The sequence below is a fragment of the Ruegeria sp. CDSA021 genome, from assembly GCF_059612325.1.
This window is the reverse complement of sequence record NZ_JBXWQJ010000008.1, coordinates 1-56,676: the sequence shown is the minus strand read 5'-3', so window position 1 is coordinate 56,676 and position 56,676 is coordinate 1. Positions and strand designations below refer to the sequence as shown.

General features: G+C 57.5%; 56 protein-coding genes (1 of these 56 only partly in view). 22 read left to right on the top strand and 34 right to left on the bottom strand.

Annotated elements, in window-relative coordinates; all coding sequences use genetic code 11:
- On the bottom strand, positions 1-676 hold the start of the coding sequence (locus AC2FLD_RS12400) for a 4Fe-4S binding protein (RefSeq protein ID WP_496672642.1). The gene continues 1,277 nt to the left of window position 1, outside the view; only the first 676 of its 1,953 coding nucleotides appear in the window; the start codon lies at positions 674-676; the stop codon falls past the left edge of the window.
- A 256-nt stretch (positions 677-932) separates the two neighbouring features.
- Here AC2FLD_RS12400 and AC2FLD_RS12395 point away from each other — a divergent pair, with 256 nt between their 5' ends.
- From AC2FLD_RS12395 to AC2FLD_RS12350, 10 genes are all read left to right on the top strand, one after another.
- Positions 933-1,487: a DUF3305 domain-containing protein gene (locus tag AC2FLD_RS12395; RefSeq protein ID WP_496672645.1), complete on the top strand. Its 555-nt coding sequence runs from the start codon at positions 933-935 to the stop codon at positions 1,485-1,487.
- Positions 1,484-2,074 (top strand): DUF3306 domain-containing protein, encoded by a 591-nt coding sequence (locus tag AC2FLD_RS12390; RefSeq protein WP_496672647.1) that lies wholly within the window; start codon positions 1,484-1,486, stop codon positions 2,072-2,074. Before AC2FLD_RS12395 ends, AC2FLD_RS12390 begins: the two co-directional genes overlap by 4 nt.
- 3 nt (positions 2,075-2,077) lie before the next feature.
- The gene (locus tag AC2FLD_RS12385) at positions 2,078-2,689 is read left to right on the top strand and encodes a TorD/DmsD family molecular chaperone (protein ID WP_496672649.1); all 612 of its coding nucleotides are present in this window, start codon (positions 2,078-2,080) and stop codon (positions 2,687-2,689) included.
- Positions 2,690-2,750: 61 nt separating this feature from the next.
- Positions 2,751-2,939 (top strand): ubiquinol-cytochrome c reductase iron-sulfur subunit N-terminal domain-containing protein, encoded by a 189-nt coding sequence (locus AC2FLD_RS12380; RefSeq protein WP_050603611.1) that lies wholly within the window; start codon positions 2,751-2,753, stop codon positions 2,937-2,939.
- 105 nt (positions 2,940-3,044) lie between these two features.
- The gene (locus tag AC2FLD_RS12375; protein ID WP_496672652.1) at positions 3,045-5,939 is read left to right on the top strand and encodes a formate dehydrogenase subunit alpha; all 2,895 of its coding nucleotides are present in this window, start codon (positions 3,045-3,047) and stop codon (positions 5,937-5,939) included.
- 11 nt (positions 5,940-5,950) lie between these two features.
- Complete coding sequence (gene fdh3B / locus AC2FLD_RS12370; protein ID WP_010439472.1) at positions 5,951-6,544, top strand: formate dehydrogenase FDH3 subunit beta; 594 nt, start codon at positions 5,951-5,953, stop codon at positions 6,542-6,544.
- 75 nt (positions 6,545-6,619) lie between these two features.
- Positions 6,620-7,828 carry a formate dehydrogenase subunit gamma gene (locus AC2FLD_RS12365; RefSeq protein ID WP_496672654.1) on the top strand — a complete coding sequence of 403 codons (1,209 nt, stop codon included), beginning with the start codon at positions 6,620-6,622 and terminating at the stop codon, positions 7,826-7,828.
- A complete protein-coding gene (locus tag AC2FLD_RS12360) occupies positions 7,829-9,091 on the top strand; it encodes a c-type cytochrome (RefSeq protein ID WP_496672656.1) in 1,263 nt (420 codons plus the stop codon).
- A 13-nt stretch (positions 9,092-9,104) separates the two neighbouring features.
- Positions 9,105-9,230: a hypothetical protein gene (locus AC2FLD_RS12355; RefSeq protein ID WP_256364016.1), complete on the top strand. Its 126-nt coding sequence runs from the start codon at positions 9,105-9,107 to the stop codon at positions 9,228-9,230.
- A complete protein-coding gene (locus AC2FLD_RS12350) occupies positions 9,231-10,103 on the top strand; it encodes a substrate-binding domain-containing protein (RefSeq protein WP_496672659.1) in 873 nt (290 codons plus the stop codon).
- 61 nt (positions 10,104-10,164) lie between these two features.
- Here AC2FLD_RS12350 and AC2FLD_RS12345 read toward each other — a convergent pair whose 3' ends face one another.
- The 10 genes from AC2FLD_RS12345 to AC2FLD_RS12300 form a co-directional block, all read right to left on the bottom strand.
- On the bottom strand, positions 10,165-10,980 hold the full coding sequence (locus AC2FLD_RS12345; RefSeq protein WP_496672662.1) for an ABC transporter substrate-binding protein: 816 nt from the start codon (positions 10,978-10,980) through the stop codon (positions 10,165-10,167).
- A gap of 21 nt (positions 10,981-11,001) precedes the next feature.
- Positions 11,002-11,736 carry an ATP-binding cassette domain-containing protein gene (locus AC2FLD_RS12340; protein ID WP_496673607.1) on the bottom strand — a complete coding sequence of 245 codons (735 nt, stop codon included), beginning with the start codon at positions 11,734-11,736 and terminating at the stop codon, positions 11,002-11,004.
- Positions 11,729-12,442, bottom strand: coding sequence for an ABC transporter permease (locus AC2FLD_RS12335; RefSeq protein WP_496673610.1), 714 nt, complete (start codon positions 12,440-12,442; stop codon positions 11,729-11,731). The genes AC2FLD_RS12340 and AC2FLD_RS12335 overlap by 8 nt, the downstream gene beginning before the upstream one ends.
- A gap of 158 nt (positions 12,443-12,600) precedes the next feature.
- The gene (locus tag AC2FLD_RS12330) at positions 12,601-13,596 is read right to left on the bottom strand and encodes an ABC transporter substrate-binding protein (protein WP_496673613.1); all 996 of its coding nucleotides are present in this window, start codon (positions 13,594-13,596) and stop codon (positions 12,601-12,603) included.
- Between the two features lie 63 nt (positions 13,597-13,659).
- A complete protein-coding gene (locus AC2FLD_RS12325; protein WP_496673615.1) occupies positions 13,660-14,505 on the bottom strand; it encodes an ABC transporter permease in 846 nt (281 codons plus the stop codon).
- Positions 14,502-15,419, bottom strand: coding sequence for an ABC transporter permease (locus tag AC2FLD_RS12320; protein ID WP_496673618.1), 918 nt, complete (start codon positions 15,417-15,419; stop codon positions 14,502-14,504). Before AC2FLD_RS12320 ends, AC2FLD_RS12325 begins: the two co-directional genes overlap by 4 nt.
- Positions 15,416-15,859 (bottom strand): GNAT family N-acetyltransferase, encoded by a 444-nt coding sequence (locus AC2FLD_RS12315; protein WP_496673621.1) that lies wholly within the window; start codon positions 15,857-15,859, stop codon positions 15,416-15,418. Before AC2FLD_RS12315 ends, AC2FLD_RS12320 begins: the two co-directional genes overlap by 4 nt.
- A complete protein-coding gene (locus AC2FLD_RS12310) occupies positions 15,849-16,646 on the bottom strand; it encodes an ABC transporter ATP-binding protein (protein ID WP_496673623.1) in 798 nt (265 codons plus the stop codon). Before AC2FLD_RS12310 ends, AC2FLD_RS12315 begins: the two co-directional genes overlap by 11 nt.
- 55 nt (positions 16,647-16,701) lie before the next feature.
- Complete coding sequence (gene hydA / locus AC2FLD_RS12305) at positions 16,702-18,156, bottom strand: dihydropyrimidinase (protein ID WP_496673625.1); 1,455 nt, start codon at positions 18,154-18,156, stop codon at positions 16,702-16,704.
- A gap of 92 nt (positions 18,157-18,248) precedes the next feature.
- Positions 18,249-19,499, bottom strand: coding sequence for a Zn-dependent hydrolase (locus AC2FLD_RS12300; protein WP_496673628.1), 1,251 nt, complete (start codon positions 19,497-19,499; stop codon positions 18,249-18,251).
- A 171-nt stretch (positions 19,500-19,670) separates the two neighbouring features.
- On the opposite strand from AC2FLD_RS12300, the gene AC2FLD_RS12295 reads away from it, so the two are divergent.
- Complete coding sequence (locus AC2FLD_RS12295) at positions 19,671-20,279, top strand: TetR family transcriptional regulator C-terminal domain-containing protein (protein ID WP_496673631.1); 609 nt, start codon at positions 19,671-19,673, stop codon at positions 20,277-20,279.
- 47 nt (positions 20,280-20,326) lie between these two features.
- On the opposite strand, the gene preA is transcribed toward AC2FLD_RS12295, so the two are convergent.
- The 4 genes from preA to AC2FLD_RS12275 all read right to left on the bottom strand — a co-directional run bounded on the left by preA (position 20,327) and on the right by AC2FLD_RS12275 (position 24,659).
- The gene (gene preA / locus AC2FLD_RS12290) at positions 20,327-21,631 is read right to left on the bottom strand and encodes an NAD-dependent dihydropyrimidine dehydrogenase subunit PreA (protein ID WP_050603625.1); all 1,305 of its coding nucleotides are present in this window, start codon (positions 21,629-21,631) and stop codon (positions 20,327-20,329) included.
- 18 nt (positions 21,632-21,649) lie between these two features.
- The gene (locus AC2FLD_RS12285; protein WP_496673634.1) at positions 21,650-22,486 is read right to left on the bottom strand and encodes a methyltransferase domain-containing protein; all 837 of its coding nucleotides are present in this window, start codon (positions 22,484-22,486) and stop codon (positions 21,650-21,652) included.
- A 46-nt stretch (positions 22,487-22,532) separates the two neighbouring features.
- Positions 22,533-23,867, bottom strand: coding sequence for an NAD(P)-dependent oxidoreductase (locus tag AC2FLD_RS12280; RefSeq protein WP_496673637.1), 1,335 nt, complete (start codon positions 23,865-23,867; stop codon positions 22,533-22,535).
- 159 nt (positions 23,868-24,026) lie between these two features.
- The gene (locus tag AC2FLD_RS12275; protein ID WP_496673640.1) at positions 24,027-24,659 is read right to left on the bottom strand and encodes a cupin domain-containing protein; all 633 of its coding nucleotides are present in this window, start codon (positions 24,657-24,659) and stop codon (positions 24,027-24,029) included.
- Between the two features lie 141 nt (positions 24,660-24,800).
- Between AC2FLD_RS12275 and AC2FLD_RS12270 the strand changes: the two genes are divergently transcribed.
- The 3 genes from AC2FLD_RS12270 to AC2FLD_RS12260 all read left to right on the top strand — a co-directional run bounded on the left by AC2FLD_RS12270 (position 24,801) and on the right by AC2FLD_RS12260 (position 27,874).
- On the top strand, positions 24,801-25,796 hold the full coding sequence (locus tag AC2FLD_RS12270) for a GT-B fold glycosyltransferase domain-containing protein (protein WP_496673643.1): 996 nt from the start codon (positions 24,801-24,803) through the stop codon (positions 25,794-25,796).
- 72 nt (positions 25,797-25,868) lie between these two features.
- A complete protein-coding gene (locus tag AC2FLD_RS12265) occupies positions 25,869-27,161 on the top strand; it encodes an O-acetylhomoserine aminocarboxypropyltransferase/cysteine synthase family protein (protein ID WP_050603630.1) in 1,293 nt (430 codons plus the stop codon).
- A gap of 2 nt (positions 27,162-27,163) precedes the next feature.
- Positions 27,164-27,874, top strand: coding sequence for a GNAT family N-acetyltransferase (locus tag AC2FLD_RS12260; protein ID WP_496673646.1), 711 nt, complete (start codon positions 27,164-27,166; stop codon positions 27,872-27,874).
- 2 nt (positions 27,875-27,876) lie between these two features.
- Here AC2FLD_RS12260 and AC2FLD_RS12255 read toward each other — a convergent pair whose 3' ends face one another.
- Positions 27,877-28,581, bottom strand: a complete 705-nt coding sequence (locus tag AC2FLD_RS12255) for an SIMPL domain-containing protein (RefSeq protein WP_496673649.1) — start codon at positions 28,579-28,581, stop codon at positions 27,877-27,879.
- A gap of 155 nt (positions 28,582-28,736) precedes the next feature.
- On the opposite strand from AC2FLD_RS12255, the gene AC2FLD_RS12250 reads away from it, so the two are divergent.
- Positions 28,737-30,785 (top strand): hypothetical protein, encoded by a 2,049-nt coding sequence (locus AC2FLD_RS12250; RefSeq protein ID WP_496673652.1) that lies wholly within the window; start codon positions 28,737-28,739, stop codon positions 30,783-30,785.
- Positions 30,786-30,851: 66 nt separating this feature from the next.
- On the opposite strand, the gene hppD is transcribed toward AC2FLD_RS12250, so the two are convergent.
- Positions 30,852-31,949: a 4-hydroxyphenylpyruvate dioxygenase gene (gene hppD, locus AC2FLD_RS12245; RefSeq protein ID WP_496673654.1), complete on the bottom strand. Its 1,098-nt coding sequence runs from the start codon at positions 31,947-31,949 to the stop codon at positions 30,852-30,854.
- Positions 31,950-32,096: 147 nt separating this feature from the next.
- Here hppD and AC2FLD_RS12240 point away from each other — a divergent pair, with 147 nt between their 5' ends.
- Complete coding sequence (locus AC2FLD_RS12240; protein ID WP_050603634.1) at positions 32,097-32,552, top strand: Lrp/AsnC family transcriptional regulator; 456 nt, start codon at positions 32,097-32,099, stop codon at positions 32,550-32,552.
- Positions 32,553-32,572: 20 nt separating this feature from the next.
- Positions 32,573-34,453: a monovalent cation:proton antiporter-2 (CPA2) family protein gene (locus AC2FLD_RS12235; RefSeq protein ID WP_496673657.1), complete on the top strand. Its 1,881-nt coding sequence runs from the start codon at positions 32,573-32,575 to the stop codon at positions 34,451-34,453.
- Between the two features lie 30 nt (positions 34,454-34,483).
- Here AC2FLD_RS12235 and cobT read toward each other — a convergent pair whose 3' ends face one another.
- The gene (gene cobT, locus AC2FLD_RS12230) at positions 34,484-35,494 is read right to left on the bottom strand and encodes a nicotinate-nucleotide--dimethylbenzimidazole phosphoribosyltransferase (protein WP_496673660.1); all 1,011 of its coding nucleotides are present in this window, start codon (positions 35,492-35,494) and stop codon (positions 34,484-34,486) included.
- 78 nt (positions 35,495-35,572) lie between these two features.
- Between cobT and cobS the strand changes: the two genes are divergently transcribed.
- Positions 35,573-36,337, top strand: coding sequence for an adenosylcobinamide-GDP ribazoletransferase (gene cobS, locus AC2FLD_RS12225; RefSeq protein ID WP_496673663.1), 765 nt, complete (start codon positions 35,573-35,575; stop codon positions 36,335-36,337).
- Here cobS and AC2FLD_RS12220 read toward each other — a convergent pair.
- The 6 genes from AC2FLD_RS12220 to AC2FLD_RS12195 all read right to left on the bottom strand — a co-directional run bounded on the left by AC2FLD_RS12220 (position 36,334) and on the right by AC2FLD_RS12195 (position 42,246).
- Entirely contained in the window at positions 36,334-37,095 is a 762-nt protein-coding gene (locus AC2FLD_RS12220; RefSeq protein WP_496673666.1) for an ion channel, read from the bottom strand. The two genes, cobS and AC2FLD_RS12220, sit on opposite strands and share 4 nt — an antisense overlap.
- Positions 37,096-37,208: 113 nt before the next feature.
- On the bottom strand, positions 37,209-37,718 hold the full coding sequence (locus AC2FLD_RS12215) for a CarD family transcriptional regulator (RefSeq protein WP_050603638.1): 510 nt from the start codon (positions 37,716-37,718) through the stop codon (positions 37,209-37,211).
- 283 nt (positions 37,719-38,001) lie between these two features.
- Positions 38,002-38,340 (bottom strand): ferredoxin FdxA, encoded by a 339-nt coding sequence (gene fdxA / locus AC2FLD_RS12210; protein ID WP_170451366.1) that lies wholly within the window; start codon positions 38,338-38,340, stop codon positions 38,002-38,004.
- 66 nt (positions 38,341-38,406) lie between these two features.
- Positions 38,407-38,772 carry an RNA-binding S4 domain-containing protein gene (locus tag AC2FLD_RS12205; protein WP_496673669.1) on the bottom strand — a complete coding sequence of 122 codons (366 nt, stop codon included), beginning with the start codon at positions 38,770-38,772 and terminating at the stop codon, positions 38,407-38,409.
- A gap of 6 nt (positions 38,773-38,778) precedes the next feature.
- Complete coding sequence (locus tag AC2FLD_RS12200; RefSeq protein ID WP_496673672.1) at positions 38,779-41,619, bottom strand: helicase-related protein; 2,841 nt, start codon at positions 41,617-41,619, stop codon at positions 38,779-38,781.
- A gap of 18 nt (positions 41,620-41,637) precedes the next feature.
- A complete protein-coding gene (locus tag AC2FLD_RS12195) occupies positions 41,638-42,246 on the bottom strand; it encodes a tetratricopeptide repeat protein (RefSeq protein ID WP_496673675.1) in 609 nt (202 codons plus the stop codon).
- 30 nt (positions 42,247-42,276) lie between these two features.
- Here AC2FLD_RS12195 and AC2FLD_RS12190 point away from each other — a divergent pair, with 30 nt between their 5' ends.
- From AC2FLD_RS12190 to AC2FLD_RS12180, 3 genes are all read left to right on the top strand, one after another.
- A complete protein-coding gene (locus AC2FLD_RS12190) occupies positions 42,277-42,567 on the top strand; it encodes an SCP2 sterol-binding domain-containing protein (protein WP_050603643.1) in 291 nt (96 codons plus the stop codon).
- A complete protein-coding gene (locus AC2FLD_RS12185; protein WP_496673678.1) occupies positions 42,567-43,529 on the top strand; it encodes an alpha/beta hydrolase in 963 nt (320 codons plus the stop codon). The genes AC2FLD_RS12190 and AC2FLD_RS12185 overlap by 1 nt, the downstream gene beginning before the upstream one ends.
- Positions 43,530-43,626: 97 nt before the next feature.
- Positions 43,627-45,447 (top strand): M3 family oligoendopeptidase, encoded by a 1,821-nt coding sequence (locus AC2FLD_RS12180; protein WP_496673681.1) that lies wholly within the window; start codon positions 43,627-43,629, stop codon positions 45,445-45,447.
- Here AC2FLD_RS12180 and AC2FLD_RS12175 read toward each other — a convergent pair whose 3' ends face one another.
- The 5 genes from AC2FLD_RS12175 to AC2FLD_RS12155 form a co-directional block, all read right to left on the bottom strand.
- Positions 45,448-46,323 (bottom strand): DMT family transporter, encoded by an 876-nt coding sequence (locus AC2FLD_RS12175; RefSeq protein WP_496673684.1) that lies wholly within the window; start codon positions 46,321-46,323, stop codon positions 45,448-45,450. It lies immediately after the preceding gene.
- A 13-nt stretch (positions 46,324-46,336) separates the two neighbouring features.
- On the bottom strand, positions 46,337-46,606 hold the full coding sequence (locus AC2FLD_RS12170; RefSeq protein ID WP_496673687.1) for a DksA/TraR family C4-type zinc finger protein: 270 nt from the start codon (positions 46,604-46,606) through the stop codon (positions 46,337-46,339).
- A gap of 57 nt (positions 46,607-46,663) precedes the next feature.
- Positions 46,664-47,638 carry a Gfo/Idh/MocA family protein gene (locus AC2FLD_RS12165; protein ID WP_496673690.1) on the bottom strand — a complete coding sequence of 325 codons (975 nt, stop codon included), beginning with the start codon at positions 47,636-47,638 and terminating at the stop codon, positions 46,664-46,666.
- A 160-nt stretch (positions 47,639-47,798) separates the two neighbouring features.
- Positions 47,799-48,695 (bottom strand): RNA polymerase sigma factor RpoH, encoded by an 897-nt coding sequence (gene rpoH, locus AC2FLD_RS12160; protein WP_050603648.1) that lies wholly within the window; start codon positions 48,693-48,695, stop codon positions 47,799-47,801.
- Positions 48,696-48,840: 145 nt separating this feature from the next.
- Complete coding sequence (locus tag AC2FLD_RS12155; RefSeq protein ID WP_496673693.1) at positions 48,841-49,875, bottom strand: RluA family pseudouridine synthase; 1,035 nt, start codon at positions 49,873-49,875, stop codon at positions 48,841-48,843.
- Here AC2FLD_RS12155 and AC2FLD_RS12150 point away from each other — a divergent pair.
- A complete protein-coding gene (locus AC2FLD_RS12150; protein WP_496673696.1) occupies positions 49,874-50,176 on the top strand; it encodes a DUF6476 family protein in 303 nt (100 codons plus the stop codon). The genes AC2FLD_RS12155 and AC2FLD_RS12150 overlap by 2 nt on opposite strands.
- A 44-nt stretch (positions 50,177-50,220) precedes the next feature.
- Here the strand turns inward: AC2FLD_RS12150 and AC2FLD_RS12145 are convergent, their stop codons facing one another.
- From AC2FLD_RS12145 to AC2FLD_RS12125, 5 genes are all read right to left on the bottom strand, one after another.
- Positions 50,221-52,122 carry an ATP-grasp fold amidoligase family protein gene (locus AC2FLD_RS12145; protein WP_496673699.1) on the bottom strand — a complete coding sequence of 634 codons (1,902 nt, stop codon included), beginning with the start codon at positions 52,120-52,122 and terminating at the stop codon, positions 50,221-50,223.
- Positions 52,123-52,149: 27 nt separating this feature from the next.
- Entirely contained in the window at positions 52,150-53,202 is a 1,053-nt protein-coding gene (locus tag AC2FLD_RS12140; protein WP_496673702.1) for a glycosyltransferase family 2 protein, read from the bottom strand.
- A gap of 22 nt (positions 53,203-53,224) precedes the next feature.
- Complete coding sequence (locus tag AC2FLD_RS12135; protein WP_050603652.1) at positions 53,225-53,896, bottom strand: class I SAM-dependent methyltransferase; 672 nt, start codon at positions 53,894-53,896, stop codon at positions 53,225-53,227.
- Between the two features lie 94 nt (positions 53,897-53,990).
- On the bottom strand, positions 53,991-55,874 hold the full coding sequence (locus AC2FLD_RS12130) for a glycosyltransferase family 92 protein (protein ID WP_496673705.1): 1,884 nt from the start codon (positions 55,872-55,874) through the stop codon (positions 53,991-53,993).
- Between the two features lie 250 nt (positions 55,875-56,124).
- Positions 56,125-56,454 carry a hypothetical protein gene (locus tag AC2FLD_RS12125; RefSeq protein ID WP_496673708.1) on the bottom strand — a complete coding sequence of 110 codons (330 nt, stop codon included), beginning with the start codon at positions 56,452-56,454 and terminating at the stop codon, positions 56,125-56,127.
- Positions 56,455-56,676 lie beyond the last annotated feature (222 nt).

Genomic DNA, 56,676 nt, shown 5'->3' with positions numbered 1-56,676 from the left:
TGGCTGGGGCCTGTACAAAAGGCGTGCTCCCTGTCAGGTCGAGAATAATGTCACAGACGGAATGTGCACCATCCTTAGGGTCAGTCCAGGTGAAGGCGCCACGCCCACCCGGCACAACCTGCTGCAAAGCGTCTAGACGCAGGGAAAAACCGCCCAGCGCCCCGGACACGGACTTCACCCTTCCGCGCACCACATCGAAAGCGCGCGAGGTCGGCTCTGCCTGATCCGTGGCAAGAACAGTCACGGCCAAGGTTCCCGCCAATTTCTCAGCCAGATCAAATCCCACCGCACCGGGGCCGATGATGAAACAGGTTCCCTCGCTTATGACATCGACGCTGGGCGTGACCGGTTGCGGCAACAACGCCTCAGCCGCCAATGCCGCCATCTTGGGTGCCGCATCTGCGCCCTGTTCGGACCAACCCGCACGGTCGCGCAGGTCGAAAAAGCCGGGCGTGTCGATATTCAGTTCGTCGGCCAGAGACTGGAAAACCTCCTGTTCCTGCAGGCAGGCGATCACGGTTTCCCCATCTTGCATCAGGTCGGCGGCGGATTGCAGTTGGGTCGTGCAAAGGGACGTGTGAACCTTGGAACAGGTCATCCCGCAGGCGCTTTCGATCCTCTCCGGGTCCAGCGCCTGTGTTCCGGTGCAGTCGCATAACAGTATTTTGGTGCCCATGTCCCCTCCCGTGGGAAGCCATCCCGTGCAAAAAGCTGTATCCTCAGCCCGACAACTTCAACCCCCCTGAAGAGCGCCGGGTGCCAAGCTGCATTGGGGCGCAAAATGGCAGGAAACCAAAGTGTTTTGTGCCCCGCTCACGAAGATGCGACCAAGACGTACGACCAAAGTCTAAGAGCGCAGGCTTGGCACAAAGACAGATTGTGTACCATAGTGTTCATGGAAAGGCACGGGAGAGCCTTACAGGGAGGAACCAGTGGCCAAGGCCGCAAGCCAAATCGAAATGCCGGTTGGCGTCATCGTGCGCAAGACACCCGGGGTCACACGTTGGGCCCGTTGGAGTTGGCGCGCAGTGGCCGCCGTGCCCGGTGCAGGCCCTGCCGATTGGCAGGTTCTGCGTCGCGAAGGCGATGCGGTTGAATACCACGCAGCCACCCTGCCCCTGACCCTTTGGGCAGATGAGACCGAGGCTTACCTGGTTAATCTGTCGGACGGTCAGCCATCGCTTTATCTGGTGTTGCGGGATGAATTGCAGGGGGATGTTCCTCTGAACGCGGTACTTGTCACGGCCTCACCTTTTGAGGGGCAGGACTATGCCGATACCGGCGAAGAGATCGTCGAGAAAATCCCCATGACCGAAGGGCTGATTGCCTGGGTGAGGGACTTCACGCTCAAGCATCATGAGCACGAAGTGTTCATCAAGCGCCGCCGGGACAAGAAACGCACCGACTTGGTCGAGGATGGCAAGGGCGACGCTCGTATCCGTCAGGACTCGGACGTCTACCGCGCGCCCAGAAAGGTGCTGCAATGACCCAGTCCCGCGATTTCTGGTCCCGCCGAAAGGCTGCTGTTCAAGCTGAAGCTGAAGCCGAAGTGATTGCGGTCGAAGAACAAGCTGTCGCGGCGCGGCAGGCCGAATTGCAAGAGAAGAGTGATGCCGAGATACTGGCCGAGTTCGATCTGCCCGACCCGGATACGCTGCAACCAGGCGATGATGTGTCGGGCTTTATGGCAAAGGCCGTACCTGATCGCCTGCGTCGACATGCATTGCGGCAGTTGTGGCGCCTGAACCCGGTTCTGGCCAACGTGGATGGACTGGTTGACTACGGCGAAGACTATACCGACGCAGCCTGTGTGATCGAGAACCTCCAGACGGCGTATCAGGTTGGCAAGGGCATGCTGGCCCATGTCGAAGCGTTGGCGGCGGCGGAGGCCCCCCAAGAGGATGAGAGCGACTTCGAAGTTGAGCCCTCGCTTGAACTGGAGACGGAGCCAGAGCCTCAGATTGACTCACCCCCTGCCTCAGAGGTGCCTCTGGCAGAGGCAGAAATCGAGGTCGAAGACGAGATGGAAATGACCCCGGCGCCACGCCGCATGAAATTTGAATTTGAAGGATAACGGATGACCGCAAGCAACGCGCAAAATATGGACATCTCGGCCGAGGATCGGCTGCGCGCGGATTTCTATAATTTTCTGGGTTTGCTTTTGGCGGGCCCACCCGATCAGTTGCTTCTGGGACAGATCGCGGGGCTGAGCGGAGACGACACCGATCTGGGTCAGGCCATTCAGGCAATGGCGCGTGTGGCCAAGGTCACCAAGCCCGCCGCCGCCGAGCGTGAGTTCAACGCACTGTTCATTGGGCTGGGTCGTGGCGAGTTGCTGCCTTATGCCAGTTTTTATCTGACGGGGTTCCTGAACGAAAAACCTCTGGCGCAATTGCGCAATGACATGGCCGTCCGGGGGATCACCCGTGCGCAGAATGTGTTCGAGCCCGAAGACAACATCGCCTCGCTGATGGAAATGATGGCGGGCCTGATCGTCGGACGTTTTGGCGCCACTGCATCGCTCGAGGACCAAAAGGCGTTCTGGAACAAGCATATCGGCCCCTGGGCCGCGCATTTTTACTCTGATTTGGAAGCTGCCGAAACCTCGGTTCTTTATGCATCCGTCGGCACAGCCGGGCGCGTGTTCATGGAGATCGAGAGGGAAGCCTTCCGAATGACGACAGCGTGATGCGCTGTCATTCGCCAGCGCTCAAACGGGCGTTACACTGCAATTGGGAAAGGAGGTTCCCATGAGCAAGACCAAGGAACAAGGCGCCTCGCGCCGTGACTTCCTGAAACTGGCCGGAACCGCAGCGCCTGCTGCTGTTGCCGCCGCAAGCCTGACCGGGGAAGCCGAGGCAGCTGAGCTGCCGACCGACGAAACCCGCATTCAGGACACCGCGCATACACGCGCGTACATCGAAAGCACCCGGTTCTAGGATCGGACGCCTTCACATCCGACAGACGGTTGCGATTGGCCCTGACGTCGGCTTCAGCAGTACCAAGCCAGCCGTGGCGTACACGGCGCGCAAGGGAGGAAACAAATGCTTAGGAAAAAGACCAACGGGGTTGCGAGACGCTCCCAGCGGACAAGTATCCTGTCCCAGGTCGGCGAAAAAACCGTCGATCGCCGCGCATTCCTGCGTGGCTCGGGCCTGACGATCGGCGGTCTTGCCGCGATCAGCGCCACGGGTGGAACCGTGACGCCAGCCAGTGCCCAGACAGCGGCCAATCAGGCCGTCGAGAATATCAAATCCATCTGCACCCATTGCTCGGTCGGATGTACGGTTATCGCCGAAGTGCAGAACGGTGTCTGGATCGGGCAGGAACCCGGTTGGGACAGCCCCTTCAACCTGGGCGCACACTGCGCCAAGGGCGCTGCCGTTCGAGAGCACGCGCATGGTGAACGCCGCCTCAAGTACCCGATGAAAAAAGAAGGCGGCGAGTGGAAGCGCATCAGCTGGGAAGAAGCGATCAACGAGATCGGCGACGGCATGATGAGCATCCGCGAAGAATCCGGGCCGGACAGCGTATACTGGCTGGGTTCAGCCAAACATAACAACGAACAGGCCTACCTGTTCCGCAAGTTTGCTGCCTATTGGGGCACGAACAACGTGGACCATCAGGCCCGTATCTGCCACTCAACCACTGTTGCGGGGGTTGCGAATACATGGGGCTACGGCGCCATGACCAATTCGTATAACGACATCCACAACTCTCGGGCTATCTTCATTATCGGCGGTAACCCGGCCGAGGCGCACCCGGTCTCGCTGCTGCACGTTTTGCGCGCGAAAGAGCAGAACAACGCCCCGCTGATCGTCTGCGATCCGCGCTTTACGCGCACCGCGGCGCATGCGGATGAATATGTCCGCTTCCGCCCCGGTACCGACGTCGCTTTGGTCTGGGGTATTCTGTGGCACATCTTCGACAACGGATGGGAGGACAAAGAGTTCATCCGCACCCGTGTCTGGGGGATGGACCAGATCCGTGAAGAGGTCGCCAAGTGGAACCCGGATGAGGTCGAACGCGTCACCGGTACGCCGGGATCGCAGCTGAAGCGTGTTGCGCGCACCATGGCCAACAACCGTCCTGGAACGGTGATCTGGTGTATGGGTGGCACGCAGCATACCAACGGCAACAACAACACCCGCGCTTACTGCGTGCTACAGCTTGCGCTTGGCAACATGGGCACCTCGGGTGGTGGCACCAACATCTTCCGCGGCCATGACAACGTGCAGGGTGCGACGGACCTCGGTGTTCTGTCCCATACCCTGCCCGGCTACTATGGTCTGTCCAAGGGAGCATGGGGGCATTGGGCCCGTGTCTGGGGTGAAGAACCGGAATGGCTAGCTGGCCAGTTCGCCTCGATCAAAGACAAGGAAGGCAAGGACAAGCCGCTGCAGAACGAACGCGGCATACCTGTTTCCCGTTGGATCGATGGTGTTCTGGAAGACCCGGCAAACATGGATCAGGACAACAATGTCCGCGCTATGGTTCTGTGGGGCCACGCGCCCAACTCGCAGACCCGGATGACGGAAATGAAGACGGCGATGGAGAAGCTGGACATGCTGGTCGTGATCGACCCGTATCCCACCGTCTCGGCCGTTCTGCATGACCGTACCGATGGCGTTTACCTGTTGCCCGCCTGTACGCAGTTCGAAACTCGTGGCTCGGTCACGGCATCGAACCGGTCGCTGCAGTGGCGCGACAAGGTTGTGGAACCACTGTTCGAAAGTCTGCCGGACGAGGTCATCATGGCCAAGTTCGCAAACAAGTTCGGATGGGCAGACCGGCTCTTCCGCAATATCGAAATGGATGACCCGGAAACCCCGAATGTTGAAAGCATCACACGTGAGTTCAACTCGGGCCTCTGGACCATCGGTTACACCGGTCAATCGCCGGAACGGCTGAAAAGCCATATGGCCAACCAGCATACGTTCGACAGAACCACGCTGCAGGCAATCGGCGGACCAAACGACGGCGAGTACTATGGTCTGCCCTGGCCGTGCTGGGGAACCGCCGAGATGGGTCATACGGGGACACCAAACCTTTATGACATGTCCAAACCGGTGGCCGAAGGCGGCCTGACATTCCGCGCCCGTTTTGGCGTGGAACGTGATGGCGACAACCTGCTGGCCGAAGGGGTCTATAGCGCTGGCTCGGAAATTCAGGATGGTTATCCCGAATTCACGATGCAGATGCTGATGGACCTTGGCTGGGACGGTGATCTGACTGCCGAAGAACGCGCGGCGATCGATGCCGTAGCAGGTCCAGAGACCAACTGGAAAACCGACCTTTCCGGTGGTATCCAGCGGGTCGCGATTGAGCATGGCTGTGCGCCCTTCGGGAACGCCAAAGCCCGCGCGGTCGTCTGGACCTTCCCGGATCCGATTCCAATCCATCGCGAGCCGCTTTATACGCCACGTCGCGATCTGGTGGAAGACTATCCGACCTACGAGGACCGTCAGGCCTATCGCCTGCCTACCCTTTATGCTTCGATCCAAAAGAACGACTTTTCAAAGGATTACCCGATAATCCTGACGTCTGGTCGTCTGGTCGAATATGAAGGCGGCGGCGATGAGACACGGTCGAACCCGTGGCTGGCTGAGCTGCAGCAGGACATGTTCGTCGAGATCAATCCGCGCGATGCCAACAACCTTGGTATTCGCGACGGATCACAGGTCTGGGTCGAAGGTCCCGAGGGCGGCAAGGTCAAGGTGATGGCGATGCTGACCAATAGGGTCGGTGCCGGCGTGGCCTTCATGCCGTTCCACTTTGGCGGCCATTTCCAGGGCGAAGACCAGCGGCACAAGTACCCCGCCGGAGCAGACCCCTATGTGCTGGGTGAAAGTACCAACACCGCCCAGACCTATGGCTATGATTCAGTGACCCAGATGCAGGAGACCAAGTGTACTCTCTGCAAAATCTGGGCAGCGTAAGGAGGACGATAATGGCTAGAGCAAAGTTTCTCTGCGACGCTGAACGCTGCATCGAGTGCAACGCCTGCGTAACCGCGTGTAAGAACGAGCACGAAGTGCCGTGGGGCATCAACCGCCGCAGGGTGGTGACGATCAATGACGGCAACCCGGGTGAACGCTCGATCTCGGTCGCCTGCATGCATTGCTCGGATGCGCCCTGTATGGCGGTGTGCCCGGTCGACTGCTTCTATCAGAACGAAGAAGGGGTCGTCCTGCATTCCAAGGACCTGTGTATTGGTTGCGGCTATTGCTTCTACGCGTGCCCCTTTGGCGCACCGCAATATCCGCAGGCGGGCAACTTCGGATCGCGTGGCAAGATGGACAAATGTACCTTCTGTGCCGGCGGCCCCGAGGAAACGCACTCGACCGCAGAGTTCGCCAAATATGGTCGCAACCGGATCGCTGAGGGCAAACTGCCCATCTGCGCCGAGATGTGTTCCACCAAGGCCCTGCTTGCCGGTGACGGCGACGTAGTATCCGCAGTCTACCGCGAACGCGTCGTGGCGCGCGGGTTTGGCTCGGGCGCGTGGGGTTGGGGCACAGCCTACGACCAGAAAGACGGTTAAGACCGCTTTTTCGTGAACCAAACAGGCGACCCGCATCCGTGGGTCGCCTGATCAGGGATTTTGACCGAGGTTCAGATGTTCCGCTTACTCATCGCATTGCTGTTCACCTTCGGGTTGGCACAGGCCACCGTTGCACAAACCGCCGAGACCGAAACCCCGCCCGCCACGGATGAGCGCGTCAAGACCGGAGGCGCAACAACGCTTGAGGATATCCTCGCGCGACAGCGGGGCGAAAAAGTGGATAACACCTATCGCTCGGAAAACACCGGCCAGGGCAATGTCGAAGGTCTTCTGGGCCAGTTTGGACCCAGAGGTGTGTCTTCGGACAGCGATGTCTACCGCGCGCTGCGCTTTGGGTCGGCGGATGTCACAGTGTCATCGCATGGCCCCGCTGACAGCGTACTGATCCAGGATGGCGGCATGTGGTGGTGGGCCTTCCGCACCGGCCCCCTGCGCGAATACGGCACCTATATTATCGCCGGAATGCTGGGCATCATTGTTCTGTTCTTCCTAATCCGCGGCAAAATCCGCATCGACGGAGAGAAGACCGGCCGAACCGTCACCCGCTTTGACGGATTTGAACGCTTTGGCCACTGGCTGTTTGCAGGGTCGTTCCTGGTCCTTGGCATCACCGGTCTGCTGACGCTTTATGGCCGCGACTTCCTGATCCCGATCTTCGGAAAAGAAGGCTTTGCTAGCATCGCTCAAAGTTGCAAGTGGCTGCACAACAATCTGGCTTGGGCTTTCATGCTGGGGTTGATCATCGTGACCGTGAATTGGATCGCGCACAACATCCCCAACCGTACTGACCTGAAATGGCTGGCCGCCGGTGGGGGGCTGTTTACCAAAGGCAGCCATCCGCCCGCCAAGAAATTCAACGCTGGCCAAAAGGTGATCTTCTGGGCCTGTATCCTTCTGGGCGTTTCGATCAGCGTGTCCGGGCTGTCACTGCTGTTCCCGTTCGAGCTGCCGATGTTCGCCAAGACGTTCTCTGTTGCCAATGCCACCGGCATTCCACAGTTGCTGGGCCTGAACCTGCCCGTGCAGATGTCGCCGCAAGAAGAAATGCAATACGCGCAGATATGGCACGTCATGATCGCCTATGTCTTCATCGCCATCATCATTGCGCATATCTACCTCGGGTCCGTCGGGATGGAAGGCGCGTTTGATGCCATGGGTACTGGCGAGGTTGAAGAACAATGGGCCCGCGAGCATCACTCGCTGTGGTTGGAAGAGGTGCAGGAAGAAGAGGCTGGCAAGGCAGCGGCCTCACCTGCCGAATAGATGCGCTGGCTGATCTTTGCCTTTGCGGTGATCCCCCTGCCCGCGTGGTCAGAGTTCTTCACGCTCAAAGGCCATGGCGGGCCGATCATGGGGATCGCCACGGCACCAGACGGCCGGATCGCAACAGCCAGTTTCGACAACTCCGTCGGGCTATGGTCGAACCAGACGCCTGAATGGCTGGAAGGTCACGAAGCCGCCGTAAACGCGGTCGTCTTCAACGGCACAGCGATCTATTCCGCCGGAGATGATTTCACTTTGCGTCGCTGGCCGGGCGGAGAGATCGTTGGTCAGCACAAAGGCAAGATCGTTTCTGTGGCTGCTTCCAAAACTCATGTAGCAACGGCCAGTTGGGACGGCACCATCGGCTTATGGCCCGTCGATGGCGCCGCCCCCACCCTGTTCGGCCCCACGGGCAGTGGCGTGAACGCGGTTGTCTTTTCCCCGGATGGATCACAACTTTATTCCGCAGGTGTAGATGGATCGTTGCGCCTGTGGGATGTTGATACCGGTGCGGAAACAGATCGTCTGGTTGAACACGGCTTAGGCATCAACGAATTGATTTTGAACGCACAGGACAACTGGATCGCCTATGGCGCAGTGGACGGGGTGACGCGCATCCTCGATTTGACCACGGGTGAGGAACGCGACTTCACACTGGACCGCCGCCCGATCCTGGCCTTGGCGCTCAGCCCGGACCGAAGGCTTTTGGCTGTTGGCGACGGCGAAGGCTATATCATGATGATCGACACGACCGAATGGCGCATCACGCAGGATTTCCGTGCAACACTGCGCGGACCGGTCTGGGCGCTGTCATTCTCAGGTGATGGTCAGAACATTCACGCAGGCGGCATAGATGCAGCCATGTACAGCTGGCCTGTAGGTGAGCTGTCGGATCAACAGCAAATGGCCTCGACCGCGCCCAGTTTTCTGAAAGATCCCGAAGGGATGGAGAACGGAGAACGTCAGTTCGCCCGCAAATGCTCGATCTGCCATAGCCTGACACCCGACAGCGAACGCCGGGCGGGGCCCACACTGCATGGTATCTTTGGGCGGCCCGCAGGATCGCTGCCCGGATATTTATACTCGGATACGCTGCAAGACTCTGATATTGTTTGGAATGAACAGACAATAAATACCCTTTTCGATGAAGGGCCGGATCACTACATTCCGGGGTCGAAGATGCCGATGCAACGGATTGCAGAACAGCAGGACCGGGATGACCTGATCGCCTTCCTGCGCCGTGCAACGGACGACCAGAACTGAACCGGAGGAGACTATGAAAGCCTTTTTTGCCGCGGTTGTCGCGATGGTCGTGATTACAGTCGCAGCCCCCTCTACGCTGGACCGGATCGGGTTCAGCGCTGCGGACACCACGTCTGGTTCAGCGGTGCGCCTGGACTGAATGTCTCAATATCTGACCACCCGCGAACTGGCCGATCTGCTGCGCATTGGCGAGCGGAAAGCCTATGATCTTGCCTCTTCGGGCGAGGTGCCGTGCGTGCGCGCCATGGGCAAACTGTTGTTCCCCAGAGCCGAGATCATTGCCTGGCTCAACGCCTCGCGATCCGGCCCGCAGGTGGCCGAACCGCCCCTGCCCCCGATTGTTGCGGGCAGCCATGATCCTTTGCTGGACTGGGCATTGCGCGAAAGCGGATCGGGTCTGGCGACCTATTATGATGGCTCCTTCGACGGATTGACTCGGCTGAGCGACCGCAGCGCCCAGGCGGCAGTGTTGCACATCCACGAAGAGGGCGGATTCAACACCAAATCCCTGCGCGACGCGTTGGGCGAAGCCCCGGTGATCCTCTATGAAGTCGCCCGGCGCGAGCGCGGGCTGCTGCTTGCCCCAGGTGTTTCGGACATCAAATCCTTCGAAGATCTCAAATCGCGCCGCGTCATCCTGCGTCAGAACAGTGCAGCCAGCCAACATCTGTTTGATGCCCAACTTTCAGCCCACGACATGAGCCGAGATGATCTGGATATCCGCCCTGGCTGTGCGCGCACCGAAGAGGAACTGGCCATCGCCCTTCACGATCAAAAGGCCGAGGCTGGCTTTGGTCTGGGTGCTTTGGCCGGGCTTTACGACCTGGGCTTTGTCCCCACCCATTCCGAAAGGCTGGACCTGGCGATCTGGCGGCGGTCTTTTTTCGATCCACCAATACAAAAGCTGATGACGCTCTTGCATTCAGATCAATTCGCACAGCGCGCCCTGGAATTCGGTGGCTATGATCTGTCGGGAACCGGCACCATTCACCACAATGGTGCCAGTGAGTGATCCCCTCACCACTTCATCTTTTCAAAAATACTCACCCTTAAAGGGTTGGCCACAGTCCGACCTATTGCGCATTTGGGAAAAACACCTGCTGTCCCTCAAGCCGGAAGGATGCAATCGCCTCCTGCCCATCCGGCCCGGTCAGCCAGTCAATAAAACGCTGACCGGAAGCCGCCCTCACGTGATGGTGCTTGTCAGGGTTCACAAGGATCACACCGTATTGATTGAACAGGCGCGGATCGCCCTCGACCAATACCTCAAGATTGCCCCGGTTGCCAAAGGACAGCCACGTGGCCCGGTCTGTCAGCGTATAGGCGTCCATTCCGCTGGCCACGTTCAGGGTCGCGCCCATGCCCGATCCAGTTTCACGGTACCACGCGCCCGAGGCGCCCGTTGGGTCAAGCCCGGCAGCCGACCAATGGCTCAGTTCGGCCTTATGCGTCCCACTGTCATCGCCACGCGATGCAAAGGGGGCTTCAGCCTCTGCAATGGCAGTCAAAGCAGCCAGAATGTCGGTTCCCCCACGAATTTCGGCCGGATCCGATTTTGGGCCGACCAGAACAAAATCGTTGTACATCAGGTCTTTGCGCTCAACGCCCCAGCCGTCTGCGACAAATTTCTCCTCGGCCGGCTTGGCATGGACCAGCAGTACATCGCCGTCCCCATTGATCGCATTGCGAATGGCCTGACCTGTTCCCACCGCAACAACCCGCACGTCTATGCCGGACTCGGCCTCGAACCACGGCAGAATATACTCCAACAACCCAGAGTTCTGCGTCGATGTCGTGGATTGGACGACGATGAACGGCGTTTCCGCCGAAACCGCCCCTGCCGTTAAGCCAAGTGCCACTGCCGCTGCCCGAATAGCTGCCCGGAACATCATATTCTCCGTCTTTTCTTTTTAAGTAACCAGCCCACCCGCCAGATAGCGACGCGATGCCTCGCTTTCGGGGGCATCCAATACCTGTTTCGCAGACCCATGTTCCACCACATGTCCGCCCTGCATCATGACTATGTCAGCGGCCAACCGCCGTGCCTGCCCGATGTCGTGCGTCACCATCACGATCCGCACCCCACGTGCCGAGGCGCGCTGGATCATCCGTTCGATCATCTGAGTGGCGCTTGGGTCCAGGGCGCTGGTGGGTTCATCCAGAAACAGGGTTTCAGGGCCTGTCGCCAAGGCGCGCAGAATCGCCAGCCGCTGCGCCTCGCCCCCGGACAGAGATCGTGCAGATTGTCGGGCTTTGCCCTCCAGCCCGCCCTCGGCCAGCAATTCGGCAATCCGGGTTTTGCGCGCGTCACGTGCCATCTTCTGTCGTCTTAGGACAAAGTCCAGATTGGCCGAAACCGAACGCCGCAGAAGAACCGGTTGCTGAAACACCATGGCCTGTCGTGCCGTGTGAACGGGACCCAAGGGTGTACCATCCTGAATGACCCGCCCCTGATCCGGGCTGATCAACCCGTGCAAACACCGCAACAACAGACTTTTGCCCGCACCATTTGGTCCCAGCAACAACGTTGGGCCCGGCCCATCCAGCGTCAGATCAGCAACATCCAGCAAAGCCCTGCCGTTGCGGCGGATCTGAAGGCCGCGCACCTGCAGACACTTCGTCATGTCGCAAAGCAAATCACGCATGGCGCAAGCCCTCCTGTTCGGCCCGCAGACTGGCGGCGCTGACCATGGCGTTTACCACCACCGCAATCCCGATCAGGATTGCCCCCAAGGCCAGTGCCAGCGCAAGATTGCCTTTCGACGTCTCAAGAGCAATCGTTGTCGTCATAACACGCGTAACATGGTTGATATTGCCGCCCACGATGATGACCGCACCCACCTCGGCAATTGCACGTCCAAATCCGGCCAACAAGGCCGTGACCAAAGCCAGGCGTGCGTCCCACAGCAGCACAGGAACCGATGCAAGGCGCGACACGCCCAAGGATCGCAACTGTTCGGAATACTCCTCGGCCAGCATTTCGATCACTTGCCGGGTCAGCGCGGCAACGATCGGGGTGACCAGAACCACCTGCGCGATGATCATGGCCGTCGGGGTATACAAAAGCTCAAGCACTCCCAAGGGGCCGGAACGGGACAACATCAGATAGACCAGCAGTCCAACGACGACGGGCGGGAACCCCATTAGCGCATTCATCAGTACGATCAGCGAGCGCCGTCCAGGGAACCGGGCGACAGCCAAAGCCGCACCGACAGGCATCCCGATCAGGGCAGAAATCAGCACTGCAAACACGGATACTTTCAGGGACAAAAGCACAATCGCCCAAAGCTCTGAGTCTCCTTCGAAGATCAAAGCAACCGCCATGCTGAATTCTGATGCAAATCCCTGCATTTTCTACCGCATTATCTGCATTTCGTACGAAATGCGCTAATTTACAAGTAAATACTACCCTGGTTTTCAATCGAGTACAGACACAAATCCGGCATCCAAAATGAAAAACGCGGCCCCGATCGGGGCCGCGCCAAAATCGCTCGAATTATCGGATTGCGTTAGTTCAACGCCGCATCCGTGATCTGGTGCGTCCAGGCGCCGTCTGGCTCTTTGGTGATCGCCGGGTTCTCTGCGGAAACAGCTGACAGCAGTGTTTTTACGGTCTGGTCATAATCGGCAGGATCCAATGCGCCGTCCGATCCTTCGATCAGCTTTGCAACCTCACCCATCATATAGACCTGATGGTCCAATTCCTGCGCGCCGGTCTCATCGAATTCCAGCACGATTTCGGCGGCCTCTTCCTGGTTTTCAGCCGCGTATTTCCAGCCTTTCATCGAGGCCCGAACAAAACGCTCCATCTTGTCGACGAAGGCGGGGTCGCTCAGGTTCTCTTCCATGACATAAAGGCCATCTTCAAGCATCCCGAAACCCATCTGAAGATAGTTGAACGTCACCAGCTCTTCAGGTGTGATACCGGCCTGAAGGATCTGGCGGTACTCGTTGTAAGTCATGGTGGAAATGCAATCCGCCTGCCCCTGGATCAGAGGATCTGCAGAAAACGCCTGTTTCAAAACAGTGACGCCGTTATCATCTGCGCCGTCCGTTTCGATGCCCAAGGACGCCATCCAGGCGTAGAACGGATATTCATTGCCAAAGAACCAAACACCCATGGTGCGGCCGGGGAAATCCTCGGGCGTTTCGACGCCGGTGGATTTCAGGCAGTTGACCTGAAGACCGCCCGTTTTAAACGGTTGTGCGATATTCACCAACGGAACGCCGCGCTCGCGCGCAGCCAAACCAGCGGCCATCCATGTGGTGATGACATCTGCACCGCCACCGGCAATGACCTGTTCCGGTGCGATGTCCGGGCCACCCGGTTTGATTGTGACATCAAGCCCTTCTTCGTCGTAGAAACCTTTCGCTTCCGCCACGAAGTAGCCAGCAAATTGCGCCTGCCCGACCCATTTCAACTGCAACGTCACTTCGTCCGCCGCTAGCGCCGTGCTGGCTGCCAAACTGAAGGCGGCAACCGCCCCGCTAAGTAGCTTGTTCATCTTCATATCTCCTAGTTGCTTATGGTTGCCTCGTTTTCGAGGTCTGTTGAGTTATTCCTTTTCCTATCCACGTTGTGACGGGTGCCAGAACGTCACGACCTTCTCGATGCCTGCGACAAGGCCGTAAAAGGCGGTACCGGCAAGCGCAGCCACCACGATCTCGGCCCAGACCATATCAAGCGACAGCTGACCGACGCTGGTCGATATCCGAAAGCCCATCCCCACGATCGGCGAGCCAAAGAACTCTGCCACAATGGCACCAATCAAAGCCAAAGTTGTCGAAATCTTCAACCCATTGAAAATGAAAGGCATCGCCGCAGGCAAACGAAGTTTCAGAAAACTCTGCCAGTAGGTTGCAGCATAAGTCTCCATCAAGTCGCGCTGCATCGCGGTGGCTTCACGCAGCCCGGCCACGGTGTTGACCAGCATCGGAAAGAACACCATCACAACAACCACCGCCGCTTTGGAATGCCAATCAAACCCGAACCACATGACCAGGATAGGTGCCGTGCCGACGATGGGAAGTGCCGCCACGAAATTCCCGACAGGCAAAAGGCCGAGGCGCAGGAAGTCCCACCGATCCACAGCAATGGCCATAAGGAATGCTGCTCCGCACCCGATGACATAACCGCTGAGCGCACCCTTCAGGATTGTCTGAACAAAATCCGCCCAAAGAATGCTCAGGCTATCGGCAAAGCGCAGCGCGATGGCAGAGGGCGCAGGCAGGATAACCAACGGCACCTCAAGTCCGCGGACCAACAACTCCCACGCGCCGACAACGGTCAGCCCGAAAATCACCGGTGCCAGAAAGCGAACGAACTGGCTGTTTGCCTGAGGACCACTGGCCAGCCGGGTGTTCAGCCACCAGCCAAAAGCCCACAGCAACAGAGCAAAGATAACCAACATCATTGTGCCATCCCCATCCGCTTTAGGACCATCCGTTCAATCACTCCGAGCAGTCCGACCAGACAGGCCGCCAGAATGGCCGCTGCAAACAGGGCCGACCAGATCTGAACCGTTTGGCCATAGTAGCTACCAGCCAGCAGACGCGCGCCCAGCCCGGCAACGGCCCCCGTCGGCAGCTCACCCACGATTGCACCTACCAGAGACGCCGCGATACCGATTTTCAATGACGTAAACAGGTAAGGCATCGACGCAGGCAGGCGCAGTTTCCAGAAACCCTGCGACCGGCTGGCACTATAGGTCCGCAACAGATCCAGCTGCATCGCATCGGGGCTGCGCAATCCTTTGACCATACCAACGACAACCGGGAAGAAGCTCAGATAGGCCGAGATGATCGCCTTGGGGATGATCCCCTGAACGCCAACCGAATACAGGACAACAATGATCATAGGGGCCAGCGCAATAATGGGGATCGTCTGGCTTACAATGGCCCATGGCATGACAGACAAATCCATCACGCGGCTATGAACGATCCCGACAGCCAGAAGGATGCCCAGGCCCGTACCGATCACAAAGCCAAGCATCGTCGCGCTGAGTGTCACCCAACCATGATAGATCAGCGACCGTTTCGAGGTGATCTTCTTCTCGACAGTCGTTTCCCACAGTTCAATCACGACCTGATGGGGTGATGGCAAACGGGGTTTTTTTTGCTCCCACGCGGCGGGGATCGCAAACGTGTTGTTTGCAACCAGCCCGAATTCCCCCAAGTCGCGGCGCGCGCTTGCAGTGGGCGGCTGAACCTCGGTCCCGCCCCGTTCAAGTTCACTCAGAACACCCTTGATGTTCATCGGAACACAGGCCGCGTACCAGATCAGGGCGATTACAGCGACAACAGTGAGAACGGCAAAGACCTGCTTCATGCGCGCCACTCCATGCGATAGACGGGCACAGTGTCCGGAGGTACAGGCGGTTCTTCTGCGGTCACTTCAAACCCTTCGCGGCGATAAAAGCGCTGCGCTGCCGTATTGGGTCTGTGTGTTGTCAGCCAGAGAAACTCTCTCCCCTCTTTAGCGATTTCGACAAACCGCTTGCCGATGCCTTGCCCAGTGCGGCTACAATACAGCGCGCCGATCTTCTGCTGCTCGGGATCAACAGACATATAGCAATCGACCGGATCACCGGCGACCCAGATTTCACGTCTGTCGAATGCATCGCCGATCAGGTTCGCCAGTTCTTCCACCGGCAGTTCCTCGGGCATCCAGTCTGTTTGCCTTGCCCAGTCATGAATGACCCTTGCGCAGGAAGTCTCGTCACCTGGCACGGCGCGTCTGATCTTATCTGCGTTCAGTTCAGCCGTCATAGGAATGCCCCGCCCGCAGTCCATCCCTCACGCGATGCGCGACCTCGATGAATTCCGGTGTGTCACGAATGTCCAATGGCCGTTCTTTGGGCAGAGGGCTATCGATTACGTCCGTTATCCGCCCCGGTCTCGGGCTCATGACCACGATTTTGGTGCTCAGATACACGGCTTCGGGGATCGAATGCGTCACGAACCCAATCGTCTTTTCGGTCCGCGCCCAGAGCGCCAGAAGCTGCTCGTTCAGGTGATCGCGCACAATCTCATCCAACGCGCCAAACGGTTCGTCCATCAGCAGGATGTCGGCATCGAAGGCCAGCGCCCGCGCGATACTGGCCCGCTGCTGCATCCCACCAGACAATTGCCAGGGGAACTTGCTTCCAAACCCAGCAAGATCAACAAGTTCCAAGACCTTGCTCACCCGTTCTTCCTGCTCGGCAGCATAGTATCCCATAATCTCAAGAGGCAGCTTGATGTTCTTGGCGATTGTGCGCCATGGGTAAAGCCCAGCCGCTTGAAAGACGTACCCATATGCCCGGTTTCGACGCGCTTCATCGGGGGTCATGCCATTCACGGTCAGCGTCCCGCCCGTGGGTGTTTCCAGCGCCGCGATACACCGCAGAAACGTGGTTTTGCCGCATCCGGACGGCCCGATGAAGCTGACAAATTCGCCCTTTTCGATCGTCAGGTTCACGTCCTTGAGCGCGTGGATCGGGCCGTCGTTGGTTTGGAAGGTGAGGTCCAGCTGCCTTGCCTCGATGACGGGCTGGGTCGTGCTTTCAGTGTTCATTTTATTGCCTTGAAAAGAGTGGCGTCAGGGCCGCCTGTAAAGCGGCCCAAACGGATCAAACACCGGTCGCCGGAATGCCCGTCCGCTCAACGGGTCTTGGGGCTGTCAGCTCTTTCCACGTGCTCAAAGCCTTGTTGACGGTCGTGTTCGCCTCGCGCGCCACAAAGTCACCGTGACCTTCCTGCGTCCGGATCTCGCCATCGTGCACCGCCACGTGGCCTCGTGTCAGCGTAAAGCGTGGCAGACCTTTGACCTCTTTGCCTTCGAACACGTTGTAGTCAATCGAAGATTGTTGCACATCGGCGCGGATCGTCTTGGTTTTTTCAGGGTCCCAAACCACCAGATCCGCATCCGCACCAACAAGAACCGCACCCTTTTTCGGGTAGCAATTCAATATCTTGGCGATGTTAGTTGAAGTGACAGCAACGAACTCATTTGGTGTCAGACGCCCTGTATTCACCCCGTGGGTCCATAGCATTGGCATCCGGTCTTCAAGTCCTCCGGTCCCGTTCGGAATCTTGGTAAAATCGCCCACACCATAGCGCTTCTGCTCGGTGGTAAAGGCACAATGGTCTGTGGCCACAACACTCAGAGACCCAGACTGAAGACCGTTCCAAAGGCTGTCCTGATGCTGCTTGTTCCGGAATGGGGGGCTCATGACCCGGCGCGCTGCGTGATCCCAGTCCTTATTGAAATATTCGCTCTCATCCAGTGTGAGATGCTGGATCAGAGGTTCCCCCCACACCCGTTTGCCCTGCATCTTGGCGCGCCGAATGGCCTCATGTGCTTCTTCGCAGGACGTATGCACTACATAAAGCGGAACCCCCGCCATATCGGCAATCATGATGGCCCGGTTCGTGGCCTCGCCTTCAACCTGCGGTGGGCGCGAATAAGCGTGTGCCTCTGGCCCGGTATTGCCCTCAGCCAGCAGCTTGGCGCTTAGCTCGGCCACCACATCACCATTCTCGGCATGCACCATAGCAGTTCCACCTAACTCGGCCAGGCGTTTAAAAGATGCAAACAGCTCATCATCATTCACCATCAACGCGCCCTTATAGGCCATGAAATGCTTGAACGTGTTGATGCCGCGCGTCTCAATCACTGTCTTGATGTCGTCGAAGACCTGTTCGCCCCACCATGTAACCGCCATGTGGAACGAATAATCACAATTCGCCCGTGTCGATTTGTTGTCCCAGCGCTTCAACGCATCCAGCAGGCTTTCGCCGGGGTTGGGCAACGCAAAATCCACGACCATCGTCGTGCCACCGGCCAAAGCCGCGCGTGTGCCGCTTTCGAAATCGTCGCTGGAATAGGTGCCCATAAAAGGCATCTCCAAGTGGGTATGCGGATCGATCCCGCCCGGCATCACATAACAGCCGGTTGCATCCAGTTCCTTGTCCCCCCTCAGATCCATCCCGATCTCGGTGATCACACCCCCTTCGACCAGGACATCCGCTTTGTAAGACAAATCCGCAGTGACGACTGTTCCGTTCTTGATAACTGTGCTCATTATAATCTCCCTGATGCGGTCTGCGCCGCTTGCTTCATCTGGCTAAAAATATCCCGGGGGAGTCGCCCGTCAGGCGACGGGGGCAGAGCCCCCTATTCCACGATCTCAGCCGTCTCGACGACTGCGTGCAACAGAACATCCGCCCCAGCCGAAGCCCACTCCTTGCTGATCTCTTCCGCCTCGTTGTGGCTCAACCCGTCCACGCATGGGCACATGATCATCGCCGTCGGTGCCACCCGGTTGATCCAGCAGGCGTCATGCCCCGCGCCCGAGATGATATCTGTATGCGAATAGCCCAGCCGCTCGGCCGCGTCGCGCACGGCAGACACGCAATCGTCGTCGAATTTCACCGGATCGAACCCGCCGACCTTTTCGAACTCGATCTGTAAGCCCATGTCTTCCACGATATCTTCAGCTGCCACCCGCAGACGGTTCTCCATGTCGGTGATTACATCCAACTCGGGCGAGCGGAAATCGACCGTGAACACTGCCTTTCCGGGGATAACATTGCGCGAGTTCGGATACACATCGATATGGCCTGCCGCCCCGACTGCGTGTGGCGCATGTGACCAGGCAATCTCGTCCACTTTCTCCAGAATACGCGCCATTGCCAGCCCGGCGTTCTTACGCATCGGCATCGGTGTTGAACCGGTATGGGCATCATTGCCGGTCACGGTGATCTGGGTCCAGCTCAACCCCTGCCCGTGCGTAACAACGCCAATATCCTTACCTTCGGCCTCCAGAATCGGGCCCTGTTCGATATGCAGCTCAAAAAATGCGTGCATCTTCCGCGCGCCGACTTCCTCATCACCGCGCCAGCCGATGCGATTGAGCTCATCACCGAATTTTTTGCCCTCGGCATCCTCGCGCTCATACGCCCAGTCCTGCGTGTGCATTCCGGCGAACACCCCCGAAGACAGCATGGCGGGCGCATAGCGCGTGCCTTCTTCATTGGTCCAATTGGTCGCCACGATGGGATGCTTCGTCTTGATCCCAAGATCGTTGAGGGTCCGGATGATTTCCAGCCCCCCTAAAACGCCCAGAACACCATCATACTTCCCGCCCGTCGGCTGCGTATCCAGATGCGATCCGACATAGACCGGCAGTGCATCCGGATCTGTCCCCTCGCGGTGTGCAAACATGTTACCCATCTGGTCCAAGCCCATGGAACAGCCTGCTTCCTCGCACCATTTCTGGAACAGGGCGCGGCCCTCGGCGTCCTCGTCGGTCAGGGTTTGACGGTTGTTGCCGCCGGCCACACCGGGGCCGATCTTGGCCATCTCCATCAAGCTGTCCCACAACCTGTCGCCATTGATCCTGAGATTCTGCGCCGGAGCTGCCATGTTCATCTTCCCTGCTTGCTTGCGATTTGGCTCGCTTTTGGTGTCTTGATTTGACCATCTGGTCAAACTCACGCTATCACGGGTTCGATATCAGTCAAGAAATTGCGCGGCACAGCTTGAATTTTCACTGAATTCCGCGCCTTTCGACAAAAAAAGAGACACGCCGAAAACATGCCGAAAGACCGCGCACCGACTCGCATTCAGAAAAAGAACCGCGCCGCGATCCTCGAGGCCGCCCTGAACGTGTTTTCAGCACACGGATTTCGTGGGTCCACAGTGGACCAGATTGCCGCTGAGGCGGGGCTGAGCAAGCCAAATCTGCTGTATTATTTCCCGTCGAAAGAGGCCATCCATACGGAGCTTTTGTCGAGCCTGCTTGAGACCTGGCTGGCCCCTCTGCACGACCTCGACGAAAATGGCGATCCGATGGAAGAAATCCTGTCCTACATCCAGCGAAAGCTGCAGATGAGTCAGGAACTGCCACGCGAAAGCCGCCTTTTTGCCAACGAACTGGTTCAAGGCGCGCCGCGTATCCACGAGGCTTTGTCCAATGACCTCAAAGAACTGGTCGATGAAAAAACCGTGATCCTAACGCGCTGGATGGATCAGGGAAAGATCGCGCGGGTACACCCCTATCACCTGATGTTTTCGATCTGGGCGCTGACGCAGCATTACGCTGATTTCGAGGTTCAGGTGCGTGCGATTTTGGGCGAAGAGGATCCGTTTGAAGGCGCCGATCCCTTTGTCGATACATTGTATCGAAAACTTCTGACCCCCTGAAAAAAGGGGCCGCAAAACCGGCCCCTTGGCAATCTGTTGCGATCCCTTTACTCAGCCGCCTTGGCCATCGGGTTGTTCGGATGCGTGGTCCAGTTTGCATAAGATGGCTGAACCTCTTTACCTGTGCGCGGATCGACCTCGCCTGCTGCCATCTGCACCATCGAGATGCAGTCTTCGACCGGGCAGACATCAACACAGAGGTTACAGGCGACGCATTCCTCGTCGATCACCTCGAACACCCGGTCCTCCGACATCGAAATCGCCTGGTGGCTGGTGTCTTCGCAGGCCGCATAGCAACGGCCACATTTGATGCACTGGTCCTGATCGATCTTCGCTTTGGCGATATAGTTCAGGTTCAGATACTTCCAGTCGGTGACATTGGGCACCGCTCGACCGATCACCTCGTCAATGCTGGAATAGCCTTTTTCATCCATCCATTCAGACAGACCCGCCGTCAACTCGTCGATGATCTTGAAGCCATAGGTCATCGCGGCAGTACAAACTTGAACATTGCCGCAACCCAGCGAAATGAATTCAGCCGCGTCGCGCCATGTGGTGACGCCGCCAATGCCCGAGATCGGCATGCCATGCGTGGCCTCAGCCCGCGCGATTTCGGATACCATGGACAGAGCAATCGGCTTCACCGCAGGGCCGCAATAGCCACCGTGGCTGCCTTTGCCGTCGATCGACGGCTCTGGGCTGAACGTGTCCAGATTGACGCTGGTGATCGAGTTGATCGTGTTGATCAGCGACACAGCATCCGCACCACCATTTCTGGCTGCCGCAGCTGGTTTGCGGACATCCGTGATATTCGGCGTTAGCTTCACGATGACAGGGCGGTCATAGTATTTCTTGCACCAGCGCGTGACCATTTCGATGTATTCCGGCACCTGACCTACGGCCGAACCCATACCACGCTCACTCATACCGTGGGGACAGCCGAAGTTCAGTTCGATCCCATCGGCGCCGGTTTCTGCGACGCGCGGCAGAATCGCCTTCCATGCCTCTTCCTCACACGGAACCATGATCGAGGCGATCAGCGCGCGATCCGGGTAGTCCGCCTTGACCCGCGCCATTTCCTCGAGGTTCACTTCCAATGGCCGGTCAGTGATCAATTCGATGTTGTTCAGGCCCAGCAACCTGCGGTCAGCCCCATAAATCGCGCCATAGCGTGGGCCGTTCACATTCACGACCGGTGGGCCTTCGGCCCCCAGCGTTTTCCAGACAACACCACCCCATCCGGCCTCGAAGGCACGCCGGACGTTATATTCCTTGTCGGTCGGCGGCGCTGAGGCCAGCCAGTAAGGGTTGGGGCTGGAAATGCCCAGAAAGTTTGTCGTCAGATCGGCCATGGCTTCTCCCTTCCCGGCTCAGCCGGATTTCTTGAATATCATTTCAGTCGGGCGGATGCGCCCGGCCTTGAGGTTTGTGACGTAGTTCTGGAACTTTTCGGGCGCCGTCTCGCCCATCAACAGGTGGATCCCCAGCGGCGCGGGGCCGCTTTCAGCAATTTTGGCAAAGACATCCTCGAAGAACTGTATCGCAAATTCGGTGCGGTCGGCTTCGGTCTCAAGTTCAAGTCCCGCCGCTGCCGCTGCGTCTTTGTAAACGTCTGGGGCGTGAACGAAGGAAGTCTCTGGCACAGTGGACCAGGGAAGCGGGAAAGCCAGCGGCTCATCCATGTCTCCGCCCATGACATCGAACAGGGCAAAGGTACCACCCGTGGCGAGCGTCCGCGACACTTCGGCAAAAAGCCCAGTCTTATCCTCGATGTTCATGCCAACATGCATCATGACCGCAAGGTCAAATCCCGCATCTGGCACCGGCATATCCAATGCGCTGCCCACGTGAAAACTGGCCTTCTCGGAATGCCCGACCAGGTCGCTCAGCGCTGTAGCCGTTTCAACGAATTCCGGCGTCAGATCTATGCCGGTCACCGTTGAATCATAGCGATCCACGATGTACCTGGAGGTACCACCAATACCGCACCCAACGTCAAGAATGCGTGTTGCATGGGTCGGCGACAGTTGCCCAAACAGGTTGTCCGTCGCCAAAACGCCGCCCGTGTGGAACTCGTCCCCTGCCTTCAGATCAGCAACGGTGGCCGCATCGGGATCGATGCCGCTGGCCTCAAGCGCCGCGCGGACGCGTTCGGTCAGGGCACCGGTGGTATAATGTTGAGCAACAGCTTGTTCGATCTGGGACATGGGAATACCTCAGCAGCGAAAGGAACGGGGTGAGTACCCCACCCTATCACGAAACGAGCGTCGCGTGGATGTCCATCGCCGCGTCCCGACCTTCGGCAACAGCGGTCACAGTCAGGTCTTCACCCCCCGCAGCGCAATCACCGCCTGCCCAGACCCCGGTCAAGGAGGTGCGGCCAGCCCCGCTAACGGCAATCTTGTTGCCGTCCAGAGTCAGCCCTTCTGGCGCGCCCTCCAACGTTTGACCGATGGCTTTGAGCACCTGATCGGCCGGCAGACGGATCGTCTCGCCAGTACCCGTGAGCTGACCGTTCTGGCTGGACGTATATTCCAGTTCGATCTCGGCTGCAGTTCCGTTGCCGTGTACAGCCACAGGCTGCACATTGGGCAGGATTCGAACGCCGTGCGAGGCCGCCAAATCCTGTTCATACCGGCTTGCGCCCATGGCGTCGCGACCTCGGCGGTACGCAATGGTAACGTGTTCCGCGCCCAGCAGCTTGGACTTCACAGCCGCATCCACCGCTGTCATGCCCCCGCCAATGACAACAACATTTCGACCTACCGGCAGATTGGCGAGGTCGCTGGCCTGCCGCACGTCCGAGATGAAATCGACCGCAGCCCGCACACCGTCCTTGTCGACACCGCCTGCACGCAGGGCGTTTACGCCGACGAGGCCGATGGACAGAAAAACCGCATCGTAGTTTTCGACAAGACCCTCCAGCGAGATGCTTTCACCCAGAACCGATCCGGTTTCAATCGCGATGCCGCCTATTTTCAGCAGCCAGTCTACCTCGGCCTGAGCAAAGTCATTGGTCGATTTATAGGCAGCGATGCCATATTCGTTCAGCCCACCGGGCTTGGGTTTGCTTTCATGGATCACGACGTCATGGCCCAGCATCGCCAGCCGATGCGCACAGGCCAAACCTGCGGGCCCTGCCCCGACAACAGCCACTGTCTTGCCGGTCGAGGCCGCACGGTCGAACGGATGCGCACCCGAGGCCATGATGTCATCGGTCGCAAAGCGCTGCAGGCGACCGATCTCAACCGGTTTACCCTCGGCGGTTTCGCGAACACAGGCCTCTTCACATAGTGTTTCTGTCGGGCAGACACGGGCGCACATCCCGCCCAGAATGTTCTGTTCAAGAATAGTCCGCCCCGCCGATTGTGGCTGCCCGGCCTGAATCTGGCGAATGAACAACGGAATATCGATATCCGTTGGACACGCGGTTACGCATGGTGCGTCATAGCAGAAATAACAGCGATCTGCGGCAACGGCGGCCTCGTGCGGGGCCAGCGGCGGATGCAGATCGGTGAAATTCGAGGTCAGCTCATCGCTTGAAAGCCGCCCGGAGACGATCCCGGGTGCCATCTGGCCCTGTGCCATCACTCTACTCCCTGTAGATATGTTTGTTATGCTCTCAGCTTGCCACAAAAAAAAATTTTATCAATTGGTAAAATTTATCAAAGGGTCAAAAATTTAAAAAACCGGGCCAAATGACCCGGATTACGTTTGGTTTTGTGTAATTTTGAGGCGGACGAGACCTCAGATCATGGTACCGAGGTGACCGGACTTGGTCCAAACCCGCGCGCCGAGCTGCCCTGCAATGGCCTGCGTTCGCGTACCCGGCGGCAAGCGCAACCAGTCCCATTTCGCGAATTGCTCGCCCTTTTCGGCAAAGCCCCCGTCAATGACAAAGACCTCCATGCCTTGGTCGGCGTTCAACTCAATTGTGTCCCCTGCAGCCCAGCTTTGCACGTGAACATCTTCATGGTCGTCTTGGAACAGCTGCATATCATCTGCACCGTTGACAGACTTTCGCACCTCTGTCCGATCTTGCGGGTTGAACTGGTGGAGCTTGACCAGAATGGTCGCCCCTTCGGCTGCCGATGGCGTATGAGACGAAGTGGGCGGATTGCGCACGTAACTTCCAACAGGGAAATCCCCGGTTTCATCCTGAAAAACACCATCGAGAACCAGGTATTCCTCTCCACCATCATGCGTATGTGCCGAAAATGCACTTCCGGGGGCAAAGCGGACGATTGTCGTGGCGCGGGCAACCTCGTCGCCAATGCGATCCAGCATTTTGCGCTCAACCCCTGCGGCTGGGGAAGCCACCCATTCGGTTTCGTCAAAATGAACCGCAACCCGCTTGGTGAAATCTGCGTTGATCCGCATGTTCGCCTCTTTTTTAGTGATCCTGATAGAAATGGGAACTTGCGATGGAATTGCAAACTTTCGGCTTTTGACGGCTTGGGTTTGGTGTTGTACTCCGGGACGAAGGGTGCTGGGTCACGCACCCATCGGGAACGGGCGCAGATGCAAGCAAATCCACAGAAATTTAACATCGCCGTTGTCGGGCAAAACAATCGCCTGCAATACGAGGCCCTGTTATTTGCCGCATCGTTGCGCCACAGCTCACCCCAATTTGAAGGCAGGCTGTTTGTCGCCACGCCCAATCCCGGACCACGTTGGGGCCAGAACCCCAGCATTCAGGACGAAGATGTTCTGAAGGCGCTGAACCAATTGGATGCCGAAATTTTGCCTTTCGACTCGCATGTCTTTGGCGAAAGTTACCCTTACGGCAACAAGATCGAGGCCCTGTTGGCCCTGCCAGAAGATGAACCCTTTGTGTTCTTTGACACCGACACGCTGATCACCGGTGACATCTCAACCGTGCCCTTTGATTTCGACCACCCCGGCGCGTCGTTGAAGGTTGAGGGGACATGGCCAAAGCCAACGCTCTACGGCCCCGGATTCGACGGTATCTGGCGGGCACTGTATCAGCGGTTCGGGCTGGATTTCGAAGACTCGCTGGATACCAGCCAACCCCATGATTACTGGCGGCGGTATCTGTATTTCAACGCGGGTTATTTCTTTTACAAGTGCCCAAGAATTTTTGGCGAGCGCTATCTGGACTATGCCAAAGCGATCCGAGATGAACATATTCCGGAACTGACGGGTCAAAATCTTGACCCGTGGCTGGATCAGGCCGCCCTTCCCCTTGTCATCCATTCGTTCGGCGGTGGTCGGGATGCGCTGCCCGACGGTCTGCTCGACGGCTCTGTCAGCTGTCACTACCGCCTGTTCCCCATGCTCTACGCCCGTGAAAGTGATCACGTTATCGAGGTATTGGAAACCGTTGTGGCACCAAACAAGGTCAAGAAGGTGCTCAAGCAATATGATCCGCTGAAAAAGCTGGTTCTGCAGGGGAAAGGCGCAAGAATCCGGTCCCTGTTTGATCAGGACAACCTGCCGCGACGCGAACAGGCCATCCGCAACACGATCAAAAGCAAAGGGCTTTGGCTGCGCTGACAGGATCGTTGTGCGCAAGCGGGCAATCGCCTACAGATTCAGCAACCCAAATTCCAACAGGAGATTTTCAAGATGTCTGACGGCCCCACTTACGGTTTCGACACGTTGCAGATTCACGCGGGCGCCCGCCCCGACCCGGCGACCGGAGCGCGCCAGACACCGATCTATCAGACCACGGCCTATGTCTTTCGCGATGCGGATCACGCCGCAGCCCTGTTCAACCTGCAAGAGGTGGGCTTTATCTATTCCCGCCTGACCAACCCAACCGTCGCTGTGTTGCAGGAACGCGTGGCGACGCTTGAGGGCGGTGTTGGGGCTGTTTGCTGCTCATCCGGTCACGCGGCGCAAATCATGGCGCTGTTCCCACTGATGGGACCGGGTTGCAACGTCGTCGCCTCGACCCGTTTGTATGGCGGTACGGTCACGCAGTTCAGCCAGACCATCAAACGCTTTGGCTGGTCGGCCAAGTTTGTCGACACCGACGATCTTGACGCGGTGAAGGACGCTATCGACGAAAACACCCGTGCGGTGTTCTGCGAATCCATCGCCAACCCCGGAGGTTATGTCACCGATATCCGTGCCTTGGCGGACGTTTCTGATGCGGCTGGCATTCCGCTGATCGTCGACAACACCTCGGCCACGCCATACCTGTGCCGCCCGATCGAACTTGGTGCGACGCTGGTTGTGCATTCGACCACCAAGTACCTAACCGGCAACGGCACTGTTACCGGTGGCTGCATTGTGGATTCGGGCAAGTTCGACTGGTCCGCAAATGACAAGTTCCCCTCGCTCAGCGAACCGGAGCAGGCCTATCACGGTCTGAAATTCCACGAAACGTTCGGGCCCTTGGCCTTCACCTTCCACGGCATCGCCATTGGCCTGCGTGATTTGGGCATGACTATGAACCCGCAAGCCGCGCATTATACGCTGATGGGGATCGAAACCCTGTCGCTGCGGATGGAACGCCACGTCGAGAACGCCAAGAAGATCGCGGCCTGGCTGGAAGCTGATGATCGCGTGGATTACGTCACCTATGCAGGTCTGCCCTCATCGCCCTATCACGACCGGGTCAAGTCGCAATACAAACGTGGCGCTGGTGCCCTGTTCACCTTTGCGGTCAAAGGCGGGTACGACGCCTGTATCAAACTGGTCAACGCATTGGAGATCTTTAGCCACGTGGCCAATCTGGGCGATGCACGGTCGCTGATCATCCACTCGGCCTCGACCACCCACCGTCAGCTGACTCCGGAACAGCAAGAGGCCGCGGGTGCGGGTCCGGGTGTCGTGCGCGTGTCCATCGGGATTGAGGACGCGAACGACCTGATCGCGGATCTGGATCAGGCCTTGGCCAAAGCAAGCGCCTGACGATGGCCGGGCAAGACACAAACGACCTTGGCCAACCTATCGGTTTGCCGGTTTCGGGTGACTTTCCGCGCCCGACACCGCCCTATACTCCGATGGAGGGTCGATATTGTTCTGTCGTGCCTTTGGACGTGAACAGACATGCGCCCGGACTGTTCCGGGCGTTTGCAAATGACAGGGATGGACGCAACTGGACCTACCTGCCCTACGGCCCGTTCGACAGCGAGCCGGAATTCGAAGATTGGGCCCGCGCCAACTGCATGGACGCAGATCCGATGTTCCATACTGTTCTGGATGGTGATGAAGTGCCTCTGGGCATGGCCTCGTACCTAAGGATCGAGCCTGCAGCCGGAACGATCGAGGTGGGACATATCCACTTCTCGCCCCTGCTTCAGCGCAAACCGCAATCCACCGAAGTCATGTATCTGATGATGAAGCGGGTGTTCGATGAGTTGGGCTATCGCCGCTATGAATGGAAATGCGATGCGCTGAATGCACCATCCTGCAGCGCGGCAGAGCGGCTGGGCTTCACCTTTGAAGGAGTGTTCCGGCAGGCGACCCATTACAAGGGGCGCAACCGGGATACTGCGTGGTATTCGATTATCGATACCGAATGGCCCCGCGTTCGTGATGCTTTCGAAGCCTGGCTGTCGCCGAACAATTTTGACGCCGCGGGCCAGCAACGCACACCGCTGATGGCCCGCGCGAAGGATTAGTCTTAGTCCGAAATCTCGAATTCCATCGAGACGCTGACCGAGACTGAAACTTCCCCGCCCGCAACAGGGACCCCGCCTGCATCGGCCATGCTCATGGCGCGCATCTCTGCCATGGGGCGCACGCCAGCCGATTGCTCAGAGATCGTTTGCACCGGGCCAAGTGTTACACCAGCCGCCTGTGCCAACTGTTCCGCTTTGGCCTTGGCCTCGCCGACGGCTTCGGCACGGGCCTGCGCCTCCAACGGTTTTGAATCCTGCACACCAAAGCTCAGCCCGCCGAAATCATTGGCACCATCCTGAATGACCGCATCCATAATCTTCCCAAGCTGCGTCAGATCACGAACGCGCACAAAAACACGGTTCGAGGCAGTGAACCCTGTGATTTCGGGCTTTTCCCCATTCTGCCCGTGCCGCCCTGACCAGACCGGTGACAGTGACAAATCGCGGGTTTGAACGTCCCGGTCTTCGATTCCCATCTCGGTCAGTCGTGACAGGACCTTGGCAACCGCATCCGAAGTCGCCTGCATGGCGGCCCCGGCCTCTGCGTTTTCGTTGGTCACGCCCAGCGTGATCGTCGCCATATCGGGTGCAGTTTGCACGGTTCCGGTTGCATCCACTGTGATGCGACGTTCTTCCGCATGGGCCGCTCCTGCGGCTGTTGCTGCCATCATCGCAGCCAGAAAAGCGAATGTCTTCAAGGTTATCACTCCAATTTTTTCTACTTTAAGATGGGTTGGCGGACCGTCGCCATACAAGAGCAATCCCAGCCTTTTTCTTTCCCTCGGCGGGTTCCTGCTTTAATGTCGGTCTGCGAACGCAAAGTCGTTTGCATTGACGCTGATAATTATGGTTCTTCCGGAATATGAAACCCGCCTTTGCGTTGTCTTTTTCTGCAACCGGAATTTTTCTGCACCACCAATCCGAGGGCGATTGGTACGTTGTCGGCTCGATTCCGCTGGATGAGCAGGATCTGCCCGAGCAAATTCAGGCATTGCGGGAAAAAGCATTTGCCCTTGAAAACGACCTGAGTTGCAAGATCGTCCTGCCAGCGGATCAGGTTCGCTTTCTGGACGTCGAAACCGGTGACTTATCCGTCGCAGACCGAAAGGCGCGCGTTGAGGCAGCACTGGTCGAGGCGACCCCGTATTCTCTGTCCGACCTCAGCTATGACAGCCAGACCGAAGGTGACACAACTCATGTCGCTGTCGTTGCCAAAAAGACTCTGTCTGAGGCGCGGAACTTTGCCATAGGCCATGGCTTTGTACCAACGGTTTTCACCGCTGAAGAAAGCGCAGGCACCTTCCCACGCGAGCCGGTTTTCCTAGAGCAATCTGAGCAACCACTTGCAACGCAGCCCGCAGAGCCCAGTGAAACGGATTCGCCCGAAGAGGTTGCCCCCCTCGGCCTGCCTGCTCATCCCATCGCCGGTACGGCTGCACCGGATGCGTTTCGAGCGCCAGACAGCTCCCGCGCTGCACATGTTACCTCACAGCCCGCTTCCAAGCGTTACGCCATTCCGGCCTTTGCCGCCGTGATTCTTCTCGGCGGGGTTTTTGGCGCGTGGCTGGCCTCTGGCCCGACCGAGCAATCGGAGCGGACCGAGTTGAGCCCAGCCGCACCGGAAATATCGGCGCCTGAGGCCAAGGCAATCCCTGACCCCACATCCGAAATTGCTGCTGTCGAGCCGCAGCCAAGCACCCTCCCCGAACCAACCGCAGAAACGACCGAGGAACGCTTCGAACAGGCTGAGCCGAACCCAGTTGCACCGGACGTATCGGCACCCGAGCCCGAAGTCACCCCGGTGCCGACGCCTGAGGTTGCAGCTATTGAACCCCAGCAAAGCACGCCGCCTGAACCACCAGTTGATGAGGCTGAGGAACAGCCCGAGCTGTCACCTACGGATGCGGCGATCCTCGAAGCGCTCAAGGTTGCACCAACAGCAGTCGAGCCGATTGCTCAGGATCCCGATGCTCCAAAAGATATCCTTGCCGTGACAGGGATTGACGTGGCACCCCCCGCTCCTTTGCAAGAGCCGGACGCCGTTGAGCCGGAAGACCTGTATCTGACATCCATCGACAAGTCCGATCTCTCCAATGATGCTGTCGCATTGCCGCCTTCCTCAAGTTTCGACACGGACGTGCCATTCAATCAAGAGGGACTGCCCAGTGTTGCAGGCACGCGGTTCGATCTGGATGATCAGGGGCTTGTTGTCGCCACGCCCGAGGGTGCATTGAGCCCCGACGGGATCACAGTATATCTGGGCCGCCCCTCCAAGGTCCCGCAACAAGCTCCGCTGCGGTTCGAGGAAGAGCCTGTTGTTGAAGAGGTCGATCAAAGGCTGGCTGGCCTCCGCCCCAAACCACGCCCCGACGATCTTGAAGAAACGTTCGAACGTCAGCAACTCGGTGGTCAATCGCGCGAAGAACTGGCTGGCAAGCGCCCCAAACCACGCCCCGAAGGTTTGGAAGCCCCTGAAGAGGTGGAAATACCTGTCTCTGAGCTGGCCATCATGCGCGTCCCCCGACCCAAGGCGCGACCAGCAGGTCTGGTTGCGGCCAGACCGACCGTTGCAAAGCCGTCCACTCTGGCATCAACAGCGGCGCTGGATCAAAAGCCCGATGATGCAGGATCTTTTCAACCCAAGACGGTGGCACCCAAGATACCTTCGACCGCATCGGTCGCCCGACAGGCTACAATCGACAACGCCATCAACCTGCGTAAACTGAACCTGATTGGTGTTTATGGCACTCCGGCCAACCGTCGTGCCTTGGTGCGTCTGCCCAGTGGTCGGTACAAGAAACTGAAAGTCGGAGATCGCATTGACGGCGGGAAAGTCATCGCTATCAGCGACAGTGAATTGCGCTATCAGAAAAAGGGCCGCAACGTGACATTGGCGATGCCGCGCAGCTGATCGCGCGGTTCGACGTGACAAAAGATGCGCCGGGGCGTTTTAGGTTCCCGGCGCATTGTTCTTGGATCAGGCAGCGGAAATCTCACCGCTTTCGATCTGCTCACGCTCGATGGATTCGAACAGGGCCTGGAAATTACCTTCACCAAACCCGTCATCCCCCTTGCGTTGAATGAACTCAAAAAAGATCGGGCCGATTACGGTCTTTGAGAAGATCTGCAGCAGAATGCGGGTCTCGCCGCCGTCCACAACACCCTCACCGTCGATCAGGATGCCGTGCTTCATCATGCGATCCAGCGGCTCTTCATGATCCGTTACGCGATCTTTCGACATCTCGTAATAGGCGGGGTTCGGTCCAGGCATGAATTTCAAACCGTTCTCGGCAATTGCGTCGGTTGAGGCATAGATATCCTCGCTGCCGACAGCGATATGCTGGATGCCTTCGCCCTTGTACTTCTTGAGGTAGGATACAATCTGCCCGGTCTCACCCCGGTCTTCGTTGATCGGAATCCGGATTCGACCGCAGGGCGACGTCAATGCGCGGCTGAACAGGCCTGTGAACTTACCCTGAATGTCGAAGAAGCGAATTTCGCGGAAATTGAACAGATCACCATAGAACTCGAACCATTTGTCCATGTTGCCCGTGTAGACATTGTGGGTCAGGTGATCGAGGTAATAGAACCCTTCACCGCGCGGCTTGGATTCCTTGATCCACTCGAATTCCTGATTGTAGGGCGATGTATCGTAATACTGGTCGATGAAATAGATCAGTGACCCCCCAATGCCCTTGATCGCAGGAACATCCATCGTTTTATCGTCCGCATCATAGGGTTCAGCCCCTTTCGACACAGCGTGTTCATACGCTTTCTGCGCGTCGACGACGCGCCATCCCATCGCCGGGGCGCACGGGCCATGCTCGGCTACGAATTTGTCCGCAAAGCTGTCCGGGTCGGCATTCAGGACATAGGTGACATCCCCTTGCTGCCAGAGTTCAACCAACGGTTTATCCTTGTGACGGGCCACCAGGTCGAACCCCATCTTTGCGAACAGATCGCGCAGTTCCTGCGGTTCGGGATGGGCAAATTCAACAAACTCAAACCCGTCGGTCCCGGCGGGGTTTTCGTCGCTGATCACAGATTTCGGGGCGTTATGCGGGAATGGACCCATGGCGCGTCTCCTTTGAAGACCGGAAATTTATTGCTGATTCAAAAATATGACTTTTCGAACGCTGTTTCTGCGCATTTTTTTCGTGTAAACTTAAGACTGACGCGCAAAATGCGCGCGAAACACTGAAAAAACGAGATTCCTCCGCACGTGCTGGACACAACCGACAAACGCCTGTTATCTGCCCTGCAAAAGGATGCGCATCTGACTGCGCATCAACTGGGTGAGATGCTGAACCTCTCGCCCAGTCAAGCGGGCAGACGCCGACAACGGCTTGAGGCCGAAGGCTATATTACGGGCTATGCCGCCCGGCTTGATCCGCTTAAGCTTGACTTGCAGGTGCAAGGATTTGTTCAGGTTCATCTGGGTACACATGGCCCCGAACAATCCCAAAGCTTTGCCCGTATGGTCGACACCCGCCCCGAGATAACCAGCGCCTGGACGATGACAGGAGAGGCAGATTACCTGCTGCATGTCTATTGTGATGATCTTTCCGCGCTCAACAGCTTGCTCCATCATGTCATCCTGCCGCATCCTGCTGTTGCCCGTGTGCAAAGCCAGATAGTGATGGACCAACTGAAACGCGACGCCCCCCTGCCCACCTGAACGGGATCACGAGGAGACTAATGGACGATTTTCTATATCAGGCTTCGATCTATCTGGCTGCGGCTGTGATCGCGGTGCCCCTGTCCGCAAGGCTGGGGCTAGGGTCGGTTCTGGGTTATTTGGCCGCCGGGATCATCATTGGGCCTGTACTGGGATTGGTCGGGGCCGAAACGGAAAACCTTCAACATGTTGCCGAGTTTGGCGTTGTGATGATGCTGTTCCTGATCGGACTGGAACTGGAACCCCGCGCCTTGTGGGATATGCGCGACAAGCTGCTGGGTCTGGGGGGGTTGCAGGTTCTGCTCTCAACAGCTGCGATTGCCGCCGTTGCCATCTATGCAAATCACCCCTGGTCCGTCGCGCTGGCAGTGGGTTTGACTTTGTCCTTGTCGTCTACAGCGATCGTCCTTCAGACCTTGTCGGAAAAGGGGTTGATGCAGACGAACGGTGGTCGAGCCACATTTTCGGTGCTGCTGACGCAAGACATCGCAGTCATTCCGATCCTGGCATTGTTGCCGCTGCTAGCCCTTCCAGCGTTACCTCATATCGAAGCAGATGGTTCGATTGACCGCGGTGTTGCCGACCTACACGGAGCAGGCCACCATAGCTTGTCTCTGGTCGAAGGGCTGCCAGGTTGGGCCGTCACTCTCGTCACGATAGGGGCTGTGGCCTTCGTCATTCTGGCGGGTGTCTACCTCACGCGCCCCCTGTTTCGCTTTATCCACGCCACCCGTCTGCGCGAGATGTACACCGCGCTGGCGTTGATGATCGTGGTTGGTATTTCCTTTCTGATGACGCTGGTCGGGCTGTCACCTGCCTTGGGCGCTTTCCTGGCGGGCGTCGTTCTGGCCAGTTCCGAGTTTCGTCACCAAATGGAAAGCGACCTTGAGCCTTTCAAAGGCCTTTTCCTGGGCCTCTTCTTCATCACGGTCGGAGCAGGCATTAACGTTGGCTACTTCTTCGACGATCCGTTTGACCTGATCGGCCTGGCGCTGCTTGTGATCCTGGCAAAAGGGGTCATTCTTTACCTTGTCGGCAAGGCATTCCGCCTGAGCGGGCGGGATCACTGGCTGTTCACACTCGGACTGGCGCAGGCCGGTGAATTTGGGTTTGTACTGCTGGCCTTTTCGACACAACAGAATGTCATACCGCCCGACCTGTCGCAGAAGCTGCTTATGATCATTGCGCTGACGATGCTGATCACCCCGCTTCTGTTCATCATCTATGACCTGCTGTCTCGAAAAATGGGCGACACCTCAAAGGAGCCCGAACCGGATGAGATTGATGAAAAAGGCCCGGTTATCATCGCGGGCATCGGCCGCTTTGGTCAGATCGTGAATCGTCTGGTACGCGCCAGCGGTTTCAAGACCGTTGTGCTGGACCACGATATCGAAACCGTTCAGTTGATGCGCCGGTTTGGCGTAAAAGGCTTCTTGGGCGACCCTACGCGGCCCGAGTTGCTACGTGCCGCAGGGTTGGAAAAAGCATCCGTTCTGGTGGCAGCGATGGATGACCACAAGCAAGTCACACGTCTTGTTGGTTATGCTCGACGGCAGCGCCCCGACCTGCACATCATCGCCCGGGCCCGTGATCGGACCCACGTCTACGAGCTGTATCAGGCCGGAGCCAACGACATCGTGCGTGAAATGTTCGACAGTTCGCTGCGCGCGGGGCGCTACGTGCTGGAGAATATCGGGCTGAGTGAATATGAGGCTTCGCAAGCCGAGCAGACCTTCTATCACCACGACCGGGCTTCTATGCGCGATCTGGCCGAACTGTGGGTTCCCGGAATGCCGACTGCTGAGAACAAGAAATACATCGAACGTTCGCAGAAGCTGGAAAGGGAACTGGAAACCGCGTTACTCGAATTGGCTGAAGAGCACGCCAAGAAATCTGCCTGACCCAGATCCGTGCCCGGGTCAGGCGACACCTTAACCGTCAGATACGCCTGCCTCGGCAAAGGTTGCCATGCCGGAATGGCAAGCCACTGCGCTTTTGAGAATGTTTATCGCCAGTGCCCCACCGGACCCTTCGCCCAAGCGCAGGCCAAGGCTCAGCAACGGGTCTTTGCCTAGCTTGGACAATACTTCACCATGCGCCGCTTCTGCGCTTTGGTGCCCGGCAACCGCATGGTCCAGCGCACCGGCCGACAATTTCCACAGGCAAGCGGCAGCGGCAGAGCAGATGAATCCGTCCAGAATGACTGGAATGCGCAATACGCGCGCGGCGGCAATCGCTCCGGCCATCGCGGCAATCTCGCGCCCTCCGAGGCAGCGCAGGATCTCCAGGCCGTCCTCTGACGCATGTTTCGCGACACCCTCAGCCACAACACGCGTTTTGTTGGCAAGACCTGCATCATCGACTCCGGTGCCACGACCTGTCCAGTCCTCTGCGTCTCCTCCAAACAGCGCGCAGGCGATGGCGGCCGCCGGAGTTGTGTTGCCAATACCCATCTCGCCCACAACCAGCAGATCGGCCTGCGGATCAACGGCCTGCCAACCCGTGCGCAAGGCGCTCAGCAGTTCTTCTTCACTCATGGCCGGAGCTTGAGTGAAATCCGTAGTGGGTGTGTCCAGGTCCAGCGCATGCACGTCCATCGTCGCACCCGCTGCCTTTGCCAGCTGATTTATCGCTGCACCGCCATGTTCGAAATTCATCACCATCTGCACGGTGACTTCAGGCGGAAAGGCCGATACGCCCTGCGCAGTGACGCCGTGGTTTCCGGCAAAGACGATGACTTGTGGTGCGCTAATCTGCGGACGGGCATCGCCACGCCATCCCGCATACCAGATCGCAAGATTTTCCAACCGCCCAAGTGCGCCCGGGGGCTTGGTCAGTTGTCCGTTTCGGTCAGCCGCAGCTTGCACCGCAGTGGCATCCGGCCCCGGTGCCGCCGTAAGAGCAGCGCGGAACGCGTTCAAATCATTCAGTTCAGGCAGCATGAAAGCCTCATTGCATCAGAGTGGTCCTGTGTGTTTAACCGAAGCACTGAATCCAACAAGACCCCGAAAGGCACGGGCGTGCAAAAAAACGACACGAAACCTTTTTCTCCGTGGGATATACTGCTGGCGCTGGTGCTGCTCACCCGCCTGCCCCTGCCGCGTTTGCCGGATCCCGTGTTTTCGAGGCAGGCACAGGCAACCTGGGCCTTTCCGCTTGTGGGTTTGGTCGTTGCGGGACTCGCCTGCCTTGTGGGGTGGAGCGCGCTTGCGTTGGGGCTGCCGGTAATGGCGTCCGCCGGTCTGCTACTGGCCACCCTGATCGCCACAACCGGTGCCATGCACGAGGATGGCCTGGCCGACACGTTCGACGGCCTCTGGGGCGGGTTCACCCGAGACCGCCGCTTGGAAATCATGAAAGACAGCCATATCGGGACCTACGGCGTGCTTGCCCTGATCATGTCTCAACTGGTTCGTATCTCGGCTATCGCGGCTTTGCTGACCGCTGATGCGGTGGGTGCAATATTAGCCGCATGTATTGTCTCGCGGGCGTTGATGCCTTTGGTGATGGCTGGCCTACCGCATGCCCGGAAGTCGGGCCTGAGCCATTCTGTCGGCAAACCTCAGAAAACATCCGTTGTCGCAGCACTGGGTCTGGCGGCGGCGCTTGCCTTCCTGCTCATAGGCATGGGTGCAATCGCTGCCATGGGCTTTGCAACAGCCAGCGCAGCAGTCTTGGCCATCATCGCCAAAACAAAGATCGGTGGCCAGACGGGTGACATTCTGGGAGCCACACAATTGGTGTCCGAGATCACCATTCTGCTAACCTGCGTTGCGCTGATTTAAGACGCACCCCCGGTTTCGATCCGCAACGTAGCGCCGCAATGTTTGCAATGCACCGCGTCCGGATCATGCCGAAACAAACCGCAGCTTGGGCATTTATGGCGTACTTTCTGGGGCATGAAAATTGCCTGTGCCAGCCGGACAAAAAGCGCCACACCCACCACCATGATAAAGACCGAAAACAGCTTGCCGCCCGGTGTGGGCAAGGTGATATCGCCAAATCCAGTGGTCGTTAGGGTTGCCATGGTGAAATAGAGCGCATCAATATAGGGCGTCTGCGAGTCTGCAGGAATGAAGAACACCAGAACGGCGGTCGAGGTCGCAAAGACGAAGACCAGCAGGTTGATTGCGGCAATAACGGCGTCTTCGTGGGTTCGAAAAAAATGGCTGTCGCGCCGTAGATCCCTCAGCAGGTGATAGGAATGGATCAACCGCAAGGCACGCAAGATCCTTAAAAACGCAAGGTTGCCAGTCAGGAACGGATCAAGCACAAGAGACACAATAACAACGATATCCGCCAGCGTGTAAATCTGGCGCAATAATTTCCGACGATCCTTGGCGATCCAAAGCCGTGCCGAGAAATCCAGCAAAATCAGAAAGCCGATCAGCAGGCTTGCAGCCGTGACGCCCGGCCCATTTGGAAAATGGGCCGTGGCGACAAAAAACACGATCGACACGATGTCAAACACGATCAGGCCATAGCGAAACCAGACCGAAATCGGATCATGTCCGATATACAGGTATTTCACCGTCTGCTTCATATCCGCCCTGTATCGTGCTGCATATAAAGTGAAATTAACGGTAGTTGCGCAAATCACCAAGCCACGAAAAAGGCCGCCCCAATTGGAGCGGCCTCAAGCAGTTTTTGTTGCGATCAGGCAGCGCGCGAGGTCAGTACTTCGTCAACCTGCTTCGCGGCCGAAACTTCGCCAGCCCCGGACACGGCTGCAACCTCGCGTGTCAGACGTTCCAGAGCAGCTTCATAAAGCTGACGCTCGGAATAGCTCTGCTCGCGCTGGTCATCCGTGCGATGCAAGTCGCGGACAACCTCGGCAATCGAGATCAGATCACCCGAGTTGATTTTCTGTTCATATTCCTGGGCGCGACGGGACCACATGGCGCGTTTGACCTTGGCCTTGCCCTTCAGCGTCTTCATCGCCTGGCTGATCACATCCGGCGAGCTCAGCGACCGCAGACCGGATTCGGTGGCCTTGTTGGTCGGCACGCGCAGAGTCATCTTGTCTTTCTCAAATGAGATGACAAACAGCTCGAGCGTGAACCCAGCGACATCCTGTTCTTCGATCGAGATGATCTGGCCTACGCCATGTGCGGGGTAGACAACATAGTCGTTCGGGCGGAATTCGAGCTTTTTCGACTTTGTCATTCAGTTTTATCCTTGCTTGCGGACCGGGACGCAGACAACAAAAGCACCACATGCGGGGACTGTCTCAGCCCCGTCAGGCGGCGTTTTTGTCATAAATTCACTACTCCAAAGCGAGCGTACTTTCGGAGCGCATCCCAATCTCGGTCATCATACAGATTGAGAGTATATCACAAAAATACGACACCCGAAAGTTTACCCTACGGGAATTTTTTGAATTATACGCGCATTCAAACAGTTACTTGGCGAACTTCGCGCCAAAAGAAGCAGCGCTGTGGCGAATCGCTTAACCGCCTTCGCCGGGTGCTTCTGAGAAATACTTCTCCATCTTGCCTTCTTCACCGTCACGTTCTTCCGCGCCGGGCAGCGGATCTTTCTTGGTGACGATGACCGGCCACTGTTCCGAGAACTTGCGGTTGAACTCGACCCATTGCTCCATCCCCGGCTCGGTATCCGGACGGATTGCGTCGGCCGGGCATTCCGGTTCGCACACGCCGCAATCGATGCATTCGTCGGGGTGAATGACCAATGTGTTCTCACCTTCATAGAAACAGTCCACCGGACATACTTCGACACAGTCGGTGTATTTGCAGGCGATACAGTTTTCGGTGACAACATAGGTCATGATCGGATTCCCGTTTGCGGTTTGAGCGACTAGCTAATTCAGTCTGGCCTACTCTTCAAGATAGGATCAGCGATCTTCTGTGCGAGAAAGATCAAGAGCGCGTCGATCTTTCTTGGTTGGGCGACCCTTTCCTTCAAACCCGGGATTCTTTGGAGGCACGTCCTGCTTTTCGGTCATATCGAGATACAACGTTTGCGCCTCGGGGGCCGGACCACGGCGTTCACCCAGTTTTTCCACGCGTACAACGCGCACGATACGGCCCTGAGGAAAGGTCAGAACGTCGCCGGGTGACACGGTCTGTGCCGGCTTCATCACCCGGTTTCCGTTCAATCGGACATAGCCGCCGCTGAGCTGTTTGGCGGCCAGGCTGCGGGTCTTGAAGAACCGCGCCTGCCACAACCATTTGTCGATCCGCAGCTTGGCATCAGCCATATTGCGTCAGTTGCCGTCCTTCAAACCCATCAGCGCAGCGGCGAACGGATTGTCGGGATCGATGGCCTTTTCCTTTTTCGGAGGCCGTGACGAGAAAGTCTTGGCACCCTGAGGTTTGCCGCCCTTCTTGCCGTGAGGCTTGCCGCGACCATCCTGAGGCTTACCACGCGGTTTGCCTTTACCTTGCCCTTGCTCACGACGCGGGCCACGGTTGGGTTGCCGCTGACGACCCCAGGTGAAGGTAAAGAAAACCTCAACCTCTGGCTCATCCGATGCGGCGTCAGACGCTGGTGCCTCGGTTGCCGCCTCGGGGCTTGTCGTGGTCTCGGCCGGCGCCTCTGCGGGTGCCACAACCTCTTCCGATGTAGCCTCTGCGGCTTGGGTTTCATCTGCGGCTGTGGCTTGGGTTTCATCTGCGGCGGCCTGATCAGGTGCCTCAGTCGCGGGCGTTTCCACAGGGGCCTGTTTGACCTTTTCACGCTCGCCACGCTCGGCTTTGTACCCCAAGCCTTGCATCAGGTCTGCGAACTGTTCCAACGTCATACCGGTGATCGAAAGCATATCCGGCTTGGCTTCGAACCCGCCCCGGCTGTCTTCGGCGCGCAGCATGTCGGCCAGACGTTCCAGCATGTCGATCCGGATCGAACGCTCGCCCGCATCGCGGTAGCCGCACATGGTGTCGTATCCCTGCGGCGCATCCTTGGCGATGGGCACAGTGACCAGACCCGGAGGCGGAGCTTCGGGGAACTCCAGCAAACCGCTGGACAACGCCCACAGCACCAGACGCAGGCGCGTGGGTGCGGGTTTCAGCAGCAGCGGCATGAAGATCGTGAACTGGCCAAACCGGATGCCGTGCTTGCGCAGCGCACCGCGGGAATCCTGATCCAGATCTTTGACCTCTTGCGCGACCTGCGCCCGGGGCAGTACGCCCAGCGCTTCGACCATGCGGAACGCAAAGCCCTTGGCCAGACCGGTCAGTTCTTCATCGCGCGACAGGTTCAGCAGCGGCTCGAACAGCGCGGCGACCTTGCGGTCGATGAAATGCTGCAACCGGCGCTGCACTTTCTGTTCGACCTCCGGCCCTGCGGCTTCGTCCACAAAAACTTCGACCATCGGCTTGAGAGACTCTGCCCCGGCAACCAGTTTGCCGACGGCGTATTCGCCCCACATCAGGCCACCCTGATCAGTGAAATCAATTTCGGTATCGGGCGCATTGTAGAAGCGATCGGCGCGCAGATGGAATTGCGGCGCGAGTGCTTGCAAGGACGCCGATTTCAGGGCTTTCGCCTCGGTTCCCTGCGCGCTTTTGTCCGGCGTGAACCGGAACCCTTCCAGACGACCGACGAATTCGCCTTCGACGGTCACTTCACCCTTGTCATTTACTTCGGCCAAAAGGGCCTCCTTCTGTTTGAGCCGGCGCAGCAAAACAGATGTACGCCGGTCCACAAATCTTTGAGTCAGACGCTCATGTAACGCGTCTGACAATCTGTCTTCTACAGTGCGCGTTTCGTCACGCCAATGCGATTCGTCACGGACCCAGCCGTTTCGTTGCGCAACATATGTCCAAGTGCGAATATATGCCAACCTTTTGGACAATGCGTCAATATCGCCATGGGTTTGATCGATCCGGCGAATCTGCCTTGCCATGAAGTCATCAGGAACGCCCCCCCTTTCATGCAAGTGGCCAAAGATCACCTCGAGCAAGCTGGCGTGTTCTGCATGGCTGATGCCGCGAAAATCGGGAATCCGGCACACATCCCACAGCAAACGGATGGATTGCGGGTCGCTGGCACGAGCGACGACCTCGGTCACTTGCGACAAGGATTTCAGCGCATTCAGGTCGTCCGCAGGGCGCGCTTTGGTCAGGTGCTCGTCATTTGGGCTGACCTCAAGCGAGGCGATCAGCGCGTCAGTTGAGCCAAACCGCAAGGCGGCATTCCGCCAGTTCAGCTTTTTCATCGGCGTGAACCGGCTGTCCATGATGGCCTGCGCCACGCCTTCGTCCAGTGGCGGAGCCTCGCCCGTCACGCCAAAGGTGCCATCAGACATCCCGCGACCGGCCCGGCCTGCAATCTGCGCCAGTTCGTTCGGGGCCAGCGGTCGCATCCGGCGGCCATCAAATTTAGTCAGGGATGAAAACGCGACGTGGTTCACATCAAGGTTCAACCCCATCCCGATTGCGTCGGTGGCAACAAGATAATCGACCTCGCCATTCTGGTAGAGATCGACTTGTGCGTTGCGCGTGCGCGGGCTGAGTGCGCCCATAACCACGGCTGCACCACCTTTCTGGCGGCGCAGCAATTCAGCGATGGCATACACATTTTCGACCGAGAATCCGACGATGGCACTGCGTGCGGGCATCCGGCTGATCTTTTTGGACCCCGAATAGACAAGCTGCGACATTCGTTCGCGCCGCACAAACTGCGCCTCGGGCACTAGGGCGGCAATCGGACCGCGCATGGTGTCAGAGCCAAGGAACAGTGTTTCATTTGTCCCCCGCGCACGCAACAGGCGGTCCGTGAAGACATGGCCGCGTTCGGGATCGGTGCAGAGTTGGATTTCGTCGATCGCGACGAAATCTGCCCCCATGCCATCGGGCATCGCCTCGACCGTGCAGACCCAATATTGGGTGCGCGGCGGCACGATGCGCTCTTCACCCGTGACCAGTGCCACAACAGACGGTCCGCGAATGGCGACGATCTTGTCATAGACCTCGCGCGCCAGCAGCCGCAGCGGCAAACCGATCACACCGGTGCGGTATCCCAGCATCCGTTCGATCGCATAGTGGGTTTTGCCTGTGTTTGTCGGGCCCAATACGGCCACTACTCGGGATGACCCGCTCACCATTGCCCCCTGCCCCGGACCTTACAGCGCTGCGCCTTCGATCTGAGGCTTCAGTCGATTCACCGCATTGGTTACTTCTTCGTGATGGGGATGTATAGCCAAGGCCCGCGAATACGCGTCATAGGCTTTCTGAGGTTCTCCGATAATCTCAAAGATCAAACCCAGCCCGTATATCGCCTCATAGTTGTTGGGGTTGAGGGTCAATGCGTGCTCCAGATCAACCGCCGCCATTCCGAACCGTTCCATACCGAAAAATGCCGAGGCGCGTACATGCCAGCCTTCTGCAAATTCGGGTGCGTGATCCGTCAACGCAGTCAGATGGTCCAACGCGGCATCAATATCTCCGCCATCAAGGGCTTCGCGACCGCGTTCCAATAGCAGATCCGCCGAGGCCGAGCCGGACTGCGCCCACAATGCTTGCAGTTGCCGGTCCAGTGCCATTGCCTGTTCGGGCGAGGACTCGGCCAGTTGCTCCAGCAGCGCGCCCTCATCCCGCAAATCCGCCTGTTGCGCGAGGCAACTGGTGGAAAACGTGACTAGGACAACAAGTGCCGCAACGGTACCTTTGAGATTGTGGATTGCAATGATCATAACAATAGTCAGTGTAGCGTTGCGACCGGGGATGTCCATTCACGGCGCACTAACAAAATGAGGAAAAGCATGAGCGAGATTCTTGAAAAGGCGGCAGCCGCGCTGAATGAAAAACTGGAAGGCGGCGCGTTCGATGCCTCGGCCAAGTTTGCTATCGCCGATCTGGGCGCAATTGTTTTGGACGCAGACGGCGCGCGGGTCAGCGATGATGATGCTGATGTCACCATGAGCGCAGACGCCGACACGTTCGAGCAAATCCTCAGCGGTGAACTGAACCCCACCGGTGCGTTCATGTCCGGCAAGCTGAGCATTGACGGCGACATGGGCGTTGCCATGAAACTTGCATCGGTGCTGGCCTGATGGAATTGACGCCGGCCCCTTTTTTTGAAGACGTGGCCGGCGGTCCCGCCGGTGGGAGCGCCCACTGGCTAATGACTACGGACCAGATACGAATCCGGGTCGGCCATTGGCTGCCCGAAGGCGATGCGCGCGGCACCGTGCTGATGTTCCCCGGTCGAACCGAGTATATCGAAAAATACGGAAGCACAGCAGCCGAGTTCATCCAACGCGGCTTTGCCATGCTTGCCGTTGATTGGCGCGGTCAGGGCCTGGCAGATCGCCTGCTGGACAATCCCCGTATCGGCCATGTCGATCAGTTCACGGACTATCAGCACGACGTTCAGGCCACGCTTGATTATGCCCGCTCGCTGAACCTGCCAAAGCCCTGGTACGTGATCGGACATTCGATGGGCGGTGCCATTGGTTTGCGGGCCGTAATGGCACAGAAATGCTTTGCAGCCTGCGCCTTCACCGGGCCGATGTGGGGCATTTTCTTCACTCCGGTCATGAAACCTCTCAGCCGTGTGACGGCCTATTGGGGCACTGCGCTTGGCCTTGGCGAAAAGACACCACCGACCACAACGCTGGAAAGCTATGTCCTGTCGCAGCCGTTCGAAGGCAACATGCTGACCCGCGATCCGGCGATGTTTCAGATGATGCAGGATCAGCTAAAGGCCCATCCCGAACTGGCGCTTGGGGCGCCCTCAAACCTTTGGTTGCGAGAATCGCTGAACGAATGTGCCTGGCTGATGGAACAACCCGCGCCTGACACGTCCGGCCTGACCTTTCTTGGCAGCCACGAACAGATCGTAGACCGCAAGGCCATTCGCGCACGTATGGAAAACTGGCCAAACGGCACATTGGTCGAAATCCCGGATGGCGAGCACGAAGTGTTGATGGAGGCACCGGATGTGCGTGGGCCGGTTCTGGATCAGATGGCCGAACATTTTCTGTCTAATCAAACCCGTTCTTCCGAGGGCTGAAAACCTGGACCCTTTCTTCCACCCGGAAGACTGGCCGCTTGTGATCCGTGCGCGCCAGCCCTAGATGTTTGCAAAAGCTATCTACAAAAGGTGATCCATGCGCGACCTTCCCTTTCCCGTCCGTGACGCAAACGCAATGGGCGGTGCCGACAATCTGGGCAATCTTCCGGAATGGGATCTGAGCGATCTCTACACCTCGGAAGAAGCGCCCGAACTTGAGCGCGATCTGGGCTGGCTGGAAGGCGAATGCGCCGCCTTTGCCGCGGATTACGAAGGCAAACTGGCCGATCTGGACGCAAGTGGCCTGCTGGCCTGTGTGTTGCGCAACGAAAAGATCAATTCCATTGCCGGACGCATCATGTCTTTCGCCGGCCTGCGCTATTACCAACTGACCACGGATGCCGAGCGCGCCAAATTCCTGTCCGACATGCAGGAAAAAATCACGATCTTCACCACACCGCTGGTCTTTTTCACACTGGAAATAAACCGGATCGAGGATAGCGCTCTGAAAGCGCGTCTCGGCGCCAATGCCGATCTGGCACGGTACGAGCCCGTTTTCCGCCGCATCCGTGCGATGAAGCCCTACCAACTGTCTGATGAGCTGGAAATGTTCCTGCACGATCTGGGTGTTGTCGGCGACGCATGGGAACGTCTGTTTGATGAAACTATTGCCGGACTGATATTTGTGGTTGACGGCGAAGAGCTGAACATCGAAGGCACCCTAAACCTGTTGACCGAGCAAGATCGCTCCAAGCGCGAAGCAGCTGCGCGCGAGCTTGCGTCGGTGTTTCAGGACAACATCAAAACCTTTGCCCGCGTTCACAACACGCAATCCAAGGAAAAGGAAATCGTCGACCGCTGGCGCAATATGCCCAGCGCTCAGACCGGGCGTCACCTGTCCAACGATGTCGAACCCGAAGTGGTGGAAGCCCTGCGCGAGGCGGTCGTGGCCGCGTATCCCAAGCTCAGCCACAGGTATTACGAACTGAAACGCAAATGGCTGGGTCTGGACGTGATGCAGGTCTGGGACCGCAATGCACCGCTGCCAATGGAAGACACGCGCGTCGTCAATTGGAACGAAGCCGAAAAGACCGTTATGGACGCCTATGACGCCTTCGATCCCCGCATGGGTGAGATCGCAGCCCCGTTCTTTTCGAAAGGATGGATAGACGCTGCGGTGAAACCCGGTAAAGCACCCGGAGCTTTTGCTCATCCGACCGTTACCGATGTCCACCCCTACGTGATGCTCAACTATCTGGGCAAACAGCGCGACGTGATGACCCTGGCGCATGAGCTGGGACATGGTGTGCATCAGGTGCTGGCCGCCGATCAGGGTGAGATGCTGTCCTCAACCCCGCTGACGCTGGCTGAAACCGCCTCGGTCTTTGGCGAAATGCTGACCTTCCGTAAAATGCTGGATCAGGCCGAAACCCCGGAACAGCGCAAAGTGCTGCTGGCCGGCAAGGTCGAGGACATGATCAACACCGTGGTTCGCCAGATCGCCTTCTACGACTTTGAATGCAAGCTGCACGCCGCGCGCCGTGAGGGCGAGTTGACCCCCGACGATATCAACGCCTTGTGGATGAGCGTTCAGGCCGAAAGCCTGGGCCCGGCATTTGAATTCATGGATGGGTACGAGACCTTCTGGGCCTACATCCCGCACTTCGTGCATTCTCCCTTCTATGTCTATGCCTACGCCTTCGGCGACGGCTTGGTGAATGCACTCTATTCGGTTTACGAAAGCGGCGCAGAAGGATTCGAGGACAAGTATTTCGAGATGCTGCGCGCTGGTGGGTCCAAACATCACAAGGAACTGCTGGCGCCGTTTGGTTTGGACGCGAGCAATCCCAAGTTCTGGGACAAGGGCCTGTCGATGATCTCGGGCTTTATCGATGAGCTGGAGGCGATGGAGGCCTAGTTACGTCTGGCCTTTTGTCGTCAAGAACACGGCAGCCACGATCAAAACCGCACCAAGGGCCGCAATCGGAGTGATTGTGGCCCCCAAAAACAGCGCCGAGTTAATAAATGTGAACACAACCGAAGCTGCAAACATCAAAGTTGCGGTCAAGGTTGAGACCCGCGCGGCGGCCTCGTACCACAGGTAATAGGCCAAAGCGGTAGGCAGAACGCCCAGCAAGATCAGAAAGACCAGGTCATTTGCCGTAGGAACCTGCAGCGTAAATGCCGCCAGCGGCAGCAGCAGCACACCTGAGCAAAGGAATATTCCGAACAGGAAGTTCAGGCGTTCCCCCGTCGTTTCCGAATTGCGCATCGCACGGCTGCTGGAAATCAGGAACACCGCCCAACTGAGACCTGCGCCGATTTCCATCAAGTCGCCGAACAAAGGCTCTCCGCCACCTTGGAAGTCTCGGTACACCGTTAGAAATACGCCTAAAATTGCCAATGCGGTGGCAAAAAAATCAGTACGCGTAACTGGCGTGTCTGCAAAGAAATAGAGGAACACCAGGACAAAGAAAGGTGCGGTGTTTTCAAGCACCATCGCATTGGCTGCACCTGTATGTTCCAACCCGATATGAAAAAGGATGTAGTTGACCACTGTGGACAGGACGGCCAGTCGAAAGTTCCAATCACTTAACCGGAGCGAAATCGAAACCCGCATGACCCGAAGCATGACGAAGATGGCAAGCGCAGCGATGAACAACCGCGTGACGGCAATCTGCAATCCACCAAGATCACTGGTCAAATAGCGAACGATGACACTGTGTGTGCCCCACAGAAACGCCGCGAGAAATCCAAGAACCAAACCGTTCTGCAAAAGGTTGGTCTTGGTCATGCTGATGCCTCGTTTACTTCAACTGGCTATCTTTTGACCCGCGCCGATTGACGCCGCCACGCGCCTTGAACGCGCCATCCCGGTCCTGCTGGCAATCCAGACACAGCTTGACGCCCGGCAAAGCCAAACGTCGTTTCTCGGGGATTGGCTCTTCGCATTCCGCACAATGGGTCAAGCTTTCGCCAACAGGACGCTTTTGCGCCCGCATCCGCGCCAGTTCGTCCGAAATCGACGCTTCGATCTGTTCGCTCACCGCGCCGTCGCGCGCCCAACCTCCGGCCATGGTCGCCTCCTGCAAGAATACCAAGCAAGATAGCCGAGGCAGCGCCATGAGAGCAAGTTACAGCGGCACCGCTCCCTCGAACACACGGTCGATCACCTCTTGCGTGCCGCGCGAAAACTCCAGCGGACAGGGGTACTCTGCCCCGTCCCGAACTGACCGGCAGAAGGCTTCGACCTGAAGCTTGTAATGATCTGCTGCGGGGAACCGGGTGATCTGAACCTCAAGCCCCGGCCGGTGCAGCTCGACCCGCGCTTCACCGAACACACGGGCATTGAAGGGCGTTGTCAGACGGATCACGCCGCGCTCGCCATGGAACACCATTTCCTGATAAGGGTGCGCTCGAATGGACACGTAAGCAGAATAGGTGAACCCGGGGAACTGGGCCCGAATTTCGGTAAAGACATCGATATCATCTTGCCAACGGATCGCGGATTGTACCGATACTGGCTCTGCCCCGGTGGCAAAGCGTGCGCCGCCGATCACATAGACGCCGATATCCCGCAGACCGCCACCACCGGTTTCAGCGCGGTTGCGGATGTTCCCGGTATCCGCCCGATTGTCAAAACTGAACGCGCCGGTCACGTGCACCAAATTCCCGATGGCCCCGTCCGCGATCAGATCGCGTGCCATCTGCCATTGGGGGTGATGCACGATCATATAAGCCTCGGCTGCAAGCAAGCCGGTCTGGTCACGCTTGGCAATCAACGCGCCAAACTCATCCGCGCGCAGGGTCATCGGTTTTTCGCACAGCACGTGCTTGCCAGCGTCCAGGGCCTTCAGGCTCCATTCGACGTGCAAATGGTTGGGCAGAGGGATGTAGATCGCGTCTATCCCGGGGTCTGCCAACAGTGCGTCGTAACTGTTGTGCACCTTGAGATCAGGGCAAAACGACAGAAATGGATTCGCCTTCGCTGTATCGGACGTCGCTAGAGCAGCCAACTGTGCGCCGTTGGCGGAATGAATCGCCGGCGCCATATATTCCCGCGCAAATTTTGCGGCTCCTAAAACACCAAACTGAACAGGTTTTGGCATCGCGCCCTCCATCCGTTTCTAAGTGACTTCAGTGCCGCCTTTTGTAGCCAAGAGTCAAATCACGGTGCGATTAAGCCGTGCACCGATCAACGCTACATATCTTTTTCAACGAGGGGAAAAACGAAACCAGCCCGCAAACGCATGCGGGCTGGTTTTTTGGTCAGCTGACGCTCAGCATCCCTTTTTCGCGAGCCAGATCCCGCATTTTTTTCTGCAACTTCTCAAAGGCACGCACCTCGATCTGGCGAATACGTTCGCGGCTGACATTGTATTGCGTGCTGAGCTCTTCCAGCGTCACAGGCTGATCCATCAAGCGACGCTGAGTCAGGATGTCCTTTTCCCGATCGTTCAGAACATCCAGAGCGGCAGTCAGCAACTCGCGGCGCGCTTCCAATTCGTCGCGCGCCTCATAATCGCCTGCCTGATCCGCATCTTCATCTTCCAGCCAGTCCTGCCACTGCATCGTGCCTTCGCCTTCGGAACCAACCGTGGCGTTCAGCGATGCGTCCCCACCGGACATCCGGCGGTTCATGCTGATCACTTCGTCTTCGGTAACGCCCAGATCCTCGGCGATCCGTTTGACATTTTCCGGGCGCATGTCGCCTTCTTCCAAAGCGCCGATACGGGCCTTGGCCTTGCGCAGGTTGAAGAACAGTTTCTTCTGTGCCGAAGTCGTGCCCAGCTTGACCATCGACCACGACCTCAGGACATACTCCTGAATCGAGGCGCGGATCCACCACATGGCATAGGTCGCCAGACGGAAGCCTTTCTCGGGGTCGAATTTTTTAACCGCCTGCATCAGGCCCACATTGGCCTCGGAAATCACTTCGGCCTGCGGCAGACCATAGCCGCGATAGCCCATGGCGATTTTGGCCGCCAACCGCAGGTGAGATGTCACCATCTTATGCGCAGCTTCGGTGTCTTGCTCTTCGACCCAGCGCTTGGCCAGCATATATTCTTCTTCCGGCTCCAGCAGAGGAAACTTGCGGATTTCCTGCATATAGCGATTCAGACCGCCCTCGGGCGTCGGTGCGGGGAGATTTGCGTAGTTTGCCATTATGATGTCCCTCCGACAAATGTTTAAGTCTTTAACATAGGATATGGGTAAGGAACCTATCCCATTCAAGAGGTGCTGCTATCAGTCTGAATTTAAACTTCTGTTAAGGAAAGATAAGAAGCTCTTACTCACGAGACTTTGCTTATTATGACAGCGGTATGCGAAGCCCTGCAATCAGGTTTTGCATGTCATCCGGCAATTCGGCCTCGAACCGCAGGGTTTCACCGCTGACAGGGTGTTCAAAACCCAAAACGGCGGCATGAAGCGCCTGACGGGGGAATTCACGCACAGTATCGGCGGCCGCAGCAGAAAACGCCTTGGCTGACAGTTTGCGCTTGCCGCCATAAACCGGATCTCCGACCAGCCCGTGCCCTGCATGGGCCAAATGCACACGTATCTGATGGGTTCGACCGGTTTCCAGCCAGCATTCGATCAGAGCCAACCCCGCAGGCGTTCCGAAGGTTTCGACAACACGCGCGCGGGTCACCGCGTGGCGGCCACCGTGGAACAGAACCGCCTGTCTCTGACGGTCGGTTTTGTGCCGCGCTAGCTGCGTTGTCACACGCATGATGTTGCCGGGCTCGAAATTGATCCCTTTGACACCGCGCAATCGGGGGTCGTTTGCGTCCGGCACACCGTAGCACACTGCGCGATAATACCGTTCAACGCTGTGGGCTGCAAATTGCTCGGCCAGACCGTGATGCGCTGCGTCTGATTTTGCAACCACCAGAAGGCCATTGGTTTCCTTGTCGATCCGATGCACGATGCCCGGACGTTTGACCCCGCCGACACCTGACAGATCGTCACCGCAATGGTGCAGCAACGCGTTCACCAGCGTTCCGCTGGGCGAGCCCGGCGCAGGGTGTACGACCATACCTGCAGGCTTGTTCACGACGATCACGTCCGCATCTTCGAAGACGACTTCAAGCGGGATGTCTTCGGGGCCGATATGGCTGTCTTCGGCCTCGGCCACGACGATGGTAATCTGCGCCCCTTCCGCAACTTTTGCCTTGGGGTCACGTGTCTCACTTCCGTCGATCTGAACCGCGCCCTCTTGGATCAGGCGGGCCAACCGGGTGCGCGACAGGTTTTCACCGTCTGGCACATCCCGGGAAAGCGCCTTATCAAGGCGAGGCGGCGGATCAGCCGCGATCTGAAACTCAATCTGGCGGGTGCCCATGACTGTCCCTTCCGAACCCCAAGAACCGCAGGAAACACCACAGTTGCGATTGCTGCGGCGGATGGTCATGCTGCTGACCGCGGTGATGATTGGCGGGGTTCTAGTGACATTCGCCCTGATTGTCATCCGCCTATCGGACCGCACCCCCACCCTTCCGGATCAGATCGATTTGCCGGGCGGCGCAAAGGCGCAGGCGTTGACCATCGGCTCCAACTGGTATGCGGTCGTCACCGATGACAACCGTGTTCTGATCTTTGACAAAACGACCGGAAAGCTACGTCAGGAGATCGTGGTTGAGTGACCCCCATGCAGCAACTCATCCACATACGTGATCTGACACGCCGCTTAGCTGTTGCTGGGGAATAAGGCTGTTCCGGTCCATGCCGCGCCCAATTGCTGATCCAGCGCATCTGAACGTATTTTCTGCTTTCCCGCGAGCGGAGACAGAGCAACCTCGCGCAAGCAGATCCTTTCCTCAATCAGGCTGAAATCTACTCTGGCAAGTTCGACATCTTTTGCCATGGCTTCCGCGATCCGGATCATATCATCGAACTGCGCGGGACGTGGCTCTGTGTCAGAACTGGTTGGGAACAACAGCTCATCCGCCAAGTATGTGTAGTTACGGTCATGCAGCATCTGAATACGTCCGCGCCCCCGGTCACGATCAACCTGCACCAAGTGTACGCGTCCGACGATCACCCAGAACCGCCATTCGCTGACTGATTGATCACCGGCTGACAGATCTTCTTCGAGGCAATAGATGGGTTGACTGGTGACGCGCCACCAGTCGCCAGTCCAAAACCCTTCCGGCGTTTTGGTCTTGTGCCACGCGGCCAACTGATTGTTTGCCGCATCACGCTCAGCATCTTCCAGAGGAAGCGACACCCCAATCCTGTGCGCCGCGCTGGCTGAGCCTTTCAAGCAATACTCTCCAGGCTCGCCTTCAAGCGCGTCCGGCAACGTCGGAGACTGTGCATGCCACACCCGCTTAGGCACGGTCAGAATATCCGGCACCTTTTCCAACTCTACGTCATTATCCGCGACAAACGCATGAGGGACGGCCCCGAACAGCCTCATGATCAACAGCTTTTCCGAAAACGTGCTTGGGTCACAGAGGTCGGGTAGATGGCGGTGGCTTTCGGCATAATTGAACATAGACAACGCAAGCGCGTTCAGCCGCGCCGCGTCGCTGCCGTAGAAATCCCAGCCACGCGAACAGCCCGGAGGCGGCGGATCGTTTACACAATAGAGATTGTCGGTCGTGATCTTATCGAGTTCGGCCTGCGCCGCTTTCAGATAGTCTTCCCTGTCAGACAGCAGGGCCGTGGACATTGCACCGCCCGTGGCCTTTCGGATGTCCTCGGTTGTTGCGCGCAGCGCGGGTAAATTGGCCGGGAACTCGATCGGTTTGGGCCCCTTTCTGCCGTGGCGCGGCAAAGGTGCATCGCTGGCGCGGATGCCTAAGTTCCGCAGGCGTCTGTCGAGGAATGAATGCCGTTTGATACCATTGGCGATCCACCACCGCATCCGGCGGCCCCACAAATGCACGGCAAGAGTGTCATCCTTGATATAAGTGCCTCTGAATTCGCGAACGTGAATGTCGTTGGCTTGCCCAGCCTGACGGAACGGCAGCGGATAAAACACGGGGATTGGGCTGGCATGTTTCAGCTCGTCATGTTGGCGCAGATACCAGGTCATGACGCCTGGACCGTAAACGCTGTGCTCCTGATCTGACGCGTGCGGCAACTCACCTGCGCGTTTCATGCGCTCCAGCTCTTCCCGTTCTTCTCCTTCGACCCAAGGGCGGATCGGGTAAGGGTCTTCGCTGTACTCCACATAAGCGTTCAGCGCCGGACTGTCGGGCGGCAGCCGCATCACGGCGTTGCAAATCGTGTCTCGGTTGAAATAGCCAAAGATATGATCCGCTTTTGGAATCGGGGCCAGCGCCACAACATCCGTATCGCACCACAGGAAATCCGTCTTCTTCATCAACTGCAATCTGAAGATGTCGGATTGCGGTACAGGTGTATTGAACTGATTGTTCACAATGAACTGTTTCGGCTCATGCACTTCATTGGCCGATACCAGTTCAACACCTGAAGGCACGTTTTCGACCTGCCCGTAGTGAAACAAAACAAGCCTGTGCCCCTGTTCGACAAAGGACAACATGCACATCTGCTCCAGAAAACTCAGGCGGCCTTCCATCCAGAGCATACCAATCGTCGGAAGAGAATGATCCGCAGCCATTAACGTATGTCTCCGAAGGGCGTTTGACTAGGATTCTGGTTGCTGTTCGCCGGTCGTGTGGATCGTCTCAGTCGAAAGCCGTTCCCGCACGATGCGATCTTTTCCGACAAATTCCACGGCCGGCGTGGCCAGTAATTTCTGGTACAGCTCATGATAATCCGGTTGTTTCAGAAGTTCGTTGATCAGCGCCTTGTGCCAACGGAACGATTTTCTGTGCAACCGTTTGAGCCGATCATCTGAACGAAACTCCTCCAGCACCGCATCGACTTCGTCCTTGTAGCGCAGGATTGTTTCATCCGTCGCACCGCCACGGTTCCAGCGATCCCAGTAATCCGTTCCCAGCGTCTGGGACGAATGGTTTGCCCTGCCCCGGCTTCGCTTGGCCAGATAAGCCTGGGTAGAGCGAACGGCGTAATGGTTTATTTGTGCGACTTCGAGGCCAAAGGGCGGTGAGACATGGTTGCCGAAGGGCGCAGGTTCTTTCGCGTGCCCCCCGGGCACGGATCGAAACATCGCCGCCTGAAATTCAGGTTTAGGATGAGGGTTGTGCAAGCCGAAACGCAAATACAGCTCACCCTGCCGGAACAAGGACTTTACGAAACGACGCCCTGCCCCACCGTGTTCATAGTCCAACTCAGCATCAAAGAATTGCTGCGTGACAGGTTTATCCCGCAGCACGTGCCTGCCGCTGTTCGAAAAAATCTTCCAAGGGATTGAGATGACGTCAACGCCCGGCGTTGCTTCGATCAGATCATCAACTTTGTGATTGCCAACGTGGATGTTCAGAAACTCATCCGCATCGCCAACGTAAATCCATTTGGCTTCTTTCACGACCGGCAGACGGCGCGCCTGTCTGAGGGCGGATCGGTGAATCCCGCCTGTTCCAACGCGGTTTTTATGAAACTCGACATGGCCCATGTCCTGCAAACGGCGAAGTATCTGGTTTGTGCCGTCTGAACAGTCATTGGTGTAGACAATTATCCTGTCGAACCCCAACACCTTGTGATGGGCGACCCATTCCAAGATATAGGGCCCTTCGTTCTTCATCGCTGTGATGAGGATTTTTTCCGGCTTGTCCATCGCTGCCCCTCAATCCCGCGGATTAATTGTCCTGACCTTTGTCGTTGTCCTGCGGGACAATCTTTTCTATCGCGATCTGAGCGCCGGCGATCGCCCGGATGCGCAGCTCTCGGGGGTGCTTGCCTAGAAACTCGTTGACCGCGCGGATCACGCCGTCGCCCCACCAGCCACGGCGATGGTAATCGTCGAACGCCATGATTCCGCCGGGCTTGATCTTGGGAAACAGTGCCGCCAGATCGGCGGTCACGCCCTCATAAGAATGGTCACCATCGACATAGGCAAACGAGATGCTTTCGTCTTCAAACAGCGCCAGCGCGGGAACCGAGAAATCGCGGATGATACCGACCTTGCCCTCTTCGATCTCTTTTTCGAAAGATTTGACCACCTTCTGAAAGATGGCCTCCATCTTTTCATCTTCGGTCCGCCCGACGAAAGCCGTTGTATGGGACTCTTCTCCAATATGCTTCCATGGGTCGATGAGAAACAGCTGACTGGGTTCAATAAGCTTCAGAATGGTCGGAGAGAACGCCCCCTGCCAGACACCGATCTCAACCGCGACGCCACCCTTGGGTAGGCGCGAAAGGAACGTGCGGCGGATCGCTTCTTTACTGTTCTTCCGCTTGGTCGCCTTGTCAGCCTTTGGTTTTTGCTGGCTGCCGGGTGCAACACCGATAACCTTGGGTTCGTTTGACATCTCGACCTCACTTACAGACGGGCATTCGGTTCGCTCAAAACCCGTTTTGTTTATTAAGCCATGGCTATCATGTCATCCTATCAAGAACCAGAAGCTATGTGTCCTTTTTGGGAAGTGGCGGCAACTTGTCGATACCAAGCCACGGTGGCTGCAAGCCGGTTATCCTGTATCTTGAAGCATTTCGCCCCAGAAAGCTGTTTATTGCCGCATTCATTCCTGAATAGGACCCGCCTCCGTGACGGCGATAGGACGTAAATGCGATACTGCCGCCCGGCGCAAGAACCCGGTCGATGCGACGCAAAAGCTGGCTCATCACCTGCTCTGTGCGCACCCCGCGAATTATGACAACACCGACACTTTCATCTTCAAAAAGCTTAAGCATCAAAGGTGGCAGTGCGCGGTAGACTTTGAGGCGCCCGGCCAGGATCGGCTCGCGGAAATACTCCAGCAACGCATAAAACGTGCGATCAAGCGCCTGTAGATCCGGATCCTGCGAAGCATCCGCGCAAGTGAAGCTGTCCCAAGACAGCCCCCATGGCGCTATGAGCGTCAAATGCGCGACGGCATCCAAGGCAAGTATTTCCTCAACGATTTCCGTTTCGACATGCCCGATCAGCGCCCAGTTTTTCTTGCCACTGATGGATTGCAAAAAGCTTTGACGCTGGTCTTTCGTTCTTTCAATCTCAGGAGAAGCAGAGGGCAAGAAAGCCGGATCTTTCGGGTCAAACGGCAATGCAACCTGCTTGGCATCGGTAATCTGCGCGTGTTGCGTCGCAGCCTCTTCATGGTCGAACGTCGTACCAAGGGAATCGAGGCGAACGAACCAAGGGAAATTGTTCGGCTTGGAGTTCTCGGCCTTGGACATTTTGCCCAGGCGCGTCCACTTTGCAACCTGAGCAAATGTGATTTCAGGGTCTTTGTAGAGTTCGGTGTTGAAGGACAAATCACCATCTTCCATCACACCAAGTTCCAGTGCCTTGACATAGCGCCCGCTGTGAAACCGTCTGAATTTCGCGACAAATTCCTTCGCCACATCGGTCTCGAGAAGGCTTGCGATACGGTCTTTGTGATACGCAACCGCCTGCTCGTGCAACTGCCTCAGAACTGAATCTGACTGCAGCTTTTCGTAAACCCGGCGCAGGCGTGCAACTTTTGACAGGATCGAGGTTTCTTCGATGTCGTTATAGCAATGCAGTCGCCAGTACGCCTGACCGGTTGCTTCCATCTTGGGATGAAAACTCGAGGTATTCACATCCCCTCGCAACCGTTTCATCAGATAGCTTTCCACTGACCGCACTGCATAGTGGTTCATTCGAAAAAGTCTGCGCCCAAACCCGGCCCCCGTCGAGGAATAAGCCCACCCCCGTCGACGCATCGCAGGAGGCAACGGATCACCATCGCCATCGATCCAAGTAAAACGGTCTGCCTTATTGGGTATTGGTCCACGCGGTCGATGCGTACTGATTGTCCGATACGATCCGTTGTTTCGGAACAAAGACTTGAACGCCCGCAAGTTGTGTGGACTGACAGCTCCAAGCTCACCCGCACGGGTAAACTGCTCAACAATGAACCGGTCTTCGAATTCAACAACCCCGTTGTGCCCAAATAGCTGCCAAATTGCCGTAAACCCATCTGCATATGGCAATGCACGAAACAGATCGTCCAAAGTCCCTTCTCCGATGCGGATGTCAAAAAACTCGTCAACGTCACACACCAATATCCACTCGGCCTCTTTGCACCATGGATGTTTCATCGCATTCGCGTAAGCCGAAGCCTGAGGCCCGAATTTCCAAGGCCCCGGATTGTCGGTATGTGCAAGAAACCCCAGTTCCTGACATCGACTCAGGATCGCGTCGGTGCCGTCCGAGCAATCATTTGAATTGACGATGAAGTGGGTGAAGCCGATCGACTGGTAATAGGCAATCCACTCGAGGATGAAAGGGCCTTCATCTTTCATAGTGGAAATGACAAGTCTCATTCATTCACCCTGCAACCATGGCACACTCTATCTGCATCACAGAAAACTGCATCATCACAGAGGCGTAGCGCGCATTCCCTTTCAGCCGTGTTACGGGCCACCGAATGGCATTGCAAGTGGACAGGCCCGGGCAACAAAGCCGGGCATTGCGGCCGTTTGCAAGCGTACCCTCTGCTCACCATCACCGGATTGCAAACAAAACGATTGTCATTTGAAGGAAGACCAAGGTTGGTTCGGTCGAAAAACGCATTTACTGAGTCAATGCGTCGGTTGGTGAGACAGGGTCATTTACTTCCAACAACTTAACAGTCTTTCTGTTGGTTGGTACTTTAAGCCAATTTCTGTCGTGCTCCTCAGTCGCCTCAGATACTGCGAGTTTGTAGGTCAGCGCAATCGCCTGCCGTCGGTAAATCATCCCTTGGTTCGGGTTCTGGGCTGGAAAGGTGCTAACAAGCTGGTCAAGGCGTTTTCCGGAATGATCCTGCAGCCGTCCAATTGCCGTTTCGTCGTGCGCGCCGCCTGTAACAGTCGACCCCGAGAAATGGCAGCTGAGGGCCATTCGCCGAAGGAAATCGCCCATGGTGTCGACCTATCCGTCGATTGGGTGCGCGAGATCCTTTTCGGTAAGTAGCAAGTTTAGTTGCAACTTTTTGGGTGAGCTTTGCACTACATTACTGTTGCTATCTTCTCATGGGTAGTTCGACGGTGTTTGAGAAAGCTAGGGCCAGGACCCATTGATTTCCAGCTAGCTGCGTGATTCACGGCTCGAAAACCGAGCAGTGAACATGTCTGATCTTTTCCG

Bases quoted from the DNA above. Each gene is read 5' to 3' on its own strand.
- AC2FLD_RS12390 (WP_496672647.1), top strand. From the start codon at position 1,484: ATGACCCAGTCCCGCGATTTCTGGTCCCGCCGAAAGGCTGCTGTTCAA.
- AC2FLD_RS12385 (WP_496672649.1), top strand. From the start codon at position 2,078: ATGACCGCAAGCAACGCGCAAAATATGGACATCTCGGCCGAGGATCGG.
- AC2FLD_RS12380 (WP_050603611.1), top strand. From the start codon at position 2,751: ATGAGCAAGACCAAGGAACAAGGCGCCTCGCGCCGTGACTTCCTGAAA.
- AC2FLD_RS12375 (WP_496672652.1), top strand. From the start codon at position 3,045: ATGCTTAGGAAAAAGACCAACGGGGTTGCGAGACGCTCCCAGCGGACA.
- fdh3B (WP_010439472.1), top strand. From the start codon at position 5,951: ATGGCTAGAGCAAAGTTTCTCTGCGACGCTGAACGCTGCATCGAGTGC.
- AC2FLD_RS12365 (WP_496672654.1), top strand. From the start codon at position 6,620: ATGTTCCGCTTACTCATCGCATTGCTGTTCACCTTCGGGTTGGCACAG.
- AC2FLD_RS12360 (WP_496672656.1), top strand. From the start codon at position 7,829: ATGCGCTGGCTGATCTTTGCCTTTGCGGTGATCCCCCTGCCCGCGTGG.
- AC2FLD_RS12355 (WP_256364016.1), top strand. From the start codon at position 9,105: ATGAAAGCCTTTTTTGCCGCGGTTGTCGCGATGGTCGTGATTACAGTC.
- AC2FLD_RS12350 (WP_496672659.1), top strand. From the start codon at position 9,231: ATGTCTCAATATCTGACCACCCGCGAACTGGCCGATCTGCTGCGCATT.
- AC2FLD_RS12345 (WP_496672662.1), bottom strand. From the start codon at position 10,980: ATGTTCCGGGCAGCTATTCGGGCAGCGGCAGTGGCACTTGGCTTAACG.
- AC2FLD_RS12340 (WP_496673607.1), bottom strand. From the start codon at position 11,736: ATGCGTGATTTGCTTTGCGACATGACGAAGTGTCTGCAGGTGCGCGGC.
- AC2FLD_RS12335 (WP_496673610.1), bottom strand. From the start codon at position 12,442: ATGCAGGGATTTGCATCAGAATTCAGCATGGCGGTTGCTTTGATCTTC.
- AC2FLD_RS12330 (WP_496673613.1), bottom strand. From the start codon at position 13,596: ATGAACAAGCTACTTAGCGGGGCGGTTGCCGCCTTCAGTTTGGCAGCC.
- AC2FLD_RS12325 (WP_496673615.1), bottom strand. From the start codon at position 14,505: ATGATGTTGGTTATCTTTGCTCTGTTGCTGTGGGCTTTTGGCTGGTGG.
- AC2FLD_RS12320 (WP_496673618.1), bottom strand. From the start codon at position 15,419: ATGAAGCAGGTCTTTGCCGTTCTCACTGTTGTCGCTGTAATCGCCCTG.
- AC2FLD_RS12315 (WP_496673621.1), bottom strand. From the start codon at position 15,859: ATGACGGCTGAACTGAACGCAGATAAGATCAGACGCGCCGTGCCAGGT.
- AC2FLD_RS12310 (WP_496673623.1), bottom strand. From the start codon at position 16,646: ATGAACACTGAAAGCACGACCCAGCCCGTCATCGAGGCAAGGCAGCTG.
- hydA (WP_496673625.1), bottom strand. From the start codon at position 18,156: ATGAGCACAGTTATCAAGAACGGAACAGTCGTCACTGCGGATTTGTCT.
- AC2FLD_RS12300 (WP_496673628.1), bottom strand. From the start codon at position 19,499: ATGGCAGCTCCGGCGCAGAATCTCAGGATCAATGGCGACAGGTTGTGG.
- AC2FLD_RS12295 (WP_496673631.1), top strand. From the start codon at position 19,671: ATGCCGAAAGACCGCGCACCGACTCGCATTCAGAAAAAGAACCGCGCC.
- preA (WP_050603625.1), bottom strand. From the start codon at position 21,631: ATGGCCGATCTGACGACAAACTTTCTGGGCATTTCCAGCCCCAACCCT.
- AC2FLD_RS12285 (WP_496673634.1), bottom strand. From the start codon at position 22,486: ATGTCCCAGATCGAACAAGCTGTTGCTCAACATTATACCACCGGTGCC.
- AC2FLD_RS12280 (WP_496673637.1), bottom strand. From the start codon at position 23,867: ATGGCACAGGGCCAGATGGCACCCGGGATCGTCTCCGGGCGGCTTTCA.
- AC2FLD_RS12275 (WP_496673640.1), bottom strand. From the start codon at position 24,659: ATGCGGATCAACGCAGATTTCACCAAGCGGGTTGCGGTTCATTTTGAC.
- AC2FLD_RS12270 (WP_496673643.1), top strand. From the start codon at position 24,801: ATGCAAGCAAATCCACAGAAATTTAACATCGCCGTTGTCGGGCAAAAC.
- AC2FLD_RS12265 (WP_050603630.1), top strand. From the start codon at position 25,869: ATGTCTGACGGCCCCACTTACGGTTTCGACACGTTGCAGATTCACGCG.
- AC2FLD_RS12260 (WP_496673646.1), top strand. From the start codon at position 27,164: ATGGCCGGGCAAGACACAAACGACCTTGGCCAACCTATCGGTTTGCCG.
- AC2FLD_RS12250 (WP_496673652.1), top strand. From the start codon at position 28,737: ATGAAACCCGCCTTTGCGTTGTCTTTTTCTGCAACCGGAATTTTTCTG.
- hppD (WP_496673654.1), bottom strand. From the start codon at position 31,949: ATGGGTCCATTCCCGCATAACGCCCCGAAATCTGTGATCAGCGACGAA.
- AC2FLD_RS12235 (WP_496673657.1), top strand. From the start codon at position 32,573: ATGGACGATTTTCTATATCAGGCTTCGATCTATCTGGCTGCGGCTGTG.
- cobT (WP_496673660.1), bottom strand. From the start codon at position 35,494: ATGCTGCCTGAACTGAATGATTTGAACGCGTTCCGCGCTGCTCTTACG.
- AC2FLD_RS12220 (WP_496673666.1), bottom strand. From the start codon at position 37,095: ATGAAGCAGACGGTGAAATACCTGTATATCGGACATGATCCGATTTCG.
- AC2FLD_RS12215 (WP_050603638.1), bottom strand. From the start codon at position 37,718: ATGACAAAGTCGAAAAAGCTCGAATTCCGCCCGAACGACTATGTTGTC.
- fdxA (WP_170451366.1), bottom strand. From the start codon at position 38,340: ATGACCTATGTTGTCACCGAAAACTGTATCGCCTGCAAATACACCGAC.
- AC2FLD_RS12205 (WP_496673669.1), bottom strand. From the start codon at position 38,772: ATGGCTGATGCCAAGCTGCGGATCGACAAATGGTTGTGGCAGGCGCGG.
- AC2FLD_RS12200 (WP_496673672.1), bottom strand. From the start codon at position 41,619: ATGGTGAGCGGGTCATCCCGAGTAGTGGCCGTATTGGGCCCGACAAAC.
- AC2FLD_RS12195 (WP_496673675.1), bottom strand. From the start codon at position 42,246: ATGGACATCCCCGGTCGCAACGCTACACTGACTATTGTTATGATCATT.
- AC2FLD_RS12190 (WP_050603643.1), top strand. From the start codon at position 42,277: ATGAGCGAGATTCTTGAAAAGGCGGCAGCCGCGCTGAATGAAAAACTG.
- AC2FLD_RS12185 (WP_496673678.1), top strand. From the start codon at position 42,567: ATGGAATTGACGCCGGCCCCTTTTTTTGAAGACGTGGCCGGCGGTCCC.
- AC2FLD_RS12180 (WP_496673681.1), top strand. From the start codon at position 43,627: ATGCGCGACCTTCCCTTTCCCGTCCGTGACGCAAACGCAATGGGCGGT.
- AC2FLD_RS12175 (WP_496673684.1), bottom strand. From the start codon at position 46,323: ATGACCAAGACCAACCTTTTGCAGAACGGTTTGGTTCTTGGATTTCTC.
- AC2FLD_RS12170 (WP_496673687.1), bottom strand. From the start codon at position 46,606: ATGGCCGGAGGTTGGGCGCGCGACGGCGCGGTGAGCGAACAGATCGAA.
- AC2FLD_RS12165 (WP_496673690.1), bottom strand. From the start codon at position 47,638: ATGCCAAAACCTGTTCAGTTTGGTGTTTTAGGAGCCGCAAAATTTGCG.
- rpoH (WP_050603648.1), bottom strand. From the start codon at position 48,695: ATGGCAAACTACGCAAATCTCCCCGCACCGACGCCCGAGGGCGGTCTG.
- AC2FLD_RS12150 (WP_496673696.1), top strand. From the start codon at position 49,874: ATGACTGTCCCTTCCGAACCCCAAGAACCGCAGGAAACACCACAGTTG.
- AC2FLD_RS12155 (WP_496673693.1), bottom strand. From the start codon at position 49,875: ATGGGCACCCGCCAGATTGAGTTTCAGATCGCGGCTGATCCGCCGCCT.
- AC2FLD_RS12145 (WP_496673699.1), bottom strand. From the start codon at position 52,122: ATGGCTGCGGATCATTCTCTTCCGACGATTGGTATGCTCTGGATGGAA.
- AC2FLD_RS12140 (WP_496673702.1), bottom strand. From the start codon at position 53,202: ATGGACAAGCCGGAAAAAATCCTCATCACAGCGATGAAGAACGAAGGG.
- AC2FLD_RS12135 (WP_050603652.1), bottom strand. From the start codon at position 53,896: ATGTCAAACGAACCCAAGGTTATCGGTGTTGCACCCGGCAGCCAGCAA.
- AC2FLD_RS12130 (WP_496673705.1), bottom strand. From the start codon at position 55,874: ATGAGACTTGTCATTTCCACTATGAAAGATGAAGGCCCTTTCATCCTC.
- AC2FLD_RS12125 (WP_496673708.1), bottom strand. From the start codon at position 56,454: ATGGGCGATTTCCTTCGGCGAATGGCCCTCAGCTGCCATTTCTCGGGG.